The sequence below is a fragment of the Streptomyces sp. NPDC043876 genome (assembly GCF_056435825.1).
The window spans coordinates 1-56,643 of the sequence record NZ_JBWKDV010000020.1; the positions used below are offsets into that span (position 1 = coordinate 1).

54 protein-coding genes, 1 tRNA gene and 5 pseudogenes are annotated in these 56,643 nt (G+C 70.8%); 34 read left to right on the forward strand and 26 right to left on the reverse strand.

Features of this window, described 5'->3' with window-relative positions; all coding sequences use genetic code 11:
- Positions 1–281: phosphoketolase family protein (locus tag AC0693_RS36585; RefSeq protein WP_478804303.1), on the reverse strand; the 281-nt coding region annotated here is incomplete at its 3' end.
- A 375-nt stretch (positions 282–656) separates the two neighbouring features.
- Between AC0693_RS36585 and AC0693_RS36590 the strand changes: the two genes are divergently transcribed.
- Entirely contained in the window at positions 657–1,337 is a 681-nt protein-coding gene (locus AC0693_RS36590; protein WP_478804304.1) for a helix-turn-helix domain-containing protein, read from the forward strand.
- Positions 1,328–1,420 (forward strand): annotated as a pseudogene (locus AC0693_RS36595) (hydrolase); the annotation flags it as partial. The gene AC0693_RS36590 and the pseudogene AC0693_RS36595, both read left to right, overlap by 10 nt.
- A 64-nt stretch (positions 1,421–1,484) precedes the next feature.
- On the opposite strand, the gene AC0693_RS36600 reads toward AC0693_RS36595, so the two are convergent.
- From AC0693_RS36600 to AC0693_RS36620, 5 genes are all read right to left on the reverse strand, one after another.
- The gene (locus tag AC0693_RS36600; protein ID WP_478804305.1) at positions 1,485–2,081 is read right to left on the reverse strand and encodes a hypothetical protein; all 597 of its coding nucleotides are present in this window, start codon (positions 2,079–2,081) and stop codon (positions 1,485–1,487) included.
- A gap of 5 nt (positions 2,082–2,086) precedes the next feature.
- Positions 2,087–2,803, reverse strand: a complete 717-nt coding sequence (locus tag AC0693_RS36605; RefSeq protein WP_478804306.1) for a GAF and ANTAR domain-containing protein — start codon at positions 2,801–2,803, stop codon at positions 2,087–2,089.
- An 18-nt stretch (positions 2,804–2,821) separates the two neighbouring features.
- Positions 2,822–3,562 (reverse strand): GAF and ANTAR domain-containing protein, encoded by a 741-nt coding sequence (locus AC0693_RS36610; protein WP_478804307.1) that lies wholly within the window; start codon positions 3,560–3,562, stop codon positions 2,822–2,824.
- Complete coding sequence (locus tag AC0693_RS36615) at positions 3,559–4,155, reverse strand: hypothetical protein (RefSeq protein WP_478804308.1); 597 nt, start codon at positions 4,153–4,155, stop codon at positions 3,559–3,561. Before AC0693_RS36615 ends, AC0693_RS36610 begins: the two co-directional genes overlap by 4 nt.
- A gap of 65 nt (positions 4,156–4,220) precedes the next feature.
- Positions 4,221–4,574: an STAS domain-containing protein gene (locus AC0693_RS36620; RefSeq protein ID WP_469338420.1), complete on the reverse strand. Its 354-nt coding sequence runs from the start codon at positions 4,572–4,574 to the stop codon at positions 4,221–4,223.
- 629 nt (positions 4,575–5,203) lie between these two features.
- Between AC0693_RS36620 and AC0693_RS36625 the strand changes: the two genes are divergently transcribed.
- Both AC0693_RS36625 and AC0693_RS36630 read left to right on the forward strand, forming a co-directional pair.
- Positions 5,204–7,924 (forward strand): glycoside hydrolase family 2 protein, encoded by a 2,721-nt coding sequence (locus AC0693_RS36625; protein ID WP_478804309.1) that lies wholly within the window; start codon positions 5,204–5,206, stop codon positions 7,922–7,924.
- Between the two features lie 1,094 nt (positions 7,925–9,018).
- Positions 9,019–9,432, forward strand: a complete 414-nt coding sequence (locus AC0693_RS36630) for a hypothetical protein (RefSeq protein WP_478742374.1) — start codon at positions 9,019–9,021, stop codon at positions 9,430–9,432.
- 95 nt (positions 9,433–9,527) lie between these two features.
- Here the strand turns inward: AC0693_RS36630 and AC0693_RS36635 are convergent, their stop codons facing one another.
- From AC0693_RS36635 to cseB, 4 genes are all read right to left on the reverse strand, one after another.
- Positions 9,528–12,056 (reverse strand): ABC transporter permease, encoded by a 2,529-nt coding sequence (locus AC0693_RS36635; protein ID WP_478804310.1) that lies wholly within the window; start codon positions 12,054–12,056, stop codon positions 9,528–9,530.
- 103 nt (positions 12,057–12,159) lie between these two features.
- The gene (locus AC0693_RS36640) at positions 12,160–12,951 is read right to left on the reverse strand and encodes an ABC transporter ATP-binding protein (protein WP_478804311.1); all 792 of its coding nucleotides are present in this window, start codon (positions 12,949–12,951) and stop codon (positions 12,160–12,162) included.
- 183 nt (positions 12,952–13,134) lie between these two features.
- A complete protein-coding gene (locus AC0693_RS36645) occupies positions 13,135–14,349 on the reverse strand; it encodes a sensor histidine kinase (RefSeq protein WP_478804312.1) in 1,215 nt (404 codons plus the stop codon).
- A 38-nt stretch (positions 14,350–14,387) separates the two neighbouring features.
- The gene (cseB, locus tag AC0693_RS36650; RefSeq protein WP_469338535.1) at positions 14,388–15,125 is read right to left on the reverse strand and encodes a two-component system response regulator CseB; all 738 of its coding nucleotides are present in this window, start codon (positions 15,123–15,125) and stop codon (positions 14,388–14,390) included.
- A 437-nt stretch (positions 15,126–15,562) separates the two neighbouring features.
- Here cseB and AC0693_RS36655 point away from each other — a divergent pair, with 437 nt between their 5' ends.
- The gene (locus AC0693_RS36655) at positions 15,563–16,198 is read left to right on the forward strand and encodes a carbonic anhydrase (protein WP_469320198.1); all 636 of its coding nucleotides are present in this window, start codon (positions 15,563–15,565) and stop codon (positions 16,196–16,198) included.
- Between the two features lie 19 nt (positions 16,199–16,217).
- On the opposite strand, the gene AC0693_RS36660 is transcribed toward AC0693_RS36655, so the two are convergent.
- The gene (locus AC0693_RS36660; RefSeq protein WP_478804343.1) at positions 16,218–17,192 is read right to left on the reverse strand and encodes an L-threonylcarbamoyladenylate synthase; all 975 of its coding nucleotides are present in this window, start codon (positions 17,190–17,192) and stop codon (positions 16,218–16,220) included.
- A gap of 292 nt (positions 17,193–17,484) precedes the next feature.
- On the opposite strand from AC0693_RS36660, the gene AC0693_RS36665 reads away from it, so the two are divergent.
- From AC0693_RS36665 to AC0693_RS36685, 5 genes are all read left to right on the forward strand, one after another.
- Positions 17,485–17,628, forward strand: coding sequence for a hypothetical protein (locus tag AC0693_RS36665; protein WP_478804313.1), 144 nt, complete (start codon positions 17,485–17,487; stop codon positions 17,626–17,628).
- Positions 17,629–17,717: 89 nt separating this feature from the next.
- Positions 17,718–17,921 (forward strand): hypothetical protein, encoded by a 204-nt coding sequence (locus AC0693_RS36670; protein ID WP_478804314.1) that lies wholly within the window; start codon positions 17,718–17,720, stop codon positions 17,919–17,921.
- 77 nt (positions 17,922–17,998) lie between these two features.
- The gene (locus tag AC0693_RS36675) at positions 17,999–18,679 is read left to right on the forward strand and encodes an esterase/lipase family protein (protein ID WP_478804344.1); all 681 of its coding nucleotides are present in this window, start codon (positions 17,999–18,001) and stop codon (positions 18,677–18,679) included.
- A gap of 500 nt (positions 18,680–19,179) precedes the next feature.
- The gene (locus AC0693_RS36680; RefSeq protein WP_478804315.1) at positions 19,180–19,407 is read left to right on the forward strand and encodes a hypothetical protein; all 228 of its coding nucleotides are present in this window, start codon (positions 19,180–19,182) and stop codon (positions 19,405–19,407) included.
- Between the two features lie 53 nt (positions 19,408–19,460).
- Positions 19,461–20,786 (forward strand): hypothetical protein, encoded by a 1,326-nt coding sequence (locus tag AC0693_RS36685; RefSeq protein WP_478804316.1) that lies wholly within the window; start codon positions 19,461–19,463, stop codon positions 20,784–20,786.
- Between the two features lie 114 nt (positions 20,787–20,900).
- On the opposite strand, the pseudogene AC0693_RS36690 reads toward AC0693_RS36685, so the two are convergent.
- Positions 20,901–21,119, reverse strand: a pseudogene (locus tag AC0693_RS36690) (IS30 family transposase); the annotation flags it as partial.
- A 604-nt stretch (positions 21,120–21,723) separates the two neighbouring features.
- Here AC0693_RS36690 and AC0693_RS36695 point away from each other — a divergent pair.
- Positions 21,724–22,509: a GNAT family N-acetyltransferase gene (locus AC0693_RS36695; RefSeq protein WP_478804317.1), complete on the forward strand. Its 786-nt coding sequence runs from the start codon at positions 21,724–21,726 to the stop codon at positions 22,507–22,509.
- A gap of 2 nt (positions 22,510–22,511) precedes the next feature.
- Here the strand turns inward: AC0693_RS36695 and AC0693_RS36700 are convergent.
- The 3 genes and pseudogenes from AC0693_RS36700 to AC0693_RS36710 form a co-directional block, all read right to left on the reverse strand.
- Positions 22,512–22,655: pseudogene (locus AC0693_RS36700) on the reverse strand (IS21-like element helper ATPase IstB); the annotation flags it as partial.
- Positions 22,656–22,719: 64 nt separating this feature from the next.
- A complete protein-coding gene (locus tag AC0693_RS36705; protein ID WP_478804318.1) occupies positions 22,720–23,451 on the reverse strand; it encodes an aminoglycoside phosphotransferase in 732 nt (243 codons plus the stop codon).
- 864 nt (positions 23,452–24,315) lie between these two features.
- Complete coding sequence (locus tag AC0693_RS36710; RefSeq protein WP_478804319.1) at positions 24,316–25,641, reverse strand: serine/threonine-protein kinase; 1,326 nt, start codon at positions 25,639–25,641, stop codon at positions 24,316–24,318.
- A 326-nt stretch (positions 25,642–25,967) separates the two neighbouring features.
- On the opposite strand from AC0693_RS36710, the gene AC0693_RS36715 reads away from it, so the two are divergent.
- The 3 genes from AC0693_RS36715 (at position 25,968) to AC0693_RS36725 (ending at position 26,794) form a co-directional block, all read left to right on the forward strand.
- Positions 25,968–26,132 carry a hypothetical protein gene (locus tag AC0693_RS36715; protein WP_478804320.1) on the forward strand — a complete coding sequence of 55 codons (165 nt, stop codon included), beginning with the start codon at positions 25,968–25,970 and terminating at the stop codon, positions 26,130–26,132.
- A gap of 99 nt (positions 26,133–26,231) precedes the next feature.
- Complete coding sequence (locus tag AC0693_RS36720) at positions 26,232–26,537, forward strand: DUF6247 family protein (RefSeq protein WP_478804321.1); 306 nt, start codon at positions 26,232–26,234, stop codon at positions 26,535–26,537.
- On the forward strand, positions 26,534–26,794 hold the full coding sequence (locus tag AC0693_RS36725; RefSeq protein WP_478804322.1) for a hypothetical protein: 261 nt from the start codon (positions 26,534–26,536) through the stop codon (positions 26,792–26,794). Before AC0693_RS36720 ends, AC0693_RS36725 begins: the two co-directional genes overlap by 4 nt.
- Positions 26,795–26,936: 142 nt before the next feature.
- On the opposite strand, the gene AC0693_RS36730 is transcribed toward AC0693_RS36725, so the two are convergent.
- The 3 genes from AC0693_RS36730 to AC0693_RS36740 all read right to left on the reverse strand — a co-directional run bounded on the left by AC0693_RS36730 (position 26,937) and on the right by AC0693_RS36740 (position 30,419).
- Positions 26,937–27,620 carry a maleylpyruvate isomerase N-terminal domain-containing protein gene (locus AC0693_RS36730; RefSeq protein WP_478804323.1) on the reverse strand — a complete coding sequence of 228 codons (684 nt, stop codon included), beginning with the start codon at positions 27,618–27,620 and terminating at the stop codon, positions 26,937–26,939.
- Between the two features lie 741 nt (positions 27,621–28,361).
- The gene (locus AC0693_RS36735) at positions 28,362–29,300 is read right to left on the reverse strand and encodes a Rossmann-fold NAD(P)-binding domain-containing protein (protein ID WP_478804324.1); all 939 of its coding nucleotides are present in this window, start codon (positions 29,298–29,300) and stop codon (positions 28,362–28,364) included.
- A 45-nt stretch (positions 29,301–29,345) separates the two neighbouring features.
- Positions 29,346–30,419 (reverse strand): alkene reductase, encoded by a 1,074-nt coding sequence (locus tag AC0693_RS36740; RefSeq protein WP_478804325.1) that lies wholly within the window; start codon positions 30,417–30,419, stop codon positions 29,346–29,348.
- Positions 30,420–30,686: 267 nt separating this feature from the next.
- Here AC0693_RS36740 and AC0693_RS36745 point away from each other — a divergent pair, with 267 nt between their 5' ends.
- Positions 30,687–31,196, forward strand: coding sequence for a MarR family winged helix-turn-helix transcriptional regulator (locus AC0693_RS36745; protein WP_478804345.1), 510 nt, complete (start codon positions 30,687–30,689; stop codon positions 31,194–31,196).
- Between the two features lie 161 nt (positions 31,197–31,357).
- Here the strand turns inward: AC0693_RS36745 and AC0693_RS36750 are convergent, their stop codons facing one another.
- On the reverse strand, positions 31,358–31,828 hold the full coding sequence (locus AC0693_RS36750) for a MarR family winged helix-turn-helix transcriptional regulator (protein WP_478804326.1): 471 nt from the start codon (positions 31,826–31,828) through the stop codon (positions 31,358–31,360).
- Between the two features lie 34 nt (positions 31,829–31,862).
- On the opposite strand from AC0693_RS36750, the gene AC0693_RS36755 reads away from it, so the two are divergent.
- Together AC0693_RS36755 and AC0693_RS36760 are read left to right on the forward strand one after the other, a co-directional pair.
- A complete protein-coding gene (locus AC0693_RS36755) occupies positions 31,863–32,717 on the forward strand; it encodes an ABC-2 transporter permease (protein WP_478804327.1) in 855 nt (284 codons plus the stop codon).
- Positions 32,714–33,087: pseudogene (locus AC0693_RS36760) on the forward strand (transposase); the annotation flags it as partial. The gene AC0693_RS36755 and the pseudogene AC0693_RS36760, both read left to right, overlap by 4 nt.
- A gap of 633 nt (positions 33,088–33,720) precedes the next feature.
- Here the strand turns inward: AC0693_RS36760 and AC0693_RS36765 are convergent.
- A pseudogene (locus AC0693_RS36765) lies at positions 33,721–34,040 on the reverse strand (transposase family protein); the annotation flags it as partial.
- Between AC0693_RS36765 and AC0693_RS36770 the strand changes: the two are divergent.
- Both AC0693_RS36770 and AC0693_RS36775 read left to right on the forward strand, forming a co-directional pair.
- On the forward strand, positions 33,976–34,173 hold the full coding sequence (locus tag AC0693_RS36770) for a hypothetical protein (protein WP_478804347.1): 198 nt from the start codon (positions 33,976–33,978) through the stop codon (positions 34,171–34,173). The pseudogene AC0693_RS36765 and the gene AC0693_RS36770 sit on opposite strands and share 65 nt — an antisense overlap.
- A gap of 40 nt (positions 34,174–34,213) precedes the next feature.
- Complete coding sequence (locus AC0693_RS36775; protein ID WP_478742406.1) at positions 34,214–35,182, forward strand: TAXI family TRAP transporter solute-binding subunit; 969 nt, start codon at positions 34,214–34,216, stop codon at positions 35,180–35,182.
- Between the two features lie 4 nt (positions 35,183–35,186).
- On the opposite strand, the gene AC0693_RS36780 is transcribed toward AC0693_RS36775, so the two are convergent.
- From AC0693_RS36780 to AC0693_RS36790, 3 genes are all read right to left on the reverse strand, one after another.
- Positions 35,187–36,626 (reverse strand): sensor histidine kinase, encoded by a 1,440-nt coding sequence (locus tag AC0693_RS36780; RefSeq protein WP_478804328.1) that lies wholly within the window; start codon positions 36,624–36,626, stop codon positions 35,187–35,189.
- A complete protein-coding gene (locus AC0693_RS36785) occupies positions 36,623–37,351 on the reverse strand; it encodes a response regulator transcription factor (RefSeq protein ID WP_478804329.1) in 729 nt (242 codons plus the stop codon). The genes AC0693_RS36780 and AC0693_RS36785 overlap by 4 nt, the downstream gene beginning before the upstream one ends.
- A 125-nt stretch (positions 37,352–37,476) precedes the next feature.
- Complete coding sequence (locus AC0693_RS36790; RefSeq protein ID WP_478804330.1) at positions 37,477–38,874, reverse strand: MFS transporter; 1,398 nt, start codon at positions 38,872–38,874, stop codon at positions 37,477–37,479.
- Positions 38,875–39,217: 343 nt separating this feature from the next.
- Between AC0693_RS36790 and AC0693_RS36795 the strand changes: the two genes are divergently transcribed.
- Complete coding sequence (locus tag AC0693_RS36795; RefSeq protein ID WP_478804346.1) at positions 39,218–40,792, forward strand: FMN-binding glutamate synthase family protein; 1,575 nt, start codon at positions 39,218–39,220, stop codon at positions 40,790–40,792.
- Positions 40,793–40,848: 56 nt separating this feature from the next.
- The gene (locus tag AC0693_RS36800) at positions 40,849–42,579 is read left to right on the forward strand and encodes a thiamine pyrophosphate-dependent enzyme (RefSeq protein WP_478804331.1); all 1,731 of its coding nucleotides are present in this window, start codon (positions 40,849–40,851) and stop codon (positions 42,577–42,579) included.
- A gap of 63 nt (positions 42,580–42,642) precedes the next feature.
- Here the strand turns inward: AC0693_RS36800 and AC0693_RS36805 are convergent, their stop codons facing one another.
- Complete coding sequence (locus AC0693_RS36805; protein ID WP_478804332.1) at positions 42,643–43,656, reverse strand: BtrH N-terminal domain-containing protein; 1,014 nt, start codon at positions 43,654–43,656, stop codon at positions 42,643–42,645.
- Complete coding sequence (locus tag AC0693_RS36810; protein ID WP_469338482.1) at positions 43,653–44,459, reverse strand: MerR family transcriptional regulator; 807 nt, start codon at positions 44,457–44,459, stop codon at positions 43,653–43,655. The genes AC0693_RS36805 and AC0693_RS36810 overlap by 4 nt, the downstream gene beginning before the upstream one ends.
- Before the next feature lie 437 nt (positions 44,460–44,896).
- Here AC0693_RS36810 and AC0693_RS36815 point away from each other — a divergent pair, with 437 nt between their 5' ends.
- The 13 genes from AC0693_RS36815 (at position 44,897) to AC0693_RS36875 (ending at position 55,944) form a co-directional block, all read left to right on the forward strand.
- Positions 44,897–45,313: a hypothetical protein gene (locus AC0693_RS36815; protein WP_469320169.1), complete on the forward strand. Its 417-nt coding sequence runs from the start codon at positions 44,897–44,899 to the stop codon at positions 45,311–45,313.
- A gap of 560 nt (positions 45,314–45,873) precedes the next feature.
- Positions 45,874–46,236, forward strand: coding sequence for a MarR family winged helix-turn-helix transcriptional regulator (locus tag AC0693_RS36820; protein WP_469338537.1), 363 nt, complete (start codon positions 45,874–45,876; stop codon positions 46,234–46,236).
- Positions 46,233–47,666, forward strand: coding sequence for an MFS transporter (locus tag AC0693_RS36825; protein ID WP_469338484.1), 1,434 nt, complete (start codon positions 46,233–46,235; stop codon positions 47,664–47,666). Before AC0693_RS36820 ends, AC0693_RS36825 begins: the two co-directional genes overlap by 4 nt.
- 33 nt (positions 47,667–47,699) lie before the next feature.
- On the forward strand, positions 47,700–47,993 hold the full coding sequence (locus AC0693_RS36830; RefSeq protein ID WP_469338486.1) for a DUF1330 domain-containing protein: 294 nt from the start codon (positions 47,700–47,702) through the stop codon (positions 47,991–47,993).
- A gap of 160 nt (positions 47,994–48,153) precedes the next feature.
- Positions 48,154–49,527: a hypothetical protein gene (locus AC0693_RS36835; RefSeq protein WP_478804333.1), complete on the forward strand. Its 1,374-nt coding sequence runs from the start codon at positions 48,154–48,156 to the stop codon at positions 49,525–49,527.
- Between the two features lie 69 nt (positions 49,528–49,596).
- Positions 49,597–49,672, forward strand: a tRNA-Gln gene (locus AC0693_RS36840).
- Positions 49,673–50,301: 629 nt separating this feature from the next.
- Positions 50,302–50,574: a hypothetical protein gene (locus AC0693_RS36845; protein WP_478804334.1), complete on the forward strand. Its 273-nt coding sequence runs from the start codon at positions 50,302–50,304 to the stop codon at positions 50,572–50,574.
- 50 nt (positions 50,575–50,624) lie between these two features.
- The gene (locus AC0693_RS36850; RefSeq protein WP_469338491.1) at positions 50,625–50,978 is read left to right on the forward strand and encodes a VOC family protein; all 354 of its coding nucleotides are present in this window, start codon (positions 50,625–50,627) and stop codon (positions 50,976–50,978) included.
- A 93-nt stretch (positions 50,979–51,071) separates the two neighbouring features.
- A complete protein-coding gene (locus AC0693_RS36855; protein WP_469320851.1) occupies positions 51,072–51,611 on the forward strand; it encodes an isochorismatase family protein in 540 nt (179 codons plus the stop codon).
- 192 nt (positions 51,612–51,803) lie between these two features.
- Positions 51,804–52,061 carry a hypothetical protein gene (locus AC0693_RS36860; protein ID WP_478804335.1) on the forward strand — a complete coding sequence of 86 codons (258 nt, stop codon included), beginning with the start codon at positions 51,804–51,806 and terminating at the stop codon, positions 52,059–52,061.
- Positions 52,062–52,500: 439 nt separating this feature from the next.
- Entirely contained in the window at positions 52,501–52,701 is a 201-nt protein-coding gene (locus AC0693_RS36865; protein ID WP_478804336.1) for a hypothetical protein, read from the forward strand.
- Between the two features lie 424 nt (positions 52,702–53,125).
- A complete protein-coding gene (locus tag AC0693_RS36870; RefSeq protein ID WP_478804337.1) occupies positions 53,126–55,186 on the forward strand; it encodes an RICIN domain-containing protein in 2,061 nt (686 codons plus the stop codon).
- A 194-nt stretch (positions 55,187–55,380) separates the two neighbouring features.
- Positions 55,381–55,944, forward strand: coding sequence for a hypothetical protein (locus AC0693_RS36875; RefSeq protein ID WP_478804338.1), 564 nt, complete (start codon positions 55,381–55,383; stop codon positions 55,942–55,944).
- 321 nt (positions 55,945–56,265) lie between these two features.
- Here AC0693_RS36875 and AC0693_RS36880 read toward each other — a convergent pair whose 3' ends face one another.
- Complete coding sequence (locus AC0693_RS36880; protein WP_478804339.1) at positions 56,266–56,514, reverse strand: lipocalin/fatty acid-binding family protein; 249 nt, start codon at positions 56,512–56,514, stop codon at positions 56,266–56,268.
- Positions 56,515–56,643: the final 129 nt, after the last annotated feature.

Genomic DNA, 56,643 nt, shown 5'->3' on the forward strand with positions numbered 1-56,643 from the left:
CCCTCCAGCCAGGAGTTGGCGAGGACGGCTGCCCCGCCGTGGCCGGGCCCCCAGACGCACAGGGCTTCCAGCGAACGCTCCTTGATCACCCGGTTCAGGTGGGTGTGGACGAAGTTCAGGCCGGGTGCGGTGCCCCAGTGGCCGAGCAGCCGCGGCTTGATGTGCTCCGGCCGCAGCGGTTCCGTGAGCAGCGGGTTGTCCAGGAGGTAGATCTGGCCGACGGCCAGGTAGTTCGCGGCGCGCCAATGCGCGTCCAGCTCCGCGATCCGGTATGTGGTCACACGTACTCCTTCGAACCGCAGGCCGGTGGCGGGCGTCGGCTGAGCCGATGCCTGCAACCCTGTGCTGACGCGCCCGCAGGAGGGAAGGGCAGGACCGGCCCCTGCGCGGGGGCCGGTCGGCCCCTTCTGCGCCGTCGGCACGGGGCGCAGCGTGGGCCGTCGGTCGTACGCCGGGCACGTGTCGCGGGGCGTCGACCGGTTTCGGCACGGAAGGCGGGAGCGGGCTCCTTGCACGGTGACGACACTCGGAGGAGAGCGCCGCATGGGCTCCACAGGCCCCGATAGGGGACCGTCCGGCCCTGTGCTCGCACCACCCGGCGGGCACAGCCTGGGCTGGACGCCCACTGGGCCTCCGACCGAAAGGGTGTGGCGATCATGGGAAAGACGACAGCGGACGCGTCCCGGATCGAGGTTCCCGCTGCCCGCGGCGACCTCGGACGACGCGTGACCGCCCGCCGCGAAGAGCTGGGACTCGCGCGCCGAGAACTCGCGGAGCGCTGCGGGGCTTCCGCGTCGTACATCGCCTATCTCGAGGAACGGGCGGCGGCGCCCAGCATGGGCATGCTCGTCCGCCTCGCGGACGGGCTGAGGACGACGGTTGCCGAGCTGACCGGGAGAACGACGGACAGTCCCCCCGGCAGGGGCACCGCGATGCGTGACTCCGAGCTGACGGAGCTGGCCGAGGCCGAATGCCACCGCCTGCTCTCCACCCACGGCATCGGCCGGGTCGGGCTCTTTGGCCCGGAAGGACCCGCGGTCATCCCCGTCAACTACGTCGTCGTCGGAAGCGAGATCGCGTTCCGCACGGCGGCCCACTCGCGGCTCGCCGGGGCATCGGGGACCGAGGTCGCCTTCGAGGTGGACCACATCGACGACGCGATGCGCAAAGGCTGGAGCGTCATGGCCGTCGGCGAGCTGTCCGGCGTCACGGATCGGGAGCGGATCAGCCACCTGCACTCGGTCGCCCGCTCCCTCCCGTGGGCCGGCGGACCCCGCACGCACTGGATGTCCATAACTCCCACCCGGATCAGCGGCCGCCGTGTGGGATCCGGGTGATCGCCCCGCATGCCGTCGTGTTCGACACCGACGGGGTCCTGCTCGACTCGGCGCGGTTGCACGCCGCGGCCTGGAAGACCGCACGATGCGATGCGGTCGGCTGATCAGCGCGGGCAAGGCCCGTGCAGCGCGCTTCCCGGCCGTGCGTCATCGCGTGTCACTTTCCTCGGCGCGGTGATGCTGCGGACGGTGCCGGCCAGAGTCGGCGGGATGCTGTGCGACGAGGGCGTCGAAGAGGTCCCGGGCCCCGGCCATGGCCCTGAGGTTCTCCTCCGTGCTGCCATGGCCGTGGGCGGCTCTGTGCAGGCCGCGATAGCCGTCGACATGCTGCGCGTGGTGGACGGAGAGCGCAGCGAGCCGCTCTTCGAAGGGGCCGTCGACCGGAAAACCCCGGTCCGACGTCAACCGTGCCAGCAGTGCGTCGGCCTCGAAGACCGCTTCCTGCGGCGCGACGACGAACTGCCTTTGTATCTGGGTCCATTGGGCCGCGTACCCCTCGCGGGAAGCCGGCGATAGCGGCAGTTCCCTGACGGAACCGTGCCGCTTCAAACGTTCGCCGAGTTCTCGGTCAGCGGCCTTTGTGTCGCCTTCGTGGCGGGTCACGAGGCGTTCGTACTCGGGGCCGAAGCGCCGTTTCAGGCCGCGCCCGGTCCGGTGGTGGCCGAGTGAGGCCAGAAGGACGGCCGTCACGGCGATGAGGGTCGCGGCGACGAGGGTCACGATGATGATCAGGTACATGGACATGGCGGTCACTTGACCAAGTCGGCGAGGGGTTCGGTACCGTCGATGAAGGCGCCGGCCAGCTCGGACAGCCGCCGGTTGTGCTCGCGGGCGTACCTGCGAAGTGCCGTGAAGGCCGCCTCCATGCCGATGCCCTGGCGTTCGGCGAGCTTGCCCTTGGCCTGTTCGATCAGCACGCGGCTGTTGAGGGCGAGCTGCAACTGCTCGTTGAGCACGGTGCTCTGCTGGGAGGAGCGCTGTTGCAGGAGGCTGATGGTGGCGACGTCGGCCAGTGCCTGGGCGACGGGAGTGGCGGCCGAATCGAAGGGGCCGGGGAGGTCGCGGAACAGGTTCAGAGCTCCGACGACCTCGTCCCGCAGACGCATCGGCAGGGCCTGGACCGCCGAGTACCCGCTGTGGCGGGCCTGCGCGGCGAAGAGCGGCCAGCGGGCGGTTTCCGTGCTCAGGTCCGGGATGGTGACGGGTGCGCCGGTGTGGAAGCACTCCAGGCACGGGCCTTCGGCGTTCTGGAGCTGGAACAGTTCGAGCAGGCGGACTTGCTCGTCGGAGGCGGCCATCACGCGGAGTTCGCCGCCTCGGCCGGCGAGGAGTACGCCGGCCGCGTTCACATCGAGCATGTCGACACATCTGTCGGTCAGCATGCGGAGGAAGTCGATCAGGTCGAAGTCCGCGACCAAGTTGTCCGCGAGTTCGACGAACGCTTTGGCGAGGAGCTGCTCATTCATCGTGTACACCTTCTGTTGTCAGGCATCGTCGGCGCCGTTCCGTTTCTCGAATGCGTCCCGGTCCGGCGAGAACCGCAGCCTGCGGGCGACCACGTCGGACGCGACCTCGGCGAGCCCCCGTCCGTGGGCGTAGGCGTGGGCGCGCAGGCGGACGAACGCCTCCTCGATGTCCGCACCGAGCTGGACGGTGAGCATGCCGGTGGCCTGATCGACCTCCGCCCGGTAACTGCCGAGCTCCTCGAGCGGCCCGCCTGCCGGATCGATCCGGGCCCCGAGGAGCACGAGCGTGGCGGTGTCCGCGAACACCATGGCATCGGCCAGTTCCGCGGCGTCCCATTCGACCGGTACGTTCGAGTAGAGGTCCAGCACTCCGGGGCTGATCCCACCGATCCGCAAGGGGAACGCGAACACCGCCACCGCACCGGCCGAGACGGCTTCGACCGCGAACACGGGCCATCGCAGCCGTTCCCCGTCGGATCGCAGATCGGGCGCCAGGACAGCCGACCCCAGGGCGAAGGCATCCAGGCCGGGGCCCTCGCCCAACGTGAGCTGGAGTTCTTCGACCCGTTCGCTCACCAGGTCGGTGGCGCACAGGGGGTGGCCGGCCGAGGCCCGGGACATGGCCGACACTCCTGCTCCGTGGATCGGAAGCACGGCCACCGCAGCCGTGCACACGTCCATCACGGCGATCCTTTCGCCGCGCCGGGCCGCCTCCTCGGCCACCAGCACCCGGATCCTGGCCGCCCGGCCACCCGTCACAGCCGTGGCCCCCGGGAGCCGGCCGGGAGCCCCGCGCGGGATGTGGGAGCCGCCACCCCGAGGGGCAGCACCAGCGCCCGGAGCAGAGCCGTGCCGGGCGGCCTGTGGATCTCACCGACCTCGTGCCATCCCCAGGACCGGAAGGCCTTTAGGCTCCTGACGTCGGACCTGGGCACCAGGGTGGCGCCGAGCGACGCGCCATGGCCGTCCAGCAGCCGCTCCTGCAGCCGTCGACCGAGTACGAGGGCCTGCTCGTGCGGGGCGACCACGACCTCGGAGACGGCGAAGACGTGACCGGAGGCGGTGAGCTGTTCGATGTCCTGCGGAAGGGGCTTGAGCAGCCCTCTCCACCAGAAGCCGTCACGCCGCAGCGGGAAGCCGAAGGCGCATCCGAACAAAGTGGCCCGCTCCGCGACCACCATGGCGAATCCGGGCTGCCGCACATCGCTCGTGAGGCGGTGCAGGAAGGCTTCCCGGCTGCTGTGGGCCGTACCCGCAGCCGGGCGGGAGGACTCCACGTACAGGTCCGCCACGTCTTCTTTGAGTCCCTCGGCCTGCCATCGGTTCAGCCGGCGCAGGCGGACCGCGGTCATGTCGTCGGGACCGTACGGAGCCCCGCGGCGGTTCCTCTGTAAACGCCCCAGCGGAGACGCGTCCGTCACAGCACACCGCCCAGGGCGGCCGGGGCGAGAGCGGGGAGGTCACCGAGCAGGAAACCGGAACGCGTGAGGTCGATGATCCGGACCAGTACGGGCGGCGGGTTGTGCAGCCTCAGCGTTCCTCCGTCCGCCGTGATGCGCGACCACGCGGAGAGGAGGACGTCCAGGCCACTGCAGTCGCAGAAGGTGACGGCGGACAGGTCGATGTCGATGGTGCGGACGCCGTCGTGCAGGCATCGCGTCAGGGCGGCGCGCAGCGGGTGGACGGTGGACACGTCGAGCTCACCGGCGGGGGCGATCAGTACCCGCTTGTTGTCGTCGTACCCGTGGGCATTCGGATCGGGGACACGCATGGTGGGACGCCTCGGTTCGGGACCAGCCGGGCGGTGCCGGTCGGCGCCGGACTTACCGGCTGTTCCGGTCACTTCCCGGTGCGGATGTGCGCGCGGCGGGCACGGCCGGTCCGCAGCCTGCGTTTCAGGATGGGGACGAACCACGCCCTCGGTTGCGCCGGGCCGGCGGATCGTGAGTCCGGGCCGCGACGCGGAGATGTGCCAGGCAACGCGCCGTCAGGGTCTGGAACGGGGACGTTCTGTCCGTAGCATAGCCGGGAGCCGGTACCGCCGGAGGGGTGCAAGCAGGCCTCTTCTGGCCGATTGCCGACCGGCGCAGGGGCGCACCGACGCGCGCCCCATGGTGAGGCGCAGGCGCAGAAACGATCGCACCTGCGGCTTTGGCGTATTCGGACAGTGCCGAGTCGGTGTCCTGCGCATGAATGCTGCCGTGATCTGCCCGATCCCCAGGAGGGACGTGTCCAGTCCGGCGCACCGTTCACGGCTCCAGCGCGGTCCGCGTCCACACCCGGCCGAGGCGGGCCCGTACTCCACCTGTGTGACCCTGCGCCGTTGTCCGCACTGCGTCCCGCACGCCCGTGTAAAACTCGGTCCGGTCCCGTCCGGGGTCGTCCCCTGCCGGAGGTCCCGTGCTGCGCAGCCGCTCTTCCGTCCGCTCAAGGACAACGGCGGCGGCCGTTCTCGGTGTGGTCCTCGCCCTGACCGCGGCCACCACCCGGGCGGCTCCCGGCCCGGATCCGGTGCCGGTACCGCGCGCGACCGCGGTCGCCTCAGTCCCTGGCAGCTCGACGGCCCTGTCCGGATACGCCATCCAGTCGGCGGCCAAGACGACCGACCCGGCCGAGGCCGTCTCCCGGCCGGGCTACCGGACCGTCGGCTGGTACCCGGCCGGCCCCCGCTCCACCGTCCTCGCGGCGCTGCTGGCCGCGGGCGTCCATCCCGACCCCTTCTACTCCACCCGCCAGAAGCGGATCCCGGCCGCGGACTTCGCCGTCCCGTGGTGGTTCCGTTCGGACTTCACGATCGCCGACACCACTGCCCGTACGTACCTCGACTTCAGCGGGGTGATCTCCGCCGCCGACGTGTACGTCAACGGCCGCCGGGTCGCCGGCGCCGACACGGTGGCGGGCGCCTACACCCGGCACGAATTCGACGTCACCGGCCTGGTCAGGGCGGGCACCAATACCGTCGCCTTGCGGATCCGGCCCAACAACCCGCGCAAGCAGCTCACGATGGGCTGGCTCGACTGGCTCCAGCCGCCGCCCGACGAGAACATGGGCATCGTCCGCGATGTCACCGTCCGCCGGGGCGGGCCGGTCGCCCTGCGCGACGTACACGTGGTGAGCGCCCTGGACATGCCCTCGATGGGCTCAGCCGCACTCACCGTCAAGGCCCGGGTGCGCAACGACTCGGCTGCCACCGTCGTCACGACGGTGTCCGCGACGGCCGGTCCGGTGACCGTGAGCGGCAGTGTCACCCTGGCACCACGCGAGGTGAAGACGGTCGTCTTCTCCCCGGCCACCCATCCCGCCCTGCTGCTGCGCGCGCCGCGCGTGTGGTGGCCGGCCTCGATGGGAGGACAGCCGCTGTACGCCCTCGACGTCACCGCGACGGTCGGCGGCCGGACCTCCGACGCCGCGCACCAGTCCTTCGGCATCCGCGACGTACGGGCGCCGCTGAACGCCGACGGGGACCGCCAGTACCGGATCAACGGCCGCCCGCTGCTGGTCAAGGGCGGCGGCTGGTCCCCCGACGAGTTCCTGCGCTGGGACCGCACCTACGTCGAGGACCGCCTCAAGTACGCCCTCGACCTCGGCCTGAACACCCTCCGCCTCGAAGGGCACATCGAACCGGACGAGTTCTTCGACCTCGCCGACCGGTACGGCATCCTGACACTGCCCGGCTGGGAGTGCTGCGACAAGTGGGAGGGCGAGGTCAACCGCTTGGGCAGCGGGGAGCGGTGGACGGCCGCCGACCACCTCGTCGCCAAAGCCTCCATGGCCGCCGAAGCCGCCCGGCTGCGCCACCACCCCAGCGTCATCTCCTTCCTGATCGGCAGCGACGCCGCACCGAACGCGGAGATCGAGAAGGGGTACCTGGAAGCGCTGGCGGCCGCCGACTGGACGACCCCGGTGGTCCCGGCCGCCTCCGACGCCTCCGCGCCGGTCACCGGTCGCTCCGGCATGAAGATGACCGGCCCCTACGACTGGGTCCCGCCCGGCTACTGGTACGACAAGCGGGACGGCGGCGCCACCGGCTTCAACTCCGAAACGAGCGCCGGCCCCTCCGTCCCGACCCTCCACACGCTGCGCCGCATGCTCTCCCCGGCCGAGCTGGAAACGCTGTGGAAGGAACCGTCAGCGGCTCAGTTCCACCGCTCGCCTTCGGCGACGTTCTCGACGCTGAAGCTGTACGACGCCGCGCTCGCCGGCCGCTACGGACCCCCGACCGGTCTGGAGGACTACGTGCGCACGGCTCAGCTCGCCCAGTACGAGAACGTCCGTGCGCAGTTCGAGGCGTATTCCCGCAACGCCAAGGATGCCTCGGCGCCGTCGACGGGGGTCGTCTACTGGATGTTCAACAGCGGCTGGACCTCCCTGCACTGGCAGCTGGTGGACCGCTACCTCGACCAGGGCGGGGCCTACTTCGGCGCGAAGAAGGCCAACGAGCCACTGCACGTGCAGTACGGGTACGACAACCACTCGGTGACGGTCGTCAACAGCCGAACCACCGCGGCCACCGGGCTCACCGCCCGGGTCACCCTCTTCAACACCGACGGCACGGCGAAGTACGACAGGTCGGTCAACGGCCTGAACGTCGCGGGCGGTGGCGCCGGCACCACCGCACTGAACCTCCCCGCCTCCGTCCCCGGCCTGTCACCCACCCACCTGGCCCGACTGCTCCTCACCGACGCTTCCGGTCGCGAGATCAGCCGCAACGTCTACTGGCTCTCCACCCGTCCGGACGTCCTCGACCACGCCCGCACCGACTGGTACCACACGCCCACGACCTCCTTCGCCGATCTGCGCGGCCTGCGCACGATGAGCCAGGTGCCCGTCACCGCAACCGGATCGACGACGGACAGCCCTTCCGGGGTCTCCACGACGACCGTGACCGTACGCCACGCGGGCACAGGCGCCACCCCCGCCCTGCTGACCGACCTCCACCTGGTGACGGCCCACGGCGCACCCGTCCTGCCCGTCCGGTGGAGCGACAACCAGGTCAGCCTCTGGCCGGGTGAATCGGTCACCCTGACGGCCACCTACCGGACCGCCGACCTGCGCGGATCCCTGCCTCACCTGCGGATCTCCGGCTGGAACACCCCCACCTCAACGATCCCGGCCGACTGAACGGTATGACCACCCGCACCCCAGGAGCCCCTCATCGGCTCCACGTCGACCCACGACCTGGTTTCCGGCTCCTGAAGTAGCGGCGGGCCGGTCAGTCAGGCTGCGGAAGGACCTGAGCACGTCGCCGTCCTTGCGCGGGACGCCGCCGACGCGGCTTTCCAGCTCCGGCTCGGTGCTCGACAAAGGGACCACTCGGACGCCGCCTCCGTGCAGGCGGCCCGAGAGGAGCACCAGCACCTCACCACGGCTATCGCCGCGTACGTGACCACAGCCCGTGCCCACCCTGAACGGTGACAGCACAGGGAACTGACTGCAAGTCAGCCCCGCTACCCCTGAACAACGTCACCGGGACCTCTGACGTCCACGTTCCGCCCGCCGCGAAGCGGTATCAGCTGCCCATTCACGGGACGGGAACGGACCACCAGGGCAGGGTGGCCACCTCCCAAGGGGGCGGCGTCAAGGTCCGGCGGCGCGAGGTACAGAGCCGGACGTCCTGTGGCCGCCGGTCACCAATGGCCGGGCGCATGACCTGTACGACCGCCCTGCTCAGCACCACTCTCGTGGGCGGCGCCCACACCTACGACCGGAAGGCTGTATGCCATGCCCTCAACAGGCAGAGGGAACACCCCGCGCAGGACCTCTTCGCGAGCCTCGTCTGCGCCTGTGCGTCTGAGGGTTCTTCGACAACCACGGTGTCCCGGTGAGCTGGACGGACAACCGGCTCACGGCCGAGAGCCCCGGCGCAGGCGCCGCGCAGGTCGACTGCGACGACTTCGGGCACATCACCGAAGCCGAAGTGACCCTGACCAGCCTCTCCTGGCACTCGCGGGGCGCAAATGGGGGAGCACCGGTTGCGCGAAGCGCCCTGTTGGTGCTCCTTGTTGAAGTTTGGGGGCGAGTGTTCACGCGTTGGTATGGAGCACTGCGAGCAGCACCGTTTCGTCACTCAACGCGTCTGCTTGGCTTCGTTTCGTGACGCCAGCCGGTGGTTTCCTGTGCTCCTCTCTCGGCTGGCGGCGCGGACCATCTCGCCCGTTCTCCCCGGCCGACGCTGCCCTCGGCAGCGTGTTCGTGGCCGAGAAGGAAGCAGACACATGCGCACTTCCACCAACCGTTCCAGCCGAGTCGTCGCGCTCGCTCTCGGCGCCATGACGTCACTGGCGGTTCTGTCCGGCACTGCCGCGGCCGCCGGCATGGACGCCCCCTACGCCCGCGCCGCCGCGAAGGTGAGCGGCACCGGTTCGGTCCTGGCATCCAAGAACGTCGCCGCCGTCTCCCGGGGAACCGGCACCAGCCAGGCGGGCGTGTACTGCGTCAGGGTCTCGGACTCCAGCATCGACCTGGCCAGCGCGGCGGTCCTCGCGACGCTCAACAACAGCCGGGGCGAGATCACCGCCATCGGCTCACCCCACGGCTACTGCGGCAACGCCACCGACACCATCACGGTCGTGACGAGCGACAGCAGCGGCAACTCCGCGGACAGGCCGTTCACCGTCGCTGTGCTCTGACCTCGCCAACGCTGCCGAATCCCAGCGCGGGCCCCACCCAGGGTGGTGGCCCGCGCTGTCGTACGTCCGGGGCGACAGCGCCGCCGGTGCGGCGGTCAGTGCGCGGCCGTCGCCGCGGGGATGTCGACGCGGGCGGCCCGGCGGGCCGGCCAGAGGGAGGCGAGCAGTGCCGCGGCCAGGGCGAGCAGTACCCCGAGGGCGAGCTGTCCCCAGGGGATGACCAGGGCGTAGCCCGCGACGCTCTCTTGGAGGGTGCGGCTCAGCGCCCAGCCGGTGAAGACGCCCATGACCGTGCCGACGGCTGCGCCGAGGGCGCCGATGAGCAGCGCCTCCATCCGGATCATCCGGGTCACTCCGGCACGGTCCAGGCCGAGGGCGCGCAGCGTGCCGATCTCCTTGCGGCGTTCGAACACGGACATCGCGAGGGTGTTGGCGACGCCAAGGGTGGCGATCACCAGGGCCATGGAGAGCAGGGCGTGGAAGAGGTCCAGTTGGTCCCCGATGCCGCTGGTGTTCTCGGCCCGGATGCCGTCCCGGTCGAGGACGGACAGGGTGGGGTTGTCGCCGAGCGCCCCGGTGACGGCCGCGAGCGCGGCGCGCGAGGGGCCGCCGCCGGTGGCGACGACGATCGAGTCCGTGACGGGCGCGGCATCGTAGTGAGTGACCAGGGCGTCGGGGGCGGTGATGCTGGGCAGCAGGTTGCTCTGTTCGTCCGCCCGGTAGACGGCGCCGATGGTGACCTCGCCCCGCCGGTCCCGCCGTTCCAGGGGCAGGGTCTGGCCTACCTTCCAGCCGTTCGCCCGGGCCTTGAAGTCGGCTACGGCGATCCGGCCCTCGGAGAGGCTGTCGAGGGAGCCCTTGCTGACGTCGTAGCGCAGGAGCCGGCCGATGGTGGCGGGATCGACGCCGGTCAGGACCGAAGAGACGCCGCCGATCCGGTAGTCGGTGGACTGGTCGAGCGGGCTGTAGGAGGCTCCCGGCAGCTTCTTGAGGAGGGCGGCGGTCTCGGGGGTCATCCGCCGGCCGCCCGGGGCGGCTTTCACGAGGTAGTCGGCGGTGAAGTCGCGGGTGGTGGCGCCCTCGAGGTACTGGGTGGCAGAGGCCCCGAGGACGGAGAGGCCCGAGGCGAGGGCGATGGCGATGGCGAGGGCTGCCGCGGTGGCGCCCGTACGACGGGGATCGCGCACGGTGTTGCGAGCGGCGAGGTCGCCGTGCACCGGGCTCAGCCGGACCAGCAGCGGCCGGAGCAGGGCGGTGAACGGCCGGGACAGCAGCGGGATGAGGAGCGTCGTCCCGGCCAGGGTCAGGGCCGCGCCGAGTCCGATGACGGTCCGGGCGTCCGGGCCCGGGGTCAGGGCTCCGTACAGCGCGGCGGCGGCGCCGGTGAGCGCCAGCGCGGTGGCGACGCCGGTACGGGCGGAGCCGGTCCGCGCGGGCGCGGCGGGCTCGGCCGCGCCGAGGGCGGCGACGGGAGCGATGGCCATGGCGCGGCGGACCGGAACCCAGGCGGCGAGCACGGGCAGGGCGGTGCCGACCGTCAGCGCGGTGAGCACGGTGGCGGGAGAGAGGACCAGCGGGGCGGCGGGCCCGTCGGCGGGCGTGAAGAGGGCTTGGAGCAGGGCGGCGACCGCGGTGCCGGCGACGACGCCGGCCACGGAGGCGATCAGGCCGACCAGGACGGATTCCGTCAGCAGGATGCGGCGCACCTGCTTGCGGGAGGCGCCGACGGCCCGCATCAGGGCCAGCTCCCTGGTGCGCCGGGAGACCAGCATGGTGAAGGTGTTGGAGATGAGGAAGGCGGCTACGAACAGGGCGACCGCCGCGAAGCCCAGCATGATCTGGCTCATGGTGTCGCTGTCGCTGGAGGCCAGGTTCGCCTGGAGTTCGGCGAGCCGGGAGCCGGTGACAGCGGTGGTGTCCTTCGGCAGTACCGGTTCGATACGCTCCGCGAGCCGGCTCACGTCGGTACCGGGGGCGGCGGTGATCTCGATGTTCGTGTACCGACCGGGCCGCAAGAACAGCCGCTGGGCCGTGGCATCGGCGAACAGCGTCAGGCTGCCGCCGGGGGAGAGCTTCGAGGCGTCGGTACGGAAGACCCCGCTGAGGGTGTACGAGGCCGCGCCCGCGGCCGTACCCACGCGCAGGGTGTCACCGACGCGGTAGCCGCCCTTGACGGCGGAGGCCTCGTCGAGGGCGACCGTGTGCTCGCCGGCCGGGCCCGCGCCCGCGGTGAACCGGTAGGCGGGGTCCCTTCCGTCCTTGCCGGGGGCGAAGTTGCCTCCCTCGCGCGAGGTGGCGCTGCCCAGGAGCCGGCCTTCGTGGTCGGCGACGGCGGCGAAGCCCCCGACCCGGCCGGCGACGGCGGCGACGCCGGGGACCTCGGCCAGGGCAGCTGCGGTGCGGGCGTCGAGGGTGGTCGGCGGGGCGCCTGGGAGGGTGTTGGCCGCGACGTTGAGGGAGACGCGGTCGTAGCCGGCGCTCGCCCGGTCGACGGCGGCCTGTTTCAGACTGTCGCCGTAGACGAGGCTGCCGGTGACGAAGGTGACCCCGAGCAGGACCGCGAACACGGTCATCAGCAGGCGGGCCTTGTGCGCGAGCACGTTGCGCAGGGCGGTACGGAACATGGGTGCGGATCCTGGGGGAGGGCTCGGGGGAGGTGAGCGGGTGGCTGGAGGCGGAGCGGGCCCGGAGCGGACCGGGGGCCGGAGCGGCAGGGGCCGGGGTGCGTCAGCTCGTGTGCGAGCGGGCGTCGAAGGCCTTCATGCGGTCCAGGACCCGGTCCGCGGTCGGCCGCGCCATCTCGTCGACCAGACGGCCGTCGGAGAGGAAGACCACGCGGTCGGCATAGCCGGCGGCGACGGGGTCGTGGGTGACCATGACCACGGTCCGGCCCAGTTCGCGCACCGACTCGCGGAGGAAGCCGAGGACCTCGGCCCCCGCACGGGAGTCGAGGTTGCCGGTGGGCTCGTCGGCGAAGACGATCGCGGGTCGGGAGACGAGGGCCCGGGCCACCGCCACGCGCTGCTGCTGCCCGCCGGAGAGCTGCCCGGGGCGGTGGCCGAGGCGGTCGGTGAGGCCGGTCATCGTCACCAGGTGGTCCAGCCACTGCCGGTCGGGCGTGCGGCCGGCGAGGGTCAGCGGCAGGGTGATGTTCTCCAGGGCGCTCAGTGTGGGCAGCAGGTTGAACGCCTGGAAGACGAAGCCGATCCGGTCCCGGCGCAGCCGGGTGAGCTGCTCGTCGTTCAGGGTGGACAGTTCGGTGGTGCCGATGCGGACGGAGCCGGAGTCGAAGGAGTCGAGCCCGGCGGCGCAGTGCATCAGCGTGGACTTGCCGCAGCCGGAGGGGCCCATGATCGTGGTGAACTCGCCCTCGCGGAAGGAGACGCCGACCTGGTCCAGGGCGACGACGCGGGTGTCACCGCTGCCGTAGACCTTCGACAGGCCGGTGGTGGCGGCCGCGATCCCGGCCGGAGCGCGGAGGGCGGGCGGGGTGTGCGGGGCAAGGGGGTCGGCGGTCACAGTGGCTCCTCTTCGGGTGCGGACGGGTGCACTCCGAAGGGTGTCGGGGGAAGGTATCGGGGCCCGGACCACCGTGTTCCGGCGCTCGCTCCGTCGCGTATCGGTTCTGTAGCACCCGAGCCCGCGGCCGGCGCCCGAGCCCGAGCCGAGCCCGCGGCCGGAGCCCCCAGTGGTCGGCGGAGGTCAGTCCGGCAGGCACAGCGTGGCGACGGCGCCCCCGTCGGGAGCGTTGCCGAAGCGGAGTTCCGCGCCGAGCACCCCGGCCTGGCCCAGGGCGATGGTCAGGCCCAGGCCGTGACCGGCGCCGCGTTCCGCCCGGCCCGTGTGGAAGCGCCGAGGCCCTTCGCGCAGGAGGTCCGTGGGGAAACCGGGGCCGTGGTCGCGTACGACGACGCTGCGGCCCTCGACGCTGACCCGGACCGGAGCGTTCCCGTGCCGGTGGGCGTTGACGACGAGGTTGCCCACGATCCGTTCCAGCCGGCGCGGGTCGGTCTCCACGGTCCCGGCCCCCGGGGCGACGGCGACCTCGGTGGCGAGGCCGGTGCGCATCACTGCCTCGGAGACGACCGCGCCGAGCGGGACCCGGGCGTGGACCGGCAGTTCGGCGCCCGCGTCCAGCCGGGAAATCTCCAGGAGGTCCTCGACCAGCCCGCGCAGATCGCGAACCCGGGCCCGCAGCAGGTCCTCCGTCTCGCCGCCCGGCAGCAGATCGGCGGCGGCCAGCAGACCGCCGACGGGCGTGCGCAGTTCGTGGGCCACGGCGGCGGTGAACCGGCGCTCGTCGCGCAACCGCCGACCCAGGGTGTCGGCCATGAGGTCGACGCTGGCGGCGATGTCGTCCACCTCGTCGCGGCGGGCGGTGGGCCCCGTACGGGCGTCCAGGTCCCCGGCGCAGATCCGGCCCGCGGTCTCCGAGACCCGGCGCAGCCGGCGGCCGAGCACGCCGGATCCGTAGACCGCCACGGGGATGGCGGCGGCCAGCGCGATCAGCGACGCCGCGGCCATGGTCAGGTCGAGCCGGTACAGGTCGTGGAGCTCCGGACTCATGTTGACGCGGACGGCGAGGACCGGGCTGTCCGGGCCGCCGGTGCGCTGGGCGGCCCAGAGGGACGGCCCGAGGTTCCCTTCGACGTGCCCGTCCGAGGCGGTGTGCCGGCCGGCGTCGACCGGGCCCCGCAGTGCGGCGGGCAGCTCGGCCGGGTCGAGTTCGGCGCCGTCGATCAGGGTGCCGGTGCGCCGGTAGGCGTCCATCGCGGTGTACACGGTGTTGGAGGCGCGCATGGCGGCGCGCTCGCGGATGTCCCGTGCGGTCCACAGGTGTACGAGGCCGCCCACCGCCGCCGAGACCAGGCAGGCCGTGGCGGCGGCGAGTGCGGCGATCTTCCACCGGAGGGGCACGCGAACCGGACGCGGCCGGCCGAAGGGGCGCACCGGGCTCAGCGCCTGAGTTTGTAGCCGAAGCCGCGGACCGTCTCGATCCGGTCCCGGCCGAGTTTCCCGCGCAGCCGCTGCACGCACAGGTCCACGACCCGGCTGTCGCCGTCCCAGCCGTAGTCCCAGACGTCGCGCAGCAGGGTGTGCCGCTCCAGCACGATGCCCGGGTGGGCGGCGAACTCCAGCAGCAGCTTCAGTTCGGTCGGGGTCAGCGCCACCGGGACCCCGCCGACGGACACCTCGAGGCCGCCGGTGTCGATGGCCAGGTCACCGAAGACCAGCAGCGCCGCGCCGGACGGCGTCGGCGTGTCGGCGCTCTGCCCGGGCGGCGGGGAGGGGGGATAGGTGGCGCGCCGCAGCAGTGAGCGGATGCGGGCCACGAGGACGCCCGTCTCCACGGGTTTGACCACGTAGTCGTCCGCCCCGGCCTCCAGGCCGGCGACGATGTCCAGCCCGTCGCCGCGGGCCGACATCATCAGGATCGGGACCAGGCTGCTCTCCCGGACCCTGCGGCACAGGCCGATCCCGTCGAGTCCGGGCAGCATCACGTCCAGGATCAGCAGGTCGAAGCCCTCGTCGCGGAAGGACTCCAGTCCCGTCAGCCCGTCGGCGGCGGCCCGCACCTGGTATCCGTAGCGCTCCAGGGCGACGGCGAAGGACCGGCGCATCAGTTCGTCGTCCTCGACCAGCAGCACGCGGACGGGTTGCGCTGCGGCGGGAGACGGGGCGGCGGCGGACACGGCGTACGGCTCCTGTTCGGCGGAAACGGTGGACACGGGTATCTGAAGACCGGAAGTCCTGAAAGCAACGATATGGCCTCGGTCGCCGCCGTTCCCCCGGCGAGGGGCCCGTGTACCCGAACCGATGGACGGTCGAGCGCTCCCCGATACCCGCCGGATACAGAGGAGCCCGCCTCTCCTGAGGCCGGCGGGAGTCGGGTGACTACCGGCCCCAGGCCTGGCGTGGATCCGCTGGGTCAGTGCCCCGCTCGTCGAGCGGGCATGGCCGGTCGCGCCCCCGTCGGCGTCAGCGTGACCGAGCACGGCCCGTTCGGCTCACAGCGCGCACAGCGCCTGGTGCGTTGGGGCAGTGCCGGGGCCGACCGCATCACGTGCCCCGGCGCCTTCCGGCGGAACCGGTCGCGACGACGGCCGGTACCGCCTCGTAGGCTGCGTTCATGAATGAGACCCAGACGCCCCGCGACGCCTTCGCGCTGCTCATGGCCGGCAACCAGCGCTTCGTCTCCGGCACCCCCGATCACCCGAACCAGGACGCCACCCGCCGCACCGAGACCGCACCGTCCCAGCAGCCCTTCGCCGTGCTGTTCGGGTGCTCCGACTCCCGGTTGGCCGCCGAGATCATCTTCGACCGCGGCCTGGGCGACCTGTTCGTCGTCCGCACCGCCGGGCATGTCGCCGGTACGGAAGTGCTCGGCAGCATCGAATTCGGCGTGAGCGTCCTCAACGCGCCCCTGGTCGTCGTCCTCGGCCACGACTCGTGCGGCGCCGTCGCCGCGGCCTGCTCCGCCCTGGAAGACGGACAGACTCCCCGCGGCTTCGTCCGGGACGTCGTCGAACGGGTGACCCCGAGCGTGCTGGCAGCCCGCGCCGCCGGACGCGAGACGGCCGAGGAGATCTTGGCCGAGCACATAGAACACACCGTGGACCTGCTGCTCGAACGCTCCCGTGTGCTGGCCGAACGGGTCGCCGACGGCCGCCTCGCCGTGGTGGGACTGTCCTACCGGCTTGCCGACGGCAGTGCACAGCTCGTCGCCACCCGCGGCATCGACGCGGCCGTCCCCACCGGGTCCTGACCGTCCCGGGCGTAGCCGCTCACCGGGAGGGCCGGGGCCCCGCGGCCCGCAGCAGCCGGTTGGCGATCGCCAGCCCCAGCCCCTCCTCCAGCGGCAGGGACGCGATGATGAGGTCGCACCCTTGCTGGTCGAGCTCGCGCAAGAAGCCGTACAAGCCGTGCGCGTAGGCGTCCATCGAACCGGGGACCGTCACCACGGCGTGCGCCTTCACCGGGACGTCTGTGAAGGAGGCAGGCACAAGGACGCCGACCTTGTGCCCCAGCCCTTGTGCGAGCTCGGCCTCGGCAACGACCGTCTCCGGCTCGACCAGCACGACCCGCGCACGCGGTGCGTAGTGTGACGGGTGCTGGCCCGGTACCCGGACATGACTGGTCAAGGGCACCGCGATCGAGCGCCCCAGCACCGCTTCGAGATCCTCGCGCGTCACGCCGCCGGGCCGCAGGATGCTCGGGATCTCGCCCGTGACATCAACGATGGTCGACTCGACGCCGACCTCGCACGACCCGCCGTCGAGCACGAAGTCGACGGCATCACCCAGTTCCGTACGGACGTGCTCGGCCGTGGTGGGGCTGACCGAGCCGAAGCGGTTGGCGGACGGGGCCGTGACGCCGCCACCGAAGGCCGACAGGAGCGCGAGGGCGACAGGGTGGGCGGGCACGCGTACGGCGACCGTCTCCAGCCCACCCGTCGCTTCCAGGGGCACCCGGGAGCCGCGCCGCAGGACCAGGGTCAGCGGTCCCGGCCAGAAGTGTTCGGCCAGCACGCGCGCAGTCGCAGGCACGCTCTCGACCCAGTCGTCCAGATGCTCCGCGGCGGCGATGTGGACGATCAGCGGGTGGGAGGGCGGACGCCCCTTCACCTGGAAGATGCGAGCGACGGCGGCAGGGGACTCGGCGTTCGCGCCCAGACCGTAGACGGTCTCGGTCGGAAGGGCCACCAGACCGCCCGCGCGCAGCACCTCGGCCGCCTGCTCGATGTCACTGGTCGTTGCCATCGCCATCGCAATACTCCACTGTTGCGCTCCCACGTCCATGACCTCGCCGGCAGCTGCCGACAAGACCGCGCACGTCCTACAGCCCTCATTGTGCCGACCCGGTCCGGTGATCCCTCTGCGGGATGCACCCCTTCGCGAGCCGGCCCCACCGGCCCCGGCTCGCAGCAGTGCGCGGGGCTTGCACGACGATCCAGACCTGTGCGCCAAGTTTCCCCAGCAACGGGCGAGCTGACCAATCCGGAGGCAGCCCGGGCTCGAATCACTCACGAGGAGATTTCTGTGAGGTGACCCCGTGACTGACGAAGAGTTCGAGCGGCTCATGGTGCAAGCGCGGGCGGAGGCACGCCGAATCTCCTTTCCCGCCCCCGCCAGCGACGATGACGCGGAGTACGCCTTCCACCCGCAGCATGCCGAATTCGGGGCATCGGCCCACTGACGCGAATGCCATCTACCAGCCTGCACAGCCGGGGGACAGCCCGGTGGTCGGGGCGAAGTCCGCGGAGCGGGCACCCCCCTGCCACGGACGTGGCGCAGCGCAGCCAGTTTCTCGCGCGCTCGCTGTTGGAGCGGTCTTTTGTCGGGCCCCGGCGTGAGATGGACGCCGACGTGCCGAACCTGGACGGCTCCGGCACCGCATTCTTCACCTTCTGGCCGAGCGCGTTCGGGACATTGAGTACGACGGCGGTCCGCTCTCCCGCCCGTCTGGGTGCTGTCACGTTTCTGCGGTGAAATGCCGCCCCCAGGCGGGTGAGTGTGTGCGAAGGGACCTGCCGGTCCTGTAATGGCGGCGCTACAAGCCGAGTGTGATCAGAACCCTGCTGCGGAGCTCGTCCGCGCTCTTCCTCGCCGTTGTGTCCCTCCTTCCCGTCCCCGCGTCCGCGGCCGAGGACCGGCACGGGGCGGTGCGCCCCGACCCTGTCGTCTTCGTCCATGGATGGAACTCCGACGGTTCGACCTGGAGGATCATGGCCGACCGTTTCCGGGCGGACGGCTGGCCGGCCGGTCACCTCGACCCGTGGACCTACGACGCCACACGGTCCAACGCCACCACCGCCGCACGGCTGGCCGAGGAGATCGAGCGCGTCCTGGAGCGCACCGGAGCGGCCAGGGTCGATGTCGTCACCCACTCGATGGGCGCGCTGTCCTCCCGCCACTACCTCAAGAACCTCGGTGGCACCGCCAAGGTCGACGCGTGGGTCTCCCTGGCGGGACCCAACCACGGAACCGACGCCGCACGCTGGTGCGGCGGCGCCCCCTGCACGGAGATGCGCCCGGGATCCGACTTTCTGAGCGCTCTCAACTCCGGTGACGAAACCCCCGGATCCCTCCGCTACGCCACCTGGCGCTCACCGTGCGACATGGTCATCAGCCCAGGCAGCAGCGTCGCCCTCAATGGTGCGGTCAACAACACGACCGGCTGCCTGGGCCACAGCGACCTGCAGGCCGACCAGACGGTCTACGAAGAGGTCAAGAAGCACCTCCGATAGACAGCGCAGCACTGCGGAAACCGCCCGCCTCCGGTACCAAGGACGAGGGCGTGCCCTCGGCTCCAGAACGCCGACAGCACTGGCCAATTCGAGACGGTGGTGGGCGGCGCTGTTGGTTGTGTGCGGGGTGGGCGCAGCGCGGTTGGTGGGACCGGGGTTGCCAAGACCGGAAAGACCGGTCGGGTAATGGAGCCCGCAGCCGATGCGATCCCCCTCGATCCGGGCTGGCGAAGACCGCGCGGGAGGGAGCCGCGGACGGGGACGGTCTCAGTGCGGGAGACGGCCCAACGGCCGCGCAGACAGATGCCGGGCGGAACGCCCGGCGGAGACTGCCGCGGGGTTCGGACGTCACCGACATGTGATTCGGAAGCGCTGGACCTGCTCCAGGTCGACGACGCGCCATTGAGCCGGGTCGAGCCCCCCTTGATGAGGCTCAACGCATCCTCCTGAGCTTCTACGCGGTAGGCCGCATCATGGCGTGTGCCGGCCCGGCAATGGTCATGTCGACAACGGCCTCGGTAGCCGTCGGCGGCGACCGTACGAGCGCGCTCGCGCTGCTCGTCGAGGCCGACGAGTTCGTCGAACGCCGCCCGCAGGCCCTCGGCAGGCTCTTCACCCTCAACGGCCACCAAGGCCAGGGTCGTCGTCCGCAGTCCTGCGGGGTAGTGACCGCGGCCCCGCCACGTCCCCGCATATCCCGTTGGAGGACGGGGCGGGGCTGCTGGTAGCGTCCGTCTGCTGGTCACCGGTAGGCGACACAGCGGTTTACAAGGGGGGAACAGTGGCAACTCGTCGTGCACTGCTGGCCTGTGCCGCAGCGCTGGCCGCCGGCAGTCTCGTACTGGGCGGCACCACTGCCGCGCACGCGGACAGCGGAGTCACCGGCATCACGGTCCAGGAAGCTCACAACGACTGGACCAACAACGGTAAGATCGTCCTGGCCTTGACCGCGCCGAGCGCCGTCAAGGACGTCAAGGTCAGCCTGTACTCGATGGCAACCCAGCAGACCGTCGCCACGGTGGGGAACTTCGAACTGACCTCCGGCACCGCCGAGAACGGTACGTGGAAGAACCGCGGGCGCATCCAGTTGCCGGACCTGGGCAACTACCGCATCGACGTGTCGGCCTCCGACGAGGGCGGTGACACGCTTTCCGCCGCCGGCGCGGGCTATTTCTCCTACGCCGTGCAGACGAACATGAAGGACACGAAGGTCGACCGCACCACGGTCGATTACCAGCACCGCAGCGTCACCATCAGCGGTCACCTGATGGGCCAGTGGCCGGGTTCCGGCGCCATCACCCCGATGGGCGGGCTGACCGTGGCGGTCAGCTCGTACGTGGAGTACGCGGAGGTGACGACCGCTGCGGACGGCAGCTTCTCCGCCACGCTCCCGGTCACCGACCAATACCAGAACGGCATCGAAGCGGCCTTCCAGTACGACCCGAACCACATCTTCTACAACCATTCCTCCTCGAAGACCTTCCCGATCACGGTGAAGAAGACCGCCACCAAGATCGTCGAGACTCCGAGCGAGCGGAAGGTCCCGTTCAAGGGCACGGTGAACTCGACCAGCGCCACCCTGCTCTGGAACTCGCCCACCGGCTGGCAGCCGCTGGCCGACAAGAAGGTGGCCTCCAACTCCTTCGGCGACTTCGTCGAGCGCACCACGGACGCAGGCGGCAACGCGCTCTTCCCGGCAACCCAACCGCTCTGGAGCAACTCCCCGATCGCGGTCGGCTGGCACAGCGACGACCTGTTCCTGGCCGACGCCCGTGCGAGCGTCGACATCATGGTCGTACAGCCCGCCGCGTTCCGGTCCCTCACCGCGACCCGCTCCGATGCCGCGACCGTGGAGATCGGCGGAAGCATGAGGTTCGAAGGCAACTCGACGCCGGGCACGATCCCGGTGAACATCCAGTACTCCGCCACCGGCAAGGGCGGCTGGACCACCGTTGCCACCGTGCCGGATGCACGGTGGAACGGTGAGGGCTACGCCTTCTCCACCACCGCCCCGCAGACAGACGCGGGATACTGGCGTGCGACCTACACCGGCGCGCCGCAGTTCGAGAACGCCGTGAGCCAGGTCGTCTACGTCGCCGCTCCCTGACGGCCTCCCGCGCCGGTCCGCAGCCCCCGTGGCCGGGGCCCGGTCCGCGAGCACGATATGACGACGGCCCCGCCTGCGGTTGGCGAATTCGAGGGGTCGTGGCAATACCGCTGGTCATGCAGCTGTTGTGAGGAGCTTGGCGAGGCGCTCGGCTGGGGTTTCCCAGTCGAGCGCATTACGTGGGCGGCCATTGAGTTCGCCTGCGACGGCGTCCAGGTGCTCGGGGCGGTGCTCGGGGCGGTGCCGGGGGTCGGTGGCCATGGGGAAGTGCCGCCGCAGCAGTCCGGCCATGTTCTCGTTGGACCCGCGCTGCCAGGGGCTGGAGGGGACGCAGATGGTGGACCGTTGCACTCATGCCACGCTCACCGTGCTGGTAGTTCAACGAGCCAGCGAGATACGCCGGTACAGCAGTGGAGTATCTCCTCCCCGTGGCAACCGGCTGGCACCTCACCACGGATGTCACCGTCACCAGCCGGTCACCGTCCCGGATTCATCACGGTCCACCTCACCACTAACCCACCAACTCACCGGTGACCGCTTCCACCGGCCGGCTACGGGGCCAGCACCGACGGACGAGCGGACCGACGGACGTCCGTGCAGCCGCGCGCTCGTCCAGTACATGGTCACCCGTGTCGGTCACCGCGATCCAGGCCCCAGCCTCCCGGTCATCGAGCGCCTTCGTTTCCGAACGCGCCGGAGGAAGGCTGGCTTGGTTGATGTCCGTGGACAGCGTTTGTCGACGGTTTCCGGAAGTGGTTGGTGATCAACCAGACCCGGGATGTGGATGAGACGAAGGCACTGTGGATGCGAACGTGGGAACGGCCAGTCACCCGCAGGTGGCTGGCCGGCGAGCAGGTGGTGGCAGCGAGAGCAGCCTTGATGTTCGTGTGGTCCCGACAGGCGTTTAATCACTTGACCCGGCCCGTACGGTTTTCGGGTGAAGGACTCTCTGATCAACGAACTCCGCACCGCGTATGACGCCCAGCTCCGTGGCGTCACCCCGCCTGGCGGCAGTACCCGAATCGAAAATGACGGCCCGTTGACCCGTGTCGTCGGGTGGCACCGCGGCTTCGTCACGGGCCCACGCGACCTTGGTGTGCGCGGGGCAGAACTCGACACGCTCATAGCGCGGCAGCGCGACTTCTACGCTGCCCGCGGTGAGGCGGTCGAATGGAAGACTCGCGCCCATGATCTCCCCGCCGACCTCACCGACCGCCTCACGGCGGCCGGCTTCGTTGCCGAGGACAGCGAGACCGTGCTCATCGGGCAGTCCGCAGCCTTGGCCGCAGACCCCGTCCTGCCCAGCGGCGTGACGCTCCGCCGTGTCACCGCCAGGTCAGACCTTCAGCGCATCGCCGCTATGGAGAGCGCCGTCTGGGGCGAGGACTGGGGCTGGCTCGCCGACGACCTGGCCGCCCGGATCGAGAACGCCCCAGAGAACACCATCGTGCTCGTCGCCGAGGCACGCACCGAAGTCGTCTGCGCCGCCTGGCTGGTGTTCAAGGACGGCATCGACTTCGGCGGCCTCTGGGGTGGCTCTACGCTCAAGGAATGGCGCGGGCAGGGAATTTACCGGGCCATGGTCGCTCACCGAGCCCGACTCGCGGCTGCCCGCGATGTCCCCTACGTCTACGTCGACGCCTCAGCCGACAGTGCCCCGATCCTTACCCGCCTTGGCCTGCACGCGGTTACCACGACGACGCCCTACGTGTGGTCGCCCTGAGATCAGTCGGCCTTGGCCGGCTCTTCGACTCGTGCGCGGGCGCTGGCGAGGCGGTAGGAGTAGGAGTCGGTGCCGGTCTCGATGATGGTGCCGTTAATGCTAAGGCGGTCGACGATGGCCGCGCAGAGACGGGGGTCTGTGAAGGTCGCTTCACATGGAGGGTGCGCATTGCGGCGCGCCGGGCTGGGGAGGCCGAGCCGCTTCGGCCTGTCACACCTGCTGCTTCCAGTAGGCCGCCCAGGCTCGCGCGGCGGCGATCGTCTCCTCCAAATCCGTCGTGCCGTCCTCCTGCAGGTGCTCCCAAGAGCGCGCTTCAGCCTCGGTAAGGACTCGGACCGCCTTGCGAGGGGCGTCGGCAAAGGCGGGGATGGTCTGCGCCCATCGGGCGGCCTGCTCGACCGTCTGCCTTCCGTCGAGGACGAGCCGAAATCCCCACAGCGCCGCGTCGATCCACGCTGGGCCGCGGATTGCCCATGCCCAGTCGATCAACCAAACCCGGCCTCCCCGGTCGACCATGAAGTTGCTGGCGGCCGGGTCGGAGTGCACGAAGCGGTCACCGATCAAGAACGGTTGGTCGGACGGGGCACAGTAGTCACCCCACCGCTCCCACGCCGTCCGTCGCACCACCTCCGGAGCAGGGAGCAGGCTCAGCTCGCGCAGAACGGCGGCGACCGATTCCAGATGGTCACCGTCGTCACCAAAGTAGGTCCATGCCGAGGCGTTGAGGCCCTCGAAGCACAACAGAAGCCAACCACCCGCCTCCTCCTGCCACAGTATCCGTGGCGCGCTGAGGGGAAGGAACGAGTTCACTGCCGACTCGGCCCGCAACTCGTCGACCCTCTCGTGGTCCAGCGGCAAGCCCTTGATGAAGACCATCCCGTCGCCCGACGACGGCCAGAACCAGGAGGCGAGCGCGGAGCTGGTGCCATTCTCCACCGCCACGCTCTGGCATCCTTCTCCCACTCGGTCCGCGATCGTCTGCCGGGTCGCCTCCGGCAGCGCTTCGAACGGGAGACGATCAACGCGCATGACCGTCAGCGCCTGCGCTGCTGGGGGTTATTCGGCGGGAACGGCGGGTTCTTGTCCGGGCGGGTGGGAGCGGTATCCGGCCTCGGCTTGGGCGGATTGGACGTGGGGCGGGTGGACGCCTGGACGTCTGGCACAGCAAGTGTCATGGCGGGGAAGTTACCGCCAGCCGGTCATCCGCCGCCGGGCGTTGAACGGATTGGCCGAGAACGGCCCGTCGAGCCTTCTCGGGCTAGCCGCTCGCGCAGAGGGGATCTCTATGGCCTGTGTGCTGACGTGATCAGCTGTTGGGTTTTGCATTCCTGGTGGGTGGGATCCGGTAGGCCTGTGTTGGTGACGCGCATAACTCCGCTTCCGGGTGCTGCTGCGGCATCGTCACCCTGGGGCCTTCCGCGGTTTCCGGGGACCGAGACAGCCGGAGGGACACCATGGGTCCAGGGTGAGGGTGAGGGTGAGGGTGAGGGTGTGGGCGAGCGGGAGAGGTGGACGACGGACGAGTTCGGCGCCTGCCCCGAGGGTGCGGTAGGCGTTCTCCTGCAGGACGGCGCTGTGCCCGCTTCCGTGTACTTCACCGGACCGGACGCCTGATCCTGGCTGGCCCCCGAGCTGACAGGATCACCCAGCTCCTGCGGATCAGCGGCATGGACGCGGTGCTGGCCATCGCCGAGGGCATGCTGGTGCCCGGACCCTTCCCCTTCTTTGACTCATCGGTGTATGGGGGAGCAGTCCCCGCCCACCGAGCACTCCCAGGTGCTGGTGCGCTCTCGGTGCGGCGGTCGATCACCGCCCCTTGTCCTTCTTGCCCTTGGCCTTCCCGGGGATCTCTTTCGTCTTCCCCTCCGCGGGAGCCTTCGACCGGCGTTCTGTGGCCGGAGGCGCGGAAGAAGCGGCATGCGCCTGGGTTTGTTGGGGAGTGGAAGGTGCTGCGGCCGGCGACTGCGCTGGGGACGTCGAGGCGTCGGGGAGCAGCGGTGCGGGCACTGCTGGAGGGGGTCCTGCCGGGGCTGTCGCCTCGGTGTTCTTCGATATTGAGGGCTGCTCATGGGTGGGAGCGGTGACGGGTGGGTTCTTGGCTGCTGGGATGCCGCCCATCACGAGCGCGCAGGTGCCCGCGGCGCTCGCCGCCGCAAGCCCCCACCAGAGCGGACGGCGGCCTCGGGCAGTCCCAGTCCGTGACTGTTCGTGCGTTCGGGCGGCGTCAGCGGCGGAGGGCAGGGGGTGGGAGCGATGCCTGGTGGTGCTGTGGAGCGCGGCGCCGACTGGGGTGCGGGGTCGTGGTGTATCCGCCATGTCCTGCAGGCACTGGTGGACGGCGTCGGCGTCGGGGCGTGCCGCGGGGACCTGGTGCGTCATTTTTTCGAGCAGGCGGGCGAGGTCCTTCGGTAGTCCTTCAGGTATATGGGGGCGACGCAAGAGGTGGGCGGTCCCGATCTCCATGGGACTTCCCTGGTACTCGCGTCGGCCGGTGAGAGCCTCCAGGAGGGTCACTCCCAGGGCGTAGATGTCGCTGGCCGTACTGGCGCCTTCGCCCAGGAACTGTTCCGGGGCCATGTAGGCGAGGGTGCCGACAAGGGTGTCGGGCGCGCTGTGGGAGTGGTCGTAGATGGTTCTTGAGAGCCCGAAGTCGGCCAGGTGGGGCGAACCTTCCTCACCCAGGAGGATGTTGGAGGGTTTCACGTCGTGATGGATGACGCCGTGGGCGTGGACGTGATCGAGGGCCGAGGAGATGTCGGCACCGATCCTCACGACCTGGACGGGGCCCAGGGGGCCCGCGTCCATCCGGGTGCGCAGGGTGACGCCGCGGATCAACTCCGTGACCATGTAAGCGCCCTGGCCATGTCGGCCTGCGTCATAGACGGTAACCAGAGCGGGATGGGAAAGACGGGCCAGTGTGCGGGCCTCGTCGCAGAAGCGGTCGGCCGTGACCGTATCCGCGTCTACGCGGAACACCTTGACGGCCACCTCACGGCCCAGCACCTCGTCGATCCCGCGGAACACGTCCGCCGTCCCACCCGAACCTATGGGGCCCAGGAGCCGGTAACGGCCGCCCAGGACAGTCTCGCCTACAGGCGGTACTCCATGTTCTGGGGCGGACCGGGCGGGCATGGGGTCCTCCTCTACTCACGGGCAGTGGCGCGCGCCTACCCCGCTCAAGTCGCGCTACACCAGGCTCCGGAAGTCCTTACCCGGCATACGGGAAAAGCGCCGGCCAGCACTCAAGCGGCGGCTCCGTCTCCAGTAGCCGGTGACGGCTCAGGAAGCGTCGGTCCGGCTGAGCCGTAGGCGGCCGGTTCGTTGGCGGCGTCCGCGCGTAGGCGGTTCAGCAGTCGTCCGGCCTGGGTACGCTTGCGCGGGTCGGCGGCGGCCCGCCGCCCCCGATTCCCACGACACCGCCCTTCTCGCGCTCGGCGTCCAGCTTCCGGGGAGTCGGCATGAGCCCACTGGATCTCACCGTCCGGGATACCCGAAAGGCCCCGAAGCACGGGATCCGGGCGGTGCCGGTGACGGAGTGGCATCCCGGCGGCGGGATCCGCTGCGCGGAACTGGCGCGCCGCCGGCGCACCGGCGCCACGACGGCCACCGCGCCGCGAGCCTGACCTCGCACGGCCTGTCCGGGGAGAACGAACGATCCGTGAAGTCCTCCCCGGACGCCGGGTGGCCACTACCGTGGTGGCGAGACCCGCCAGGAGGAGCCCGTGACCGCTCAGCCCGAACACACACCCGCCCACTCATACGCACCCGCGCCCGGCGCGCCGGCCGAACTCCTCGCCAAGCTGCGCGCCGACCAGCGCGCGGCACAGTGGGTCCCGGCCTTCGAGAGGGAGTGGGCGGCCGCGCTGGAGGCGTCGCGCCGCACATTTTCCCTGGCCGGGCTCTACACGGTCGTCCAGGACTGGCAGGGCCGCCTCGCCCACGCGCCGGCGGTCGACGCGTTCGTCGCTTCCGGATGTGACGACAGCGACGCCATCGACATGGCGGAGCTGCGGGGACGGCGCCGGTGACCGAACAGCCGTACGCGGTCCGCTTCTCCGCCCCCGCTGCGAAGATCCTCGACACTCTGCCCGAACACGCCGAAGACATCGTGTGGGACGTCCTGGACGCCGCCGCGGCCGACCCGTGGGGCTTCCGGCCCTGGCACGGGAACGACCCGGAGGGCGAGGACGTGCGCTACGCGTCCGTCGGCCAGTTGTCCCTCACCTACTGGGTGAACCGGCCCCTGCACCGGCTGACCGTCCTGAGCGTCATCTGGCTCGGATAGAACCCGGCCCCTGCCCAGCAAGAGCTGACCGCTCTGTGTCACCGCAGGTATCTTCCGGCGGCGATCGGACCGTAGGGGGGCCAGCAGCGGGACCCGTTGCGTGGAACGGGTCCTGCCGGCCCTCTCCGACTGTGGCAGTCGGCTATGCGAACAGGGGAAATCGGGCGGCGTCCACACCCAAGCGCTCCCGGTCGTTAGGAGACAACGACGCGCGCCCGGTCGCCACGCGCGCGTACTGCGCGTCGTCCCACGGCACCGGCACCGGGCGGCCCAGTAGCCCGTCCAACGTACGGCGCGTTTGGCCGAGCCCTTCCGCCGAGGGTCCTCGTGCATCGGGAAGCGACACGACGAGGTCCAGATGGTGGATTGTCGCCTCGACGGCCAGCGTGCGGATCAGATCACCGGCACTCAGCACGTGGCCCTGGGTGGCGACGTACTGGTCGGGCGCCGCACCGGCCGCGGCGTCAACCACTGCGGCTGCCGTCTGCGAATACAGCTCGTACAGCTGATCGACGTGCAAGAACATGCTGGCGACGACCCGCGTGAACCTCCGGCCGTTGGCCGCGCCCACGGCGTCCGGGCGCCAATCCTCCCAATAGGTGACCGCGTCGCGGTCCGGCGTCCTTTCGGCAGGCGTGTGCAGCGCCACCAGGCCGCGTTGCGCGTCGCTCAGGCAGTGGAAGACCAGGTCGCGTACCGACCAGCCGGCGCAGCCGGTCGACAGCCACGACCGCTCATCTGTGATGGTCGTGACGACGGCGTCGAAGGCACCGTAGGCCGCGCGCAGTACGTCGGCCGGACGCTGTCCTTCTTCCTCGTAAGGCATCCCCGCGAGGATAAGACGGCGGCCTGTCAAAGGACACCCCGCCGGCCCACCCGTCCGCGTCGGAAAGAGGTATTCGGGCCGGGTGGCCGCTGCGCGTATGAGCCGACCGGAGCTGATGGCGTCTCGGGGCGACCTCCACTGGCCCGCCCCCGGTCAGCCGCCTGGGCGTGTGGGACGGGCCGGGTTGGGGTGCGGCTGCCCTTGGCGGAACGTTCCCGCGGTGCGGGAGATTGTCGAGGCGTAGGAGCGGTGGGAGTCGGCGACGACCTCCTGGTCCACCGTCCGCCGGCCCGGTTCCCGCAGATCGCGGACTTCAACGCCCTCATCTACCTACGCACCCGTCTGCACACCCGATGTCGGACAGCTCATGAGCCGTCGCCCCGTAGAGCCGTCCTGTCGGGTCTGTCGGAGGCGAGCGCCTCCCGGCCGATGCACGCCAACGGCCAGGTGCCGCTGGCACTCATGCCGCGCAGGTCGGGGGCGATGGCGGTGAAGTGCCTGGCGAGAGCGGGCATGGCCAGGCGTCAGCTGTACCAGAACTGGGGCCAGCCGGGCAGGAGCAGCAGTGGCTGGCCGTCGCCGCCGACGACGGCGGCAGGGTCACTTCCCGGATGGTGACGTGCGGCTGGTGAAGGTGTCGGCGAACCCGGCAGGCAGGCTCGGGACGTCGATGACGGTGGACGTCATGGGGGTTTCTCCTTGGGACGTGAAACGCGGTCTTGGAGGTGGCGGTTCCTGGGATCAGCGGGTGGCGCGGTGCAGGAGTGCTTCGGAGGCTTCCAGGAAGCGCTCGTTGTAGTGCGTGTTGAGTCCGGCGCTTGGCCGGATGGCCTGGGCTTTGTTGTTGAACATCAGGGCGGTGCGGCCGTTGAGGTCGTCAGTGAAGAGCAGGGGGACGATCCTGGCCGCGTAGGTCTGGGGGGAGGGGCCGGCCAGTCCGACCACGGCTTCGGCCAGACGGTGCAGAAGGCTGCCCTCCCCCAGGTAGTTGGAGCGGATATCGGTCTTGATCAATCCAGGGTTCAGGCCGAAGTACGCCGGCCCGGGCAGTCTGCGGTGCCCTGCGAGTACGAGGATCTCGTTGCCGGCGACGGTGTTCATGTGCGCGGCCATCGGCTTGTAGCCGTGCGCGGAGTTCAGGTCGACGAGCCGGCCGATGTTGCCGTTCCCGGGTGCTCCCATGATGAACACCCGCGGCTGGGGCGCGCTGTCCGGGCGGCCGGTTCCCAGCCTGGGGCTGAGGCCCTGCAGGAGGGCGAGGCGGCTGAGGTAGCTGACGGCAAGGTCCCGCTCGATTCCTTCGGCGGTTTCCTCCCGGGTCTTGGCGGCCATGATCCCCAGCGACAAGAAGGCGACGTCGTAGGTTTCCGCGGGAAGCTCCCTGCCGAGCCGGACCGCCTCGCGCATCGAGGACAGGTCCGCCTGGACGAACGTGGGCCGGTCGGTGGCGTGGTCGCGGAAGGTCCGTCCGACCACGGTCACCTGGGCGCCGAGGGCCAGGGCCTGCTGGGCCACGGCGCGGCCCAGGCCGCCTGTCCCGCCGCCGACGAGCACCCGCTTGGAGGTGAGGTCCAGCTGTTCGAGGGAGGGGGCACCGATGGTGGTCGTGCGGTCGACGGTGCCGTTCAGCCGCGCTTTGGGCCTCTTCGGTGCTGCCGAGCTGTGGGGGCGGGTGTTCATTGCGGGTGCCTTCGTTCCTTGGTCCGGTTGGTTGGGTGTGCCGGGTCAGGGCAGGGCGGGGTAGTCGGTGTAGCCGTGCTCGTCGCCGCCGTAGGTGGTGGCCCGGTCTGGGGTGTTGAAGGGGCCGCCGCGTTCGAGGCGCTCGGGCAGGTCGGGGTTGGACAGGAACAGGGCGCCGTAGGCAATCAGGTCGGCGGTGCCGTCCTCGATCAGGTCCAGCTCCTGGGGGCCGGTGGGCTCGGTGCCGGTGAACGGGTTGAGGATGAAGGTGCCCGGCCACTGGCGGCGCAGCCGAAGCGTCAGCTCTCGCGCCCCGGCGGCCTCCATCTGGTGCAGGTAGGCCAAGTCCAGCGGGGCCAGTGCCTCCACCAGGGCGGAGTAGGTTGCCTCCACGTCGTCCTGGTCGGTCTCGGCGATGTCGTTGAGGGGGTTGCCGGGCGACATACGGAAGCCGACCTTCTCCGGTCCGATCGCCTCGGCCACGGCCTTCGCCGTCTCCACCGCGAACCGGATGCGGCGTTCGGGGGAGCCGCCCCATCCATCGGTACGCGTGTTGGAGTTCGGGGCGAGGAACTGGTGGATCAGGTAGCCGTTGGCGCCGTGCAGTTCCACGCCGTCGAATCCGGCCTCGACCGCGTTGCGGGCGGCGATGGCGTAGTCGGCGATGGTCTGGGCGATCTCGGCCTCGGTCAGCACATACGGGGTGACGAAGTCCTGCGGGCCTTCGTTCGTGTAGACCTGGCCCGCGGCCCTGACCGCAGAAGGCCCGACGGGGGTCAGGCCCATCAGGCTCGGGTGGCCCACCCGCCCGGTGTGCATCAGCTGCAGGAAGACCACCCCGCCGCGCTCGTGAACGGCGCCGGTGACCTTCTTCCACGCCTCGATCTGCTCGGCGGAGTGGATTCCGGGGGTGTTCGGGTAGCCCTGACCGACCGCGGACGGCTGGGTGCCCTCGGTGACGAGCAGGCCGGCACCGGCGCGCTGCCCGTAGTAGGTGGCCATCAAATCAGTGGCGGACAGGCCCGGCCCGTAGGCACGGCTGCGAGTCATCGGCGCCATCACGATGCGGTTGGCCAGACGGGTACCGGCCAGGTCGTAGGGGGTGAAAGCCTTGTTCATGTCTCGTTCCTCGTTCGTACGGGCCCCTCGCAGGACCGTTGACATGGGTACGTTACCTGCTCGAACAAGTAAACCCGCTGGGGCATTCCGCCCCGTGCGACTCGGCTGCGGAGGGGGAGTTTTGCCACTAAACGGGCTCGGTCCTGGCCGGTCTGAAGCGATAGACTCGCGATATAGATGCCCGAGCAGTTACGTGAAGGAGCGCAGCATCACATGATCGGCCGAGACTCCGAGGCTTCCCGGCCTGACGCTGTCGAGGCGTCTCGCATGCCGTTGCCACCCTCGGTCCAGGCCGGGCCGATGGCCCACGCGATCATCCGAGTGGCCCGCCTGCACCGCATGCTCGCCGGGCAGCTGCTGCGCCGGGTCGGCCTTCACCCTGGTCAAGAACTGGTGATGATGCAGCTGTGGGATCTGGGGCCTCAGCGTCAGATCGACCTGGTCCGGCTGCTCGGTTCCGACGCGGCCACCATGACCCGCACCGTCAAGCGGCTCGAACACGCGGGCTTCGTTCGTCGGCGGCCCAGCCCCACCGACAAGCGGGCGACCATCATCGAGCCCACCGAGGCAAGCCTCGCCCTGCGCCACCGGGTCGACGAGGTCTGGGCGGAGCTGGAGGAATGTACCGCCGGGCAGCTGCCCGAGGAGCGGCAGGCCGAGGCTGTCCAGATTCTGGAGCAGATCGAGGCGAGCCTGGCCGTTGCCGCGGCCCGGCATGCGCAACAGGAAACCGGCGGCCAGGCGGCTTCACCTACGGGGCAGGCCCCTCAGGTGTAGCCGACACCCGGGTGCACAGTCGACCGATGTTTCGCCCTGATTCTGGCAGCCCGGATCCGTTTCGCGTCGTGTGGCTTTGATGTTTGACGAGAGCGGGGCTGCCCCCGCGCGTGCGCCGGGGCGGCCGTGCGGGGGCGGCGCGCGGGTGTGGCGGTGGGTCCTTACGGTTCGGGCGTTCCCGTGGGACCGGAGGTGGGGGGCAAGGCGCCGGGGTTGAGATGGGTGACCAGATGGTGGAGGAGTTGATGCACCGAGGTCCGCTCCTGGGGTTCCAGAACCGCCAGTGCCTCTTCATTGACCCGGCGGACCACATCTCGTGCCTGCTCCAGGAGGCGGGAGCCGTCGGAAGTGCTGTGCAGGCACAGGATGCGGCGGTTGGTGGGGTGGGGCGAGCGCGTGAGTAGCCCGCGGTCGGTGAGGCTGGCCACGGCAGAGCCCATGGACTGAGCGGTGATGCCGGCTTGACGGGCGGCATCGGCGCTGGAGATCCCCGGCCGGCGATCGGCGTGCTGGAGGGCGTTGTACTGCGCGAGATTCAGCTCGAGAGTGCGCAGTTCTTTCTCCAGGCGCGCGCCCATGGCCTGGGCGAAGTGCCAGGCCAGATAGCCGGTGTGCAGGGACTGCTCGTTCACGCGAGGGCCCTAACTTGTCAGGCCCATCGCCGTCGTGGGCACTGCCGCGCAGGCGCACCGGGTGGAGGACGCTCTGGAGCGGTCCGTATCCGGCGGGTTCGACGTGCGCACCTACAGTGGTGAAGCGGCGGCGCGCGAAGCGGTAGAGCACCGCGAGATATACGCCGCGTACCTCCCCGGCGACGGCCAGGACGGCGGCAAGTTGCTGTACGCGGGCGCCAACGGGCCTTCGGTCACCGGCACCCTCACCGCCGCCTTCGCTCAGACCGCAACCGCCGGTACGCGGCCCCCGACCGGCGAGGACATTCTTCCGGTATCCGACGGCGACACCCGCGGCCTGTCGGTGTTCTACGCCGCCTTCGGCCTGGTCCTGGCCGGCTACCTGTTCGGCTTGATGGCCTACCAGGCCGCACCCGCCCTGCGCTTTCGCCAGCGCATCGCCAGCCTCGCCCTCTTCGGCGCCCTCGGAGGCGTCATCATCGCCCTTCTGGCGGGAGACACCGGCTTCGGGGCCCTCCCCGGCTCCTTCGCCGGAACCGCCGCGGTGACCGGCCTGATGGCAATGGCAGCGGGCGGCGCGACCATGGCGATCGTGAAATGGACCGGATCAGCGGGCGCCGCCATCGCCTCTGTCGTACTGCTGATCTTCGGCAACGCCACCAGCGGCGGCGTCATGCCCGCTTCCTACCTGCCTGCCTGGCTGCATCCGCTGTCCGGCGCGCTCCCTGTCGGCGCGGGGGTGCGCGCTCTCCAAGGCATGTCCTACTTCCACGATGACGGCCTGCGGTCCGGCCTCGCCGTGCTGGCCGCGTGGATCATCGCCTGTGTGGCCCTCCTCTACCTGAGCGATACCCGCAGCGCGCGCAAGGCCCGGCTGCGCACCGGGTGACGTCCATGCCGGGGATCGGCGTCAGGATCGGAGCCCGCATCCTCATCGACGTGGGCGACGGATCCAGCTTCCCGTCCGCCGCCCACCTCGCCGCCTACGCCGGCCGCGCCCCAGCGACCCGAAGTTCCGGCTCGTCGATCCGCGGCGAACGACCATCCAGGCGCGGAAACAAGCAGCTCGAACGGGCTTTCTTCCTCTCCGCCCTCGCGGCCCTGGCCGACCCTGTCTCCAGGCCTACAACGACAAGATCAGCCAGGGCGAGCACCACACTCAAGCACTCCTCTGCCTCGCAAGAGGACGAGCGGACGTGCTCTTCGCGATGCTCCGCGACGGCACCTTCTACGACCTGCAACCCGCCCCATCAGCTTGACCGAACCCATAGGGCCACCCCCCCCGCCGTGGATCAGACCCTCTCTGAGGTGGACGAGAGAAGGCCGGCCGCCGGTGGAGGGCCGGGATTGGGGTACACGGGTCGACATGGCATCGAAGACGCAACACCTCAGGTTCCTGCGGGGCGTACGGCAACTGCGCCGAGTCCGCACCTTGTACACGGCAGGTGTCCTGTTGTGGGCGGTTGCCACGGTCTGGACGGGGTGGGTTCATCCCGGGAGCCGGCAGATGTGGGTATCCGCCCTTCTTTTGACAGTTTTTACCGGCCTGCTCGGCATGGCTTCCCTGTGGTTGCAGCGTCTCCAAGCCTCCGCAGGACACCTGCCGATGCATCACGCCGCACCCCGACGAGCCATCGCCCGGCGGCAGGTGAACGCCTGAGCCGCACGACAGGACGCTCACGCGACCAGACGGTTCCGGGGTTGCGGCGCGACTCCGTTGCAGCTGCATGGGGGGGCGATGACCATGGGCCGCTGCGGTGTGTCAGGAGTCCAGGAGAGTGACCAGCGACTGCTGCATGGAGCCGCTGGGTGCCTGCGTGGCTGCGGTGGCGGTCACATCGGGGTGGCACGAAGCGGCCAGCGGGTGAACGGCCAGTAAGCCTCTTACAACCTCACGCTGACGCGTGGTGAAGGACGAGGACGGCCTGGACGATCGCTGTGATCGGTTGGTGCTGCAGCGAAGCTTCCGCAGGAGACGCCAGCCCTGCAGGTCGGCGATGGCCTGCTCGCCGAGGCAGCGGATCTTGGTGTGCGTGCTGTTGTGGCGGCGCTGTCACCGCTTGAGGCGACAGCCGCGGAAGGGCACCCGGATGGAGCTCCCGGCGCCCTGGTATGCCTTGTCGGCACAGCACTTGAGGCCAGCGTCGGTGAGTGCTTCGACGATGCCGTGGGTGCGGGCGGCGGTCAGGTCATGGGTGGAGCAGGGCAGCGCCACGGTGAACGCCCTCTCGGTCAAGGCCGGCGCCTCCCGGCAGACCGAGGCCACCACGCCGTACACCGGCAAGGGCGACGGCAGCGAGTACAAGGAGTGCGCCGTCACCAGCGCGAGCATGAGCAGCTTCTGACGCACCGCCGCACCGCCGTGGCAGTGGCTACGCTGCCTCCGTGACCAGTGCAGAGGTGAGCCGCCGTCGACTGATGGCCGCCGGGTTGGCGGGGGCCGCGGGAGCACTGGGCGGGTGCGCGCGCTCTCCCGGTCCCGTCCGGCGGCTGCGGCTCGCCACGGGGCCCGTGGGCGGCCCGTACAACGCCTTCGGGCAGGCCCTGGCCCGGGCCGTCGCCGGCGGAGGCCGCGGGTTGGAGATCATTCCGGTGAGCACCGCGGCCAGCGTGGACAACCTGCGGAAGCTGGACGGGGGTTCCGTGGACCTCGCACTGGCCATGGCGGATGCCGCCGAGGACGCGGTGCTCGGCCGCGAGCCGTTCTCCCGGCCGTCCGGGGTGACCGCACTGGCCCGGGTCTACGTCAACTACACACACCTGCTCGTCCCGGCGGAGGGGCCGGTGCGGTCGGTGGGCGAGCTCGCGGGCCGGCCGGTCGCCGCTGGCGCGGCCGGCTCCGGGGTCCAGGTGGTGGCCGGACGGGTACTGCGGGCGGCCGGCCTGACCGGCGGCCCCTCGCCGGTGGACGAGCGGCACCTGGGCCTTGAAGACTCGGCGACGGCGCTGAGCGAGGGCGTCGTCGACGCCCTGTTCTGGTCCGGGGGCGTGCCCACCCCGGCGCTGTCCGCACTGGCCGCGCAGCGGGCCGTACGGTTCCTGCCGCTGGACGGCCATGTGAGCGCGCTGCGCGAGCGCTACGGCCCCGTCTACACGGCGGTCACCCTGCCGGCCGGGGCCTACCGGCTGACGGAACCGGTCGGGACCATCGGTGTCGGCAACTACCTCCTGGCCCGTGCGGGCGTGGCGGACGGGGCGGTCCGCGCCCTGCTCCAGGCCGTCTTCGAGAGCTGGAGCAGTCTGCTGGGCGAGGTGACGGCGGGCGCGCGGCTGGAGCCCCGCTTCGCCATCTCGACCGGGAGGGTGCCGCTCCACCCCGGCGCGGTCTCGTACTACCGGTCGGTGTACGGCTGAATCCTCACGCGGGCGGCGCCGGGGGCAGCATGAGCTCGACGACGAGGCCGTGGGGGGTGTTGCCGCTGACGCCCAGGCGGCCGCCGCTGCTCCGGGCGATCTCGTCGGCGATGGCCAGCCCCAGGCCGCTGCCGGGGACGTTCTGGTGCTCCGGCGAACGCGCGAAACGCCGTAGCAGTAGGCCGAGTTGTGCTTCCGGTACGCCAGGCCCGTCGTCGGCGACCCTTACGACGGCGCTGCCGTCCGTACCCCGCGTCGCCGTCACCTCGACCCGGCCGCCGGCCCCTACGAACTTCACGCAGTTGTCGAGGAGCGCGTCCAGGATGCGGCCCGCCGCGTCGGGCAGGGCCCGGGCCTGCAGCCCCTCGGGCAGGCCCGCGGCGGCCAGTTCCAGCCCGGCCTCGCGGAACACCGGAGTCCAGGCCGCCACCCGTTCCCGTACCGCCCGGGACACGTCCTGGTCCGCCGGCTCCGCCGCGCCGGATTCCACCCGTGCCAGCGCCAGCAGGCCGTCGAGCAGTTCTTCCAGGCGCTCGGCCTCGTCCAGGGCGCGGCGGTGCTCGGCGTGGCCGGGTCCGGGGGCGATGTGCGGTTCGACGTTCTCCAGCTGCAGCACCAGGGTCGCCAGCGGGTTGCGCAGCTGGTGCGATGCATCGGCCACGAAGTCGCGCTGGCGGCCGATGGAGTCGGCCAGGGCCTCGGCCATGGTGTTGAAGTGCCTCCGCAGCCGGCGCAGTTCCGGCGGCCCGGTGTCGGAGACGGCCCGGGTGTGCAGGCTCCCGGCCGTCAGCCCCTCCACGGCCCGGTCCAGATCGAGCACCGGGCGCATCAGCCAGCGCGCGATCCCCGCCGCCACCAGCGCCGCGGCCGCGAAGGCGGCGACCGCCCCGGCGGCGATGAGCGACCAGCGCGCGCTCACGTCCCGGCGCGCCGCGTCGGTCGGCACGGCCAACAGCACCGCCCCGCTCACCCGCTCGTCCCGGCCCACCGGCTCGGCGAGAACCACCGACGCCGGACCCCACGGGCGGACGACCGGCAGCCGGTCGGTGGAGCGGCCGGTGAGGGCCCGCCGCACGGCCTCCACGGCCTCCGAAGAGACGGCCGAGGCTGCGCCGGAGGCGGCGCCCGGGGCGCCGCCGGCCGCCGGGAGGCCAAGGGCGGGGGCCGCTCCCGCCCGTGCCACCGTTGCTCCCGCGGTGTCGACCACGAGCACTCCAGCGCCGTACAACTGGGCGTACCGGTCGATCTCGGCGGACAGCTCCGCCCGGTCGGCCCCGGTGCGCGCCCGGTCGGCGAGGTCCGCGAACCGCACCGCCTCCGAGCGCCGTTGCAGGAGCAGGTGCTCGGTCCGTCCGCGCGCGTACGCATCGGAGAGCGGAACGCAGAGCAGCAGCGCCGCGACTCCCATCAGGACCATCAGCACGGTGAGAAGCCTGCGCCTCACAGCCGGCCGTCCCCGGCTCCGGCCGCCTCGTCGGGCGCGGTCGGGCAGCCGAGCTGGTAGCCGAAGCCCCGTACCGTCCGCACCAGCTCCGAGCGGCCCGTCTTGGCGCGGATGCCCGCCACGTGGACGTCCAGCGAGCGGGAGGCGGCCAGGAGGACGTCGCCCCAGATCCGGTCCAGGATCGCCTCCCGGGCATGCACCTCCCCGGGCCGGGCGGCCAGGAACGCCAGCACATCGAACTCCCTCCGCGTCAGCCTCACCTCGTCCCCTGCGACGGTGACCCTGCGCCCCGCCGGATCGATCTCGACGTCCCCCGCGCGCACGGGGCGGCCCCCTGCCTCCGCCACGTCGGCGCCCGATCGCCCGGCGTGCGTGTCGGTCCGGCGGCGTACGGTGTCGATACGGGCCATCAGCTCGGCCATCCGGAACGGCTTGACGACGTAGTCATCGGCGCCGGCCCGCAGCCCTTGCACGATGTCGCGCTCCTCGCAGCGCGCGGTGACGACGATGAGCGGCGCGTCGCACACCGTGCGCAGGCGCCGCAGCAATTCCAGCCCGTCCAGGTCGGGCAGGCCGAGGTCGAGCAGGACGAACTCGGCCTCATGGACGAGCCGCAGGGCGTCCAGCGCGCGCCCGACCCTGCGTACGGTGTGCCCGCGCTGGGCGAGGGCGGTGCCGAGCGCGTGGGCCATGCGGTCGTCGTCCTCGACGAGAAGCGCGTGCATCGACAGATTCCCCGTACCCGGTCAGCCGTGACTCGTTGCCCGTCCGGCCGTTGCCGGACGAGCGGGCCCGGCGGGGCCCGGGGCGGCAGCTTACGGGAGCCGCCGCCCCGGGTCATCGGCTCGGTTCAGCGCCCGGCATCGACGGCGGCCGCCGGACGGTCCTCGCCGGCTGCCCGGGGCTCCTGCCGGTCGGTGTCCGCCTCGGAGCGGCTCAGGGCGGCGTTGCGGGTGTCGGGCATCAGCACGTACGTCACGAGGGAGACGAGCGCACAGCCGGACACGTACCAGAAGAACACCTTCTCGTGGCCGCTGTCCTTGAACCACAGCGCCACGTACTCCGCCGTGCCGCCGAAGAGCGCGTTCGCGACGGCGTACGGCAGCGCCACACCCAGAGCGCGCACGTGGGTGGGGAACAGCTCGGCCTTGACCGCCGCGTTGATCGAGGTGTAGCCGGTGACGATCACCAGGGCGAGCAGCGACAGCCCCAGCGCGGACCAGTACGAGGACACCGATCCGAGGGCCGTCATGATCGGGTACGTGCCGACGGTACAGCCGACCGCGAAGGTGATCAGCAGGGGGCGGCGCCCGATCCGGTCGGACAGCATCCCGGCGAACGGCTGCAGCACGGCGAAGAGGGTCAGCGCGGTGAAGCTGACCAGCGTGGCGGTCGTCTTCGGCAGGCCCGCACTGCCGACCAGGTACTTGGTGAGGTAGGTGGTGTACGTGTAGTAGGCCACCGTGCCGCCGAGGGTGAGCGCCATGACCAGACCGGCCTGCCGCCGGTGCTGCCACAGGGCCTTCAGCGTGCCGCGCGTGCTGTCGTCGTGGGCGTCCTCGCCCGACGACTCCTCCTTGAACGCGTCCGTCTCCTGGAGCCGGCGCCGCAGCCAGAAGACGACCACCGCGAAGAGGGCCCCGACGAGGAACGGGATGCGCCAGCCCCAGTCCTCCAGCTGGGCCGTGGTCAGCGTGTGCTGGAGCGTGATCAGGATGCCGAGGCCGAGGAGCTGGCCGCAGGTCATCGACACGTACTGGAAGGACGAGCCCAGCCCGCGCCGGTCGCGGGCCGAGGCTTCGGTGAGGTAGGTGGCGCTGGCCGCGTACTCGCCGCCGATGCTCATGCCCTGGAGCAGGCGCGCGAGCAGCAGCACCAGAGCGCCGAAGTAGCCGGCCTGCCCGTAGGTCGGGGCCACGGCGATCAGCAGGGCGGCCACCGACATCATGGTGACGGTGAGGGTGAGCGCGCTCTTGCGGCCGTGCCGGTCGGCGGCGCGCCCGAGGATCCAGCCGCCGACGGGCCGCATCAGGAAGCCGACGGCGAAGATGCCCGCCGTGTTCATCAGCTGCGTGGTCGGGTTGGAGCCGGGGAAGAAGGAGTCGGCGAAGTAGATGGCGAAGCTGGCGTAGACGAACCAGTCGTACCACTCGACGAGGTTGCCGAGCGAGCCCCCGATCAGGGCGAGGCGGCGCTTCTTGCGCTCGTCCCCGGGCGGCGGCGCGGGCAGGACGGCGGAGGAGGACATGGCGGCTCCAGTCGGAAGTCCCTGGTGGAAGACGGCGAAACGGCCCCGGTGGTGGGGGAGTGCCGACCAGAGCATGCGTCCGCCGCGGGAGCCGGACAAGGACCGGCACACAGATCTAACGTTCCGCTAAGGAAGCTCCGGCCGGTGGCGGGCAGTACGAGCGAGACGCTTCGCGTGGTCGCCGCAGGCGGCTTCGGCGGCCCGGATCCGGTGGTGGTCACGGCCGTCGCGAGGCGATGGGGCCGTCACCCCAGCGCGGCGAACCTGTCCACACATCGCAAGCCAGGTGACCGCGGCCACGGGTTGATCGCCATCGTCGGGGTAGGAGCGTGGCGTGCTGAGGATGCTGTGGGTTGCGTTGTTGGGTTGTTTTGCCGTCGCTGGGGTCGCTCTGGCGCTGCTGGTCTCGCCGTGGTGGTGGTTTGGCGGCGGGCCGCTGGCTGCCCTGCTGGTGCTCGCGGTGTGGGACCTGGTGCAGGCCCGGCATTCGGTGTTGCGGAACTATCCGGTGCTGGGCCACCTGCGGTTCGCCCTGGAGAGTATCCGCCCGGAGCTCCAGCAGTACTTCGTGGAACGCAACGTCGACGGCCGGCCCTTCGACCGTGACACCCGCAGCATCGTCTACGAGCGGGCCAAGGGCACCGACGCGGAGGAGGCGTTCGGGACCGAGCAGGACCTGTACGCGGTCGGCAGCGAGTTCCTCGTTCCTTCGATGGCACCGCGTCCGGTGCGCGAGGACGCGCCGCGGGTGCGGATCGGCGGACCGGACTGCACCAAGCCCTATGACATGGCGCTGCTGAACGTGTCCGCGATGAGTTTCGGGTCGCTGTCCTCGAACGCGATCCTCGCTTTGAACACCGGCGCGGCGATGGGCGGTTTCGCCCACGACACCGGCGAGGGCGGCCTGTCCGACTACCACCTGCGGCCGGGGGGCGACCTGGTCTGGGAGATCGGCACCGGGTACTTCGGCTGCCGCACCGAGAAGGGCGACTTCGACCCCGTGATGTTCGCCGAGAAGGCCGCGCACGAGCAGGTGCGGTGCGTGTCGCTGAAGCTGAGCCAGGGCGCGAAGCCCGGCATCGGCGGGGTCCTGCCCGGTGCCAAGGTCGACGCCGAGATCGCCCAGGTCCGCGGTGTCCCGCAGGGCAAGACCGTCATCTCCCCGCCCTACCACCGGGTCTTCTCCACCCCGCGCGAGCTGGTGGCCTTCGTGGCCCGGATGCGGGAGCTGTCCGGCGGCAAGCCGACCGGCTTCAAGCTGTGCGTCGGTTCCCGCAGCCAGTTCCTGGCGGTGTGCAAGGCGATGCTGGACGAGGGCGTCACGCCGGACTTCATCATCGTCGACGGCGCCGAAGGCGGCACCGGAGCGGCCCCCCTGGAGTTCGCCGACAACGTCGGCATGCCACTGACCGAGGGGCTGACCACCGTGCACCAGTCCCTGTTGGGCACCGGCCTGCGCGACCGCATCAAGATCGGCGCGAGTGGGAAGGTCGCCACCGGCAGCGACCTCGTCAAGCGGCTGCTCCAGGGCGCCGACTACACCAACGCCGCCCGCGCGATGATGTTCGCGGTCGGCTGCATCCAGGCCCAGCGCTGCCACACCAACACCTGCCCGACCGGCGTGACCACCCAGGATCCGCGCCGGGCGCGCGCCCTGCAGGTGGCCGACAAGTCCCAGCGCGTCCAGCGCTTCCAGGAAGCCACCGTCAAAAGCGCCTTGCAGATCATGGCGTCCATGGGGGTGGACGAACCCGCCGAGCTGACCCCGCACATGCTGCGCCGCCGCATGGACCCGGTCACCATCCGCTCCTACGCCGAGCTCTACCCGCCGCTGGCACCGGGCGAGCTGCTCCACCAGGCGCCGCAGTCCTGGGCGGCGGACTGGAAGGCCGCGGACCCCGACCGCTTCACGGTCTGACCCGGCCCCATTCCGCGCCCCGTCCCACTTTCACGACAAACCGGAGGACTCTTCCCGTGGCACGCACCGTAGCCCGTGTGATCATCGACGCCCTGCAGGAACTGGAGGTCGGTCACGTCTTCGGCGTCGTCGGCGACGCGCTGAACCCGCTGACCGACGCCATCCGCACCACCGACGGCCTGGAGTGGGTGGGCTGCCGCCACGAGGAGGCCGCCGCGTTCGCCGCGAGCGCCCAGTCCCAGCTGTCCGGGAAGCTGGGGGTGTGCATGGGCACCGTCGGCCCGGGCGCCATCCACCTGCTCAACGGCCTGTACGACGCCGCGAAAAGCCGCACACCGGTGCTGGCCATCGCCGGCCAGGTACCCCTGGCCGAGATCGGCAGCGACTACTTCCAGGAGGTCGACAATGACCTGCTCTTCCGCGACGTCGCCGTCTACCGCGCCACGGTCACCTCCCCGGACCAGATGCCCCGGCTGCTCGAGGCCGCCGTGCGCGCCGCGATCGGCCACGGCGGCGTGGCGGTGCTGACGGTCCCCGGCGACCTGGGCGATCAGGAACTGACCCAGGACCGTCCCGCACGCTTCCCCCGCACCCGCCAGCTCACCCGCCCCGACGAGCCCGGCATCCTCCAGGCGGCCGAGATCGTCAACGCCGCCCAGAAGGTGACGCTGCTGGTGGGCCGCGGGGCCCGGCACGCCCACGAGGAGGTGCTGGCCCTGGCGGAACACCTCGCCGCGCCGATGGTGCTCACCCTCAAGGCCAAGGAGGGCTTCGAGGGGGAGAACCCCTACCAGGTCGGCCAGACCGGCCTGATCGGCAACCCGGCCGCCGCCGGCGCCCTCGACGAGTGCGACACCCTGCTGATGCTCGGCACCGACTTCCCCTACCGTGACTGGTACCCCACCGACTGCCGGGTCGTGCAGATCGACGCCCAGGAACAGAACCTCGGCAAGCGCGTACCCATCGACGCCGGACTGGCCGGCGACACCGGCGCCACCCTGCGCGCCCTGCTGCCGCACCTGGACGCCAAGCCCGACCGCGCACACCTCGATACCGCGCGCAACCACTTCGCCACCTGGCAGGCCGGCCAGCAGCGGCTGGCCGACCCCGGCCACGACACCAAGCGCTGGACCGGACGGCTGCGCAGCGCCCTGGACAACCGCGACCACGACATTCGCCCCGAGGCGCTGGCCGCCGTCGTCGACGCCTGCGCCGACGACGACGCGATCTTCACCTCCGACACCGGGATGGCCACCGTGTGGCTGTCGCGGTTCGTGACCATGCACGGCGACCGCCGCCTCATCGGCTCCTACAACCTCGGCTCCATGGCCAACGCCATGCCCCAGGCCATGGGCGCGCAGCTGTGGGCACCGGACCGGCAAGTCGTGGCGTTCTGCGGAGACGGCGGACTGAGCATGCTGCTGGGCGACCTCATGACCATCAAGACCTACCAGCTGCCGGTGAAGCTGGTCGTCTTCGACAACCGACGGCTGGGCATGGTCAAACTCGAACAGGAACAGGCCGGACTCGCAGAGTTCGGCACCGAGCTGGACAACCCCGACTTCGCGGCGGTGGCCACCGCCCTGGGTCTCACCGGCATCCGGGTCACCGACCCGGACACACTCGAAGACAGCGTCCGCCGCGCCTTCGCCACCCCGGGGCCGGTCCTCCTCGACGTGCTGACCAACCCGCAGGAAGTCGCCGTCCCCGGAAAGCCCACGGTCCAACAGGGCTGGGGCTTCGCCATCGCCAAGGTCAAAGAGATGCTCCAGAGCCACGAGGGCTGACCCCCTCCGAGGCTGCTCAATCAAGTGCCAGGCCGTGGGCTCGGGCCGCAGGCGTGAAGACTGTCAGGGGCGGTTCATGCTTGGGGTCTCACTCCCCAGGCAGCCCAGCGCCTGCATGGCCTCGCGCTCTATCCGTGAGAGATCACCGAGGACCGAGCCGGCCCGGACCAGGCACTGAGCATCGCCCGATTCGCCAGCCTTCGTGATCAGTGCTGCTACTTCCGTCCAAAGGGTGGCTGCCTCGGTGTACAGCGTGTGGCCGGTGCGCAGGTGGCTGCTGTCCAGCAGATCGGTGCATTCGGCGAGGAAGTCGCGGTAGAGATTGCGGAACAGGGCGCCACCGGTGCCGGCCTTCTCCATTACATGGGCGGCCTGGGGCAAGTCTCGCTGCGGGTCGTCGGTGCGCTGGAGCCATGTGCGTACCAGCTTGCCGGCCTTCTCGATGCCGCGGTGACCGACGTTGGCAATGGGCGGGTTGAGGAAGGCGTCGGCGCAGGCAGTGATGGCGGGGACGATCTGCCGGTGTGCGGCGGGCAGGTTTCTCGGAGCAGTGAGGGTGAAGGACCGGTGCTTGGCGGTCATCGGGCCGCGTGCGGCCCTGGACCGGGCGAGACTGGTCAGGCTGGAGGAGACCGCTCCGCCCTGCTGGTCGGTGTCCACCAGGTAGGCCTTCTGGTCGTCGTAGCCGTACATGGCGACGACGTGGCCGCCGAAGTGGATCTCCGAGCCGAAGTAGTCCAGGTAGTAGCTGTCGAGCTGGAGCCCGACGGGGTGGCCGGCATCGATCGAGGCCGCCACGTTGTCCCATGCCTTGCGCGGGGATGTGGTCTCCTGGACCAGGAGCTCCAGCCCGAGCCTGGTGGCCAGGTTTCCTGTGAGGTCGAAGGGCTTGACCCGTCCTCCGAGAAAGGGAAAGCCCATGTTCTTGCCGTCCCAGTAGATGAAGGACAGACCGGAACCGAGGCCGAACAGCATGGGCTCGGACAGATCAAGTCCTTGGTGCCGCAGCAGCACCCCCAGGGCTGTCGTCTCGCAGTGCTGCGTGCCGCGGGCATCGATGTCTATTACCGTGGTCATGCCATGCTCTCCTGGACGGGGATGATCAGTCGGGTCATCAGTTCTTCTGGCGGTGCCTCTGCCGGTCCGATGAGATACGCCTCGCGTACGGGTGCCTGCGGGCGCAGTCCGCGCTCGTGGATGGCGGCGAAGAGCGCGTTGTATGCCAAAGGAAGTTGCCCGTAGGGCCCGATGTGCATGGTCTCGGCAACGAGTCCACCGGCCAATACCTCGAATTCCAGACCGGGCATGCCCTGGCCCTGCGGGGTCTGTGCTCCGACGGCGATCTCCATCCGCTCTTCCAGGTCCAGCGGGTACAGCCCCCACAGCGGCGGCTCCCATGCGATTCCCGTCCTGCCGAGCACGGGCAGCAGTCCGCCTACGCACTCCCCGACCTTGGTTCCGATCTCCGCGGGGGTGCAGACCGCTCGCACCACCGCCAGCCGTCGCTCCGGCTCCCTGCCCAGCGTCACCTCATACCCGGGCAGCCCGCCTTCTGCCAGCCGCTCCAGCATCTGCAGCCGGGCCTGGTCCCTGATAATCCGTTCAGCCAGCCGGTCCCGCTCAGCGCGCAGGATCCCTGTCCTGCGCTCAGGCCCGGCGGCCAGTGCCTGGGCGATCACGGCCAGGGGAAGATCCATCTCGCGCAGCAGGGCGATGGTCAGGGCATCGCGCGCCTGTTCGAATGCGTAATAACGGTAGCCAGAGCTGGCGTCCACGCGGGTGGGAGCCAGCAGCCCCATGTCGTCGTAGTGCCGTAGCTGCTTCACGCTGAGGCGGCACAGGCGAGCGAAGCGCCCGATGGTGAGAAGTTCGTCTTGCACGCCTTCATGGTGGACTCTCCCACGGTGGGAGAGTCCAGCGCTGAGTCAATGGACTGGCTCAAGGACGCCCCACTCGCTGCCGCTGTTTCGGATATCTGGGCACAGCCTCCGGCAGGGCACGTCGGGCTTCACTCGTTTGGCGGAGCGCGGTGTCGGCGTGCGCGACGTCGCCGGGTCGGACGGGCGATCGCCCGTGTCGGCTTCCGGCAGCCCGACAGCCGCCCTGGCAGGTACGAGCCGTTCGCGCTGGTCCTGCCCTGCAGGCGACGTGCCAAGGCCGTCAGATCCTGCACGGCAAGGGCGTGGCAGTCGCGGATTGCGGGGTCCGGTGGGCTGTGTCAGCGTGGTGAACCGGAAGCTCGGGGATGTCAGGGGCGGGGACGACCCGAGAAATCCCGAACGAGGGGAAACCCATGAGGCACGTTCCGAGTACTGCCGTGAGCGCGGCTGCAGCGCTGGTCCTGTCCGTCGGCGCAGCGGCTCCCGCCTTCGCAGCCGATCCGAGTCCCAACGCCAGTGCGGCGGCAGCACAGTTGTGCACCGACCTGAACAAGCTCCGTGCTGACGCGACGGCGCTGTCCGGACTGAGTCCGGCCTCAGCGACGAAGGACCAGGTCAAGGAAGCGTACAACGATGTCAAGGGCGGCTGGGAGACGGTCAGGAAGTCCACGGCCACGTGGAAGGCGACCCAGAAGGAGGCCGTGAAGTCCGCGGCGGACGGGCTGAAGAAGACCTGGGACGACCTGCCGGACGACACCACCGGAGCTGAGGCCGCCACCAAACTGAAGCCGCAGGCCCAGATGTTGGACAACGCGGTGAAGTCCGCCCGCACGGGCCTGAAGTGCCCGGGCTGACGACCACACGAAAGCGTCACGGTGCTCCTTGCCGCGTGTGACTCACGCTGCGGGCTCATCCGGAAGCGGCAGGCGGCCCGATGGTAGGCCGGCCGACTGAGGGCCGCCCCCCCACCCGGGGAGGCGGCCCTCAGAGGTGTATGCCGGACCCGGTGAAAGGGACCGGCCCACCCCTGTCCGAGTTCGGCGAGTGCCCGGTCCTGCGTCGATTGGAGCCGGTCGCGACGCTGCCACTGGTCGGCCAGCCACACCCCAGTGCGGTGTTCGCTCCCGTACGAGAGCCGCTCACCGTGGGAGTGCCCCGGCGTTCCGCCGTTTCGCGAGGCCGCGGTAGCGGCACCGGAGTTCACAGCGGCCGTCCACGAACTCCTAGATGCTGCCCTCGGCCCCGAGCGCAGCCCGTGGGGCTGGCGCCGGTCGACCATTTCCATAAACTATGAATATAAAAGCGCTATGCTTCTGGCATGAGTCATCACGACACCGCTCCTGCCGCGTCCGCCGCCATCGGGGCAGCCCTCTACGGCCTGGCCACCAGGGCCGTGAGACGCCTGCCCCGTGACATGAGCCTGACCTCCGCCGCCACCCTGGCCACCCTGGACCGGACCGGTCCGCGGCGCATCACCGATCTGGCCGCGGTCGAGGGCGTCACCCAGCCCGCGATGACCACCCTGGTCCGGGTGATGGAGGAGTCCGGCCTGGTCGAGCGGCGGGGCGACGCGTCCGACAAGCGGGTCACGCTGGTGTGCCTGACCGAGGCCGGCGCCTCCTATGTCCGGACGCGGCGCCAGGCGGGCGTCCACGGGTTCGAGCGGTTGATCGGCGAGCTCACCGGCGACGAGGTCGAGGCACTGGTGGCGGCCCTTCCGGCGCTGAAGCATCTGGCAGAGCTCGAAAGCCAGGACCGCGAAGGGCCGAAGCAGTGACCGGGCGGCCGGTCGGCGGGGTCGCGGCGAAGACGTTCCCGGTGGCGCGTTCCGAGGCGCGGCTGCTGGTCCCCGCCCTGCTGTTCATCGCTCTGGTCGTGGCGGCGGTCGCCAGCCTCGGGACGCCGCTCATCACCAGTGTGGCGACCTCGTTCCACGTCTCGCTCGGCAGCGCGCAGTGGACGCTGACCGTCGCGCTGCTCAGCGGCGCCGTCGCCACGCCGGTCCTGGGCCGGCTCGGTGCCGGCCGGCACCGGCGGGCCACGATCCTCGCCACGCTGGCGGTCGTCGTCGCCGGCAGCGCGCTCACCGTGCTGCCGCTGCCGTTCGCGTGGCTGCTGGCCGGCAGGGCGGCCCAGGGCGTCGGGCTCGGGCTGACGGCGCTGATGATGGGCGTGGCCCGGGACCACCTCGCCGAGGCGCGCAGCGCGGCCGTGATCGCCCTGATCTCGGTGGTCTCGATCATCGGGGCCGGCGTCGGCTACCCGCTGGCCGCACTGCTCGCCGAGCTCGGCGGGGTACGGGCCGCCTACGGCCTCGGCCTGGTCGTCACCGCCGCCGCCCTCCTGGCGGCGTGGCGCTTCATGCCGGAAGCCCCCGAAGGCCGATCCGCCCACGTGGACGTGGCAGGCGCGGTCATCCTGGCCGCTGCGCTGCTCCTGGTGCTGTTCCTCGCAGGCGAACGGAATCTGTGGAGTCGGCACCTCGTCGTGGCGGCGGGCCTTGCCGTCGTCGCGGTGCTGCTGCTCTGTGCCTGGGCCGTCTTGGAGCTGCGCGGCGCGACCCCCCTGATCGATGTGCGGGCGCTGCGACACCCGGCGGTAGCCGGGGCGAACCTCGCCATGTTCGTCGGCGGGATCGGCATGTACCTCCTGCTCACCCTCATCACCCGGTACGCGCAGACTCCGCACGGCGCCGGCTACGGCTTCGGGCTGACGACCTTCGTCTCCGGGCTGGTCCTCATCCCGTTCTCGGTGCTGGGGTTCGTCGCCGGCAAGCTCACGCCGCGGGTCCGGACGCGGATCGCCGACCCCCTGCTCCTGGCGGGCAGCGCCGTCGTGGTCGGCGGCGGGTTCGCCCTGCTCGCGGCGGCCCGGTCGGACCTGGCCGAACTGTTCGTGGCCATGGGCGTGCTCGGCTTCGGCGTCGGCGGCTTCTCGGCCGCGATGCCCGGCGTCATCCTGGCCGTCACCCCCAAGAGCGAGACGTCGAGCGCCATGAGCTTCAACTACGTCGTCCGCAGCGTCGGGTACTCCCTGGGCAGCGCCATCGGCGGCCTGATCCTCGCCGCGGGCACCCGCCCCGGCCACCTCTTCCCCGACGACAGCGCCTACACCACCGCGGCGCTGGTGGGCATCGGCGCCATGGCGATCACGACGCTGACAAGCCTCGCTCTCGCCCGCCGGCGCTCGTCCGAGACCAACCCGTAAGTCAGATGCACTCATCCCAGCACTGGAGGTTCCATGCCCAAGGGCTACTGGGTCAGCGTCTACCGCACCATTTCAGACCCTGAGAAGCTGGCTGCTTACAACGAACTGGCCGCTCGGGCCGTCAAGGCCGGGGGCGGTCGCACCTTCGTCCGCGGCGGTCGGGTCGTGGCGCATGACGCCGGAATCGCCGAGCGCACCGTCCTGGTCGAGTTCGACAGCTTCGAGCAGGCCGTCGCGGCGCACGAGAGTGCGGCCTACCAGGAGGCGTTGGTCGCCCTCTCCGACGGCGTCGAGCGCGACTTCCGCATCGTCGAAGGCATCGACTGACCGGCACCCGGCCGCGATCCGGACGCCGGCTTGGTGGGACAGCGAGTCGATCTGTCGCGGCCCGGCGCTGGGCTGGCCAACACTGCTGCGGGACGATTCGTGGCTGCGGCCCGTGGATATCCAGTTGGGCACGTGGCCGAGGAATGACAAGGTGAGGCTCATGCTGTCGCCCACCGTCGAAGGCCTCCTCCGGGAACTGCACGCCTCGCTCACACTGCGCAAGCGTCCGGAGGATGTAGCCCGGCTCATCCAGGATCTATATGCGGCACAGGGCACCGAACTCGACGAGGTCACTGAGGCGGCAGTCGGCAAGGCCGCCGAACATTCGCTACGCAACCTTTGGCACGGCTACACCTCCATGCGGGAGGATTTCGCCCGCCCGGTTGGCGCACAGCGCCAGCTCGCCCGTGCGGCAAGCCTGTTCACGGATGTGCCGGAGCTTCCGGACAGCGCCGGGGACGATCCGGACCGGATCGAGGCAGTGATCCGATGTGGGGGCGAATCCATCGGCCGCGTGTACGGCCAAAACGACTTCGGCGTGGACCGTCTCGACCGGGATGAGCGAACTGCGGCCGGCCTCGGCGCGGTCTCCAAGCGCCAGTACAACAAGCGCTTCCGTCTCCTGCGCCGCATGGAGGCCAAACTGGCGCGGCTGATCCACGAGCAACGTCGCCGCGAGGTGACGATGACGGGCAAAGGAGCACTCGCACACGTTCTGCCGTACGATCTCTTCGCCGCGGACCCGGACACGGCGGCCTTCATCGCGTACATCACGGCGCGGGGCTACATGCGCAGTGTCTTCACCAACAGTCGCCAGCGTCAGGTCTACGACGAGGTCGCCGAGGCGCTGTTCCAGCGCTTGCGCGCGCAGCCCGAGCGGACCTGCTGGTCCGCCGTCGCGCACGTGTATCCCACGGCGGAGGTGCTGGTCGCAGTCTCCGACGAGGACCTCACGCACCTGCTGGTCCGATGGAACGGTTTCCTGCGCCAAGTCGCGGAGCTGTTGGAAGACGCTTGGAACCGGCACCCGCTGGAGCGCGAAACGATGGTCGTGCGCCGCGGCGACGACTCATCGACGTGGAACCAGGCCGCGCAGGCGTGGAACACGGCCCGAGCGCACTGGTTCGCGATTCTGTCCGAACTGGGCCAGGAGAAGATTCTGGACCGCGTCTGCCCGGGCAAGGTTCCTCGCCTGATGGCTGCCGATGTGGCGTATTGGCACCGCATGAGCGCCGGCGGCCTGCACCCCGACACCTACATCTGGGCAGAGCTGCCGCTGCCCTGGGAAGTGCTCCGGGGGGAGAAGGAATGCCCGCGTTCGTTGGTCGAGGCAGTCTGCGTCCGGCATAAGCGGGATCCCGTCGCCAGCGCCTGGACCGCCCCCAGGCCGGTGGCTGAGGCTGTCGCTTTCCGCCGGACGCCCGAGCTTGTGCACGGTGTTGCCGTTGCGGACCCTCTGATGGCGAGCGCCCTCCGGTCGGCAGGGGTGTTCTCCGGCAACGGCAAGCGGGCAGCGGCGAGGGAGTGGCTGTGAGCAGCCGCTCCGGGGCCGTCGGGGAAATCGGTTGCCTGAAACGGCAGCCCCAGCCATGATCGACCTGGCGACGAGGAAGCTCTGCGGAGGAGCGCCCGGCTCTGATCCCGGGTGGACGTAGGTTCGAATCCTGCCCTCGTCGCCACTTCACTTGTCATGACTTTCGGCAGGCCTGCTTTCGGCTGGCGATGCAGTCGAGTCCGAGTTGATGGCGGGCAGTGCTGCGCCCCGCCGACGGAGGGACCGTCGACGGGGCGGAAGGGGTGAGGCGGGCGGCCGGGCGGCCTGTCCGGTCCTCGCCCGCGCGGGAGCGGGCGAGAGCCAAACGGATCAGCATCCACCTCGCCGACCAGAACGACCTGCTCCTGGTCCTGGTCCTCAGCCACACGGCAGCCGAGCCCGAGGAGGGCCTACTCACCAGGCTTGCCGCTGTGCCGTGCAATTCCAGCTGCGGAACCGAGTCCGGCCCCGATGGGCGTTGTGTGTGGGCACTCCTGGAGACGACTCCACCGCGGCGGACGTCCGCGGCCTGAGAGCCCGCAGACCTCGTCACCGGCTGCGACGGTTCACTTTCGGCATCTCAGGTCCCGGACCCCCGGGCATTCGGGCGGATACCGCCACGCCGCGGAGCTCCTGGCAGCCGCCGTGCCGCGGCTTGCGCCACCGACGGTCTCAGTGCGGCGACAGCCTCTCCGCGGGAACGACGGCATATTCGGCCCCATGGAAGGTGCTTGCCTCGCCAAGCGTGGCTGTTCGCGCGGAGGGAGACAGCTGATGGCAGAGACGCTGGTTGTGGGGTTCCGGCTGGGCAATGACGCCACCAGTCGGCAGGTGACCGTCCTCGTGACGCAGACCGGCGTTCTGCACCGGGCCCACGGCCTGTACGGGAAGCTCGCCAGGGTGTCCCGGCCCCAGCCGTCGATCGTCTTGACCGCAAGGAACGTGAACTTCGCGGGGGAGAGCCCGCTGGCCCGTCCCATCGCCGAACTCCGTGCGAACGAGGCCTCGCAAGTCGACATGTGGCCGGTTTGGTCGTCGCGGGCCTGACGGTGGTGTGGTGCCGGGCGGCCCGATCGTCGGCCTGGCAGGATGGCGGCATGGAACGTGTCCTTGGATTCGGCGGCTACTTCATGCGGGCCGCCGACCCCGCGGCCCTGGACGCCTGGTACCGCGACTGCCTGGGCCTCGACGCCGACGAGCACGGACTGTGGCATCCGGGTGCCGGGCCGACGGTGTTCGCGACGTTCGAGTCCGGGACCGACTACTTCGGCTCCCGCAGCCAGCAGTCCATGCTCAACTTCCGGGTCCGCGACCTGGACGCGATGCTCGCACAGCTGCGCGGCAAGGGCGCGGACGTGGCCGAGGAGACGCAGGACATGGAGGGCGTCGGCCGGTTCGGCTGGGTCACCGATCCCGAGGGGAATCGGATCGAGCTGTGGCAGCCCGCCTGAGCTGCCCGTAGGTGTGGAGTCCTTGCGGGCCCGCCTTCCCCGCGCACCCCACGGCCACGGGTCCGGCCCGACCGGCTCTACGATCGCCTGGTGATGGAGACTTCGAACGCCAAGCCGGGTGTCGGCCCCGGCACCGCCCTGGTCCTGGTCGACCTGATGCCCCGTATCGTCGCCCTGCCCCTGGCCCCCTACACGGGCGAGGAGGTGGCGGCACGGTGCGCCCGGCTGGCCGAGGCCTTCCGGGCCGGCGGCCGTCCGGTGGTGGTGGTACGGGTGGAACGTCCGCACGTGGCCGAGCAGCCGCCCGGAAGCGGCTTCGTCGAGGGCATGGCCCGCCCCGGCGACATCGAGATCGTCAAGCGCACGGTCGGCGCCTTCCACGGAACGGGTCTGCACGAGCGGCTGCACGGCCTGGGGGTGGACCGGCTGGTCCTGGCCGGGCTGGTGACGACGATGGGCGTGGAGTCCACCGCCCGGGCGGCGAGCGACCACGGCTACGAGGTCGAGTTCGTCGAGGACGCCATGTCCGCCTTCGCGGCGGACGAGCACGAGTGCGCGGTACGGAGGACCTTCCCGCGGTTCGGCGAGGTCCATGCCACGGCCGCGTACCTGAAGGCCCTCGGCGCGGAATAAGGATGCAGAGACCCGAGGCTCTCAGCAGCCGGAGGTCTCCCAAGGCGATGTCAGTGGGGGGCTTCTAGCGTGGGGGCCATGATCTGGACCGCCACTCAGGTCACCCTTCCGCGGGTCGAGCTCGTCGAACGGCTCGCGCAGTACCGCCGGTTGGGTGTCCGGTCCGTGCCCGGGGACTTCGGGTAGGCGCTGTTGCGCGTACGGCGGGACGAAGCGGCGGCTCCGGCGACGGCCGCGGCCGCGGACCGGCTCGGGACCGCGGAGGGCGACGGGCTCGCCGCCTGGCTCGGCCACGAGGGCGAACCTGGCACGGGGCGGCGCCGGGTCGTCATGCCCGATCCGCAGGCGCACCGGACCTGGGGGCGGGCCGGGGCGGCCGTGCCGCAAGTGGCCTTCGCCGGCGGTGAAAGGCCTGCCCTGCGGCGGGAGTTCCACGATGCGTTCCAGTGACCGGGGCGCCCCCACGAGGGCTTCACCCAGTGCTATCGCGGGCATGCCGGGCACGTCGTGCGGGCATCGGTACTGCCCGAGGACCGGGACGTCCAGGCCCGGTGGCTGCTGCCGGGCGTGACGCCGGCCGCGATGACCGGCGATCAGGGTGACTCCTGGATGCTGCCCCACCTCGCCCTGCTGGGCGGGTCCGCGGGGCCGGGGCTGCATTCCGCAATCGCGGCGGGGCTGGGCGGACGGCACCCGGTGAGCCGTCGCCCGGCGGTGGAGGCCCTGCTGGGGCTGGCGGGTCGGGCGAGCTGGACGCCCCGCTGCTGGGCCGCGAGCCGGCCACGATGGCGACGCTCGGCACGGTCAAGCCCAACCGGCCGGCGGACGCGGCTCGTTCGGCCGCGGCCGCGGCCGAACGAGCCGCGTTCGCCACGGTGTTGGCCGGGCCGTGCTCGCAGCGGTCCTGCCGGCCCTCCCGCCTTCGACGCGGGGTGCGGGCGAGGTGCTGGCCGTCGCCGCCGACTGCGCGGGGCGCTGTGGGGCCACCGGCCCGCTGTCGGCCGAGGTGGCGGCAGTGGCGGCCCGTACACGGTCGTCCCGCCCGGTCACCGAGGCCCGCCGCCTGGCCCGCGTGCTCGCCTGCACCTGATTCCCCCATGCCCGGTTGGTCCCCGTCCCCTCCGGACGGCCAGTGCCGGGCGCGCGATCATCGGGGCGGACCTGCGAGCCGCGGTCCGCCGTCGGGGTGGCACGCCCGCTCTGACGACTCCTCACGGGTCGTCACGGAGGGAATTCGGCAGGTAGTAATTGGATGAATTCTTGACTGAATTCCCGTCAACAAGCCTCCGCGTAATATCTCGATTGGATAACAACCCGCTCCGGATGGCCTGGACCATTACCGCGTGATGCGCATAACTAGCCTTGCTCTATTGGGAGTTGAGTGATCGTCAAAACATGCCAACAGGTAACGGAATGATTTCTCGTAACCGACTCCAGTTTGTCCGAATTCTCCGCGGCATTCGTCTGGCAGGCTTCCGCGCACCCAGTCTTCCCGACCATGATTTGAGGTGCCCATGACAGGACGACGCAGACGTCGCGCCGCCGCCGACCACCGCCGCAAACCGCGGAGGCTGATACTCATCACCGCCGCCACGGCAACGGCGGCGGTGATAGCCGCAGGCATCGCCTACTCCGGACTCGGCGACGGCGCCCAGGCGGTGTCGCCCGTTCAGGCCGCGGAGGCCGCCGCACCGGCCGCCGCGCCCGCCCGGGACCAGGAGCCCGAGCCGATCGCCGCCGCGCCCTCCAACGAGAACGCGCGCGGCATGGTCTACGACGGCCTCCAGGCCGCGCCGAAGGGCGACCGGTGCGTCGGTGTCTACCGCACCGACACCGGCCTGTGCACCCACGGCCCCGACGCCCCGCCCAAGGGCGTCGACATCACGAAGGACATCGCCCCGGCCGTCAAGGAAACCGCTCCGGCGGCCGATCCCTCCCGCCCCGCCGCCGAGGACCCGGCCTCCAAGGAAGGGGGCGGGCGTCCTCAGGACGCGCCCGCCGCCGACGCGGCGGCGACCAAGGCGAAGGCACCCGAACCGGCTGCCGCCGGCGGCAGCCAGGCCGTCGCCGCGGGCCCTGCCGGCCAGACCGTCCAGTGCGACGGCGACGGCAGCACCGGCAACCGCGTGCAGGTCGTGTACGTACACGCCCCCGGCAAGGACCGCTACTCCGAGTACGTCGCCTCGTTCCGCAAGTGGGCGGCCGACGCCGACCTCATCTACTCGACGAGCGCCCAGGAGACCGGCGGCGTACGCCACATCCGCTACGTCACGGCCGCGGACTGCACCCCCACGGTGGTCAACATCGAGCTCCCGGCCTCGGCGCTGACCGAGTTCAGCGCGACCAACAACGCGCTCGCCGGCAAGGGCCTCGACCGCCGCGACCGCAAGTACATGATCTTCGCGGACACCCAGGTCTACTGCGGCATCGGCACCTTCGCGGGCGACGAGCGGCCCGGCCAGGCCAACCAGAGCAACTTCGGCCCGTCCTACGGCCGTACGGACTCCGGCTGCTGGGGCGGCCACACCGCGGCCCACGAGCTCGGGCACAACCTGGGCGCGGTCAACAACAGCGCCCCGAACACCAGCCGTGGCGCCCACTGCACCGACGAGTACGACGTCATGTGCTACTCGGACACCCCGTACTACCCGCAGATGCGCAACGTCTGCACCAACCAGGCGTCCGAGAACATCCTGGACTGCAACCACGACGACTACTTCCACACCAGCCCGAAGGCCGGAAGCTACCTGGCCACGCACTGGAACATCGCCGACAACCAGTTCCTGATGCGCACGCAGGGCGGTGACGGTACCGACCCGGGTCCGAACCCGACGCCGACGCCGACGAAGAAGCCGACGCCCACGCCGACGCAGAAGCCCGGTGGCGGCCCGGCCGCGACGGCGGCCCAGATCCAGTCCGACTCCGTCGTGGTGAGCTGGCCCAAGGTCGAGGGTGCCTCCTGGTACCAGGTCCTCCTGAACGGCAAGCACCTGACGTGGGTCCAGTCGCAGGCGCTGCGCATCTACAACCTGCAGCCCAACACGTCGTACTCGGTCGCCGTCTCCGTCCGTGACAGCTCCGGGCGTGACAGCGGACCCGGCAAGGCCGCTTCCTTCAAGACGCCGGGTACGGGCGGCGGGGCGACCACCCCGGGCGGCAAGTACACCCTCGGCAACGGCAGCACCGGCATGGCGGCCGAGGTGTGGGGCGGGCGCACCGCCGACGGCACGGTGCTCGTCGGCGGCCGCGCCAACGGGTACGCCCAGCAGCAGTGGCTCTTCGACGACGCCGGCAGCGGCCAGGTCCGCATCCGGTCCGCGGTCTCCGGCAAGTGCCTCCAGCCGGGCGGCACGCCCGCCGCGGGCATGTGGGTCGTGCAGCAGCCCTGCGACAAGGGCAACGGCGCGCAGGCCTGGAAGCTGACCTCCCGCGGTGGCGCGGTCACCGTCACCGACCCGAGCGGCGGCTTCGCCCTCACCGTCAGCAACCGCCCCTACTACGGGAACTGGCTGCTCGACCTCCAGCGTGCGGACGGCCGCGCGGCCCAGGCCTGGACCCTCCAGAAGGCCGGCTGAGCACTGCCGCCATGCGACGCCACGGCTGCGCGGGCCCTCGCGGCCCCGCCGCCGTGACGCCCTGACCCCGTGATCCCGCCCCGGCGGACGGCCGCCCCGCGCGGCCGTCCGCCGGGTTCCCTCATCTCGACCGGAGCACCCCGACGATGCGCATACGAATCGCTTTCTCGGCCGTCCTTACCGCAGTCGGCCTCATGCTGCTGACCCCCGTCGCGGCTCACGCCCACGGAGACACCGTGAAGGTGGTGGTGACCGGGCAGCGGGCGGGCCACGTCACCGCCCACATCACCTGGGAGAACGACGGGGACGCCGTCGACGAGGCGGTCGCCGCCACCGTGAACGCGGTCAGCGTCGACGGCGCCCGCACCATGGGCCCCTGGCGCCTGGTGCGCGATCCCGCCGCGGCACCCGCCGGCTGGACCACGGCCGAGGCCCTGGCGCCGGGTTCCTGGAAGGTCAGCGTCGACGTGGGGTTCCCGTCCCTCGGGCACGGGGACCTCGAAGTCGCGGTACCCGTGGTGGACCCGGCGCCGGGCACCGCCGCGCCGACCGCCTCCGCCGCGGCTCCGGGCCTGCCGTCCGCGCCGCAGCCGACGGCTGCTTCCCCGTCGGCCGCGCAGGTGCCGGCCGCCGACTCCGACGCCGAGGGGGACGCCGTCTGGTGGACGACGGCAGGTGTGGCGGTGACCGCTCTGGCCGGGGCGGCCGTCGGCCTCTTCCTGCGCCGCCGCCGGCGGATCCGCCTCGGGCTGGGTTAGAGCCGTCGGCGGGAGACGACCAGGGCCGTGGCGTCACCAGCCTCCGGCGGCCCGTCTGGCTCACCTGACGCGCAGTTCTGGCAAACGGTCCTTTCCAAAGAGGCCCCGCCCGAGGTCTGCGCACGGCCCTGGAACCTCGTATCGGTTCTCACAACCCGTTCTCACTCAAACCCTGGAGCGCACCCGTTGTGAGAACTGGGTTGTGAGAACACCTGGGTCTTGAGGGCCCTTGCGAACCCGCTCCGGCCCCACACCGGCAACGCGGGTCCGGTGGGGGTCTCTGTAGACGGTGAAAGCCGCGTCCGTCCGGCTGCCAGTCGGTCAGAGGCGCTTGAAGGTCCGGTTGGCGGTGACGCCGGCTGCTTCGGACACTTCGTTCATGGCATCGTCCGTGAACGTCCGGGTGACGGTGGCCGTGAAGTCGTCCAGGTGCAGTGTCTGGACGTACTGGTCGTCACCCAAGGTGATCACGCTCTTGCAATTGAGCCCGTCCCGCATCTCGGTGACCGTTTCGCCCGGCGTGAACTGAATCTGGTGTTCTTGAGGGCGCTCAGGGTCTTCACCGTCCACCGGCCGTCGTTTTCGGTGATCTCCACGGTCGGCTTGGCCTTCATTGCCAGCTGACGGTCGATCATCCCAACTCGGACCGCTCTGAGGTATGCCTCGTAGTTGTCGGTGCTGGCCATCTCGAACTTCCCC

Coding starts and splice junctions, on each gene's coding strand:
- AC0693_RS36870 (WP_478804337.1), top strand. CDS start 53,126: ATGACAGGACGACGCAGACGTCGCGCCGCCGCCGACCACCGCCGCAAA.
- AC0693_RS36660 (WP_478804343.1), bottom strand. CDS start 17,192: ATGGCAACGACCAGTGACATCGAGCAGGCGGCCGAGGTGCTGCGCGCG.
- AC0693_RS36730 (WP_478804323.1), bottom strand. CDS start 27,620: ATGCCTTACGAGGAAGAAGGACAGCGTCCGGCCGACGTACTGCGCGCG.
- AC0693_RS36745 (WP_478804345.1), top strand. CDS start 30,687: ATGCCGTTGCCACCCTCGGTCCAGGCCGGGCCGATGGCCCACGCGATC.
- AC0693_RS36790 (WP_478804330.1), bottom strand. CDS start 38,874: ATGTCCTCCTCCGCCGTCCTGCCCGCGCCGCCGCCCGGGGACGAGCGC.
- AC0693_RS36630 (WP_478742374.1), top strand. CDS start 9,019: ATGCGCACTTCCACCAACCGTTCCAGCCGAGTCGTCGCGCTCGCTCTC.
- AC0693_RS36845 (WP_478804334.1), top strand. CDS start 50,302: ATGGCAGAGACGCTGGTTGTGGGGTTCCGGCTGGGCAATGACGCCACC.
- AC0693_RS36875 (WP_478804338.1), top strand. CDS start 55,381: ATGCTGCTGACCCCCGTCGCGGCTCACGCCCACGGAGACACCGTGAAG.
- AC0693_RS36785 (WP_478804329.1), bottom strand. CDS start 37,351: ATGCACGCGCTTCTCGTCGAGGACGACGACCGCATGGCCCACGCGCTC.
- AC0693_RS36600 (WP_478804305.1), bottom strand. CDS start 2,081: ATGTCCATGTACCTGATCATCATCGTGACCCTCGTCGCCGCGACCCTC.
- AC0693_RS36735 (WP_478804324.1), bottom strand. CDS start 29,300: ATGAACACCCGCCCCCACAGCTCGGCAGCACCGAAGAGGCCCAAAGCG.
- AC0693_RS36620 (WP_469338420.1), bottom strand. CDS start 4,574: ATGCGTGTCCCCGATCCGAATGCCCACGGGTACGACGACAACAAGCGG.
- AC0693_RS36715 (WP_478804320.1), top strand. CDS start 25,968: ATGAGCCCACTGGATCTCACCGTCCGGGATACCCGAAAGGCCCCGAAG.
- AC0693_RS36605 (WP_478804306.1), bottom strand. CDS start 2,803: ATGAATGAGCAGCTCCTCGCCAAAGCGTTCGTCGAACTCGCGGACAAC.
- AC0693_RS36850 (WP_469338491.1), top strand. CDS start 50,625: ATGGAACGTGTCCTTGGATTCGGCGGCTACTTCATGCGGGCCGCCGAC.
- AC0693_RS36795 (WP_478804346.1), top strand. CDS start 39,218: ATGCTGTGGGTTGCGTTGTTGGGTTGTTTTGCCGTCGCTGGGGTCGCT.
- AC0693_RS36655 (WP_469320198.1), top strand. CDS start 15,563: ATGAATGAGACCCAGACGCCCCGCGACGCCTTCGCGCTGCTCATGGCC.
- AC0693_RS36855 (WP_469320851.1), top strand. CDS start 51,072: ATGGAGACTTCGAACGCCAAGCCGGGTGTCGGCCCCGGCACCGCCCTG.
- AC0693_RS36590 (WP_478804304.1), top strand. CDS start 657: ATGGGAAAGACGACAGCGGACGCGTCCCGGATCGAGGTTCCCGCTGCC.
- AC0693_RS36820 (WP_469338537.1), top strand. CDS start 45,874: ATGAGCCTGACCTCCGCCGCCACCCTGGCCACCCTGGACCGGACCGGT.
- AC0693_RS36635 (WP_478804310.1), bottom strand. CDS start 12,056: ATGTTCCGTACCGCCCTGCGCAACGTGCTCGCGCACAAGGCCCGCCTG.
- AC0693_RS36710 (WP_478804319.1), bottom strand. CDS start 25,641: ATGCCCGCCCGGTCCGCCCCAGAACATGGAGTACCGCCTGTAGGCGAG.
- AC0693_RS36615 (WP_478804308.1), bottom strand. CDS start 4,155: ATGACCGCGGTCCGCCTGCGCCGGCTGAACCGATGGCAGGCCGAGGGA.
- AC0693_RS36805 (WP_478804332.1), bottom strand. CDS start 43,656: ATGACCACGGTAATAGACATCGATGCCCGCGGCACGCAGCACTGCGAG.
- AC0693_RS36835 (WP_478804333.1), top strand. CDS start 48,154: ATGCTGTCGCCCACCGTCGAAGGCCTCCTCCGGGAACTGCACGCCTCG.
- AC0693_RS36680 (WP_478804315.1), top strand. CDS start 19,180: ATGTCGACAACGGCCTCGGTAGCCGTCGGCGGCGACCGTACGAGCGCG.
- AC0693_RS36740 (WP_478804325.1), bottom strand. CDS start 30,419: ATGAACAAGGCTTTCACCCCCTACGACCTGGCCGGTACCCGTCTGGCC.
- AC0693_RS36830 (WP_469338486.1), top strand. CDS start 47,700: ATGCCCAAGGGCTACTGGGTCAGCGTCTACCGCACCATTTCAGACCCT.